This is a genomic window from Pseudonocardia sp. ICBG1293, from assembly GCF_020131355.1.
GTDB lineage: Bacteria > Actinomycetota > Actinomycetes > Mycobacteriales > Pseudonocardiaceae > Pseudonocardia.
The window spans coordinates 114,845-170,474 of the sequence record NZ_JAHLEL010000057.1 but is presented as its reverse complement, the minus strand read 5'-3'; the positions used below and the strand labels follow the sequence as shown (position 1 = coordinate 170,474).

The following is a 55,630-nucleotide window of genomic DNA, read 5'->3' as shown; positions in this document are numbered from 1 at the left end:
CCCGACCGGCGCAGGCGCGACGGTCACCGACGCGTCGGGTGTGACCCGTGCGACAGGGGTGTGCGGCGACCTCGTGAGACGGGCCGCTCTCGCGTGCCGCTGCATCACGAAGCCTTTACCGTCGAGCCCATGACGTCCGAGGCGCTGCCGATCCAGCGGCCGGTCGATCCCGCTTCCCCCGGCGCCTCCGACGCGCCGAGCGGCCCGTCGCCCCGTCACTCCAGGGTCGCCGTCGTCGGGGCGGGTTTCACCGGACTCGCCGTGGGCCTGGCCCTGCTGCGGCGGGGTGTGCACGACTTCGTCCTGCTGGAGCGGGCCGACGACGTCGGCGGGGTGTGGCGCGACAACACCTACCCCGGCGTCGGGGTCGACACGCCCTCGCCGCTCTACCAGCTGCGCGCCATGACCAACCCGGACTGGAGCGACCTCTACGCGCCCGGCCACGAGGTGCAGGACTACGCACGGCGGCTGGCCCGCTCGACCGGGCTGCTCGACCACGTCCGTTTCGACGCCGACGTGCTCTCCGCGCGCTGGGACCCCGTCGGCGCCCGCTGGCGGATCACGACGCCGTCCGGGGAGTTCACCGCGGACGTGCTGGTCAGCGCGGCCGGGCTGGTCGCCGACCCGAAGCTGCCCGACGTCGAGGGTCTCGCCGACTTCCCCGGGCCGGTGTTCCACTCCGCCCGCTGGGACCACGACGCACACCTCGCCGGTTCGCGCGTCGCGGTCGTCGGGACGGGGGCGACGGCGGTGCAGCTGGTGCCCGAGCTGCAGCCGCGCGTCGCCGAGCTGCACGTCCTGCAGCGCACCCCGGCCTGGATCCTGCCCAAGCCCGAGCGTCCGGTCGGCGAGCGCACCCGTCGTGCCCTGGCGGCGAACCCCCTGCTGTGCCGGATGCAGTTCGACGTCATCTACGTGGGTGCCGAGCTGCTCGCCGCCACCCGGCGCTCACGGCTGCTGCGCGAGGCGCTCACCCGCGTCGGCCGCAGGCACCTCGCGGCGCAGACCCCCGACCCGCGCCTGCGGGCCCGGCTGACCCCCGACTTCGACTACGCCTGCAAACGGCCGCTGGTCTCGAACGACTACCTGCCCGCGGTGAGCGCGCCGAACACGACGCTGCACACCGGCGGGCTCGCCCGGGTCGAGGGGCGGACCGTCGTCTCCGGCGACGGCAGCCGCGCGGAGGTCGACGCGATCGTGCTGACCACCGGGTTCGAGGTGGGGGCGACCGCACCGATCGCGCGCCGCATCCACGACGCGCACGGTCGCTCGCTGCACGACCACTGGGGCGCCTACCCGCGTGCCTACCTGGGAATGAGCTACCCCGGCTTCCCCAACCTGTTCCTCATGCAGGGCCCGAACGCCACCAGCGGGGCCAGCTCGACACTGCTGTTCTCCGAGGCGCAGGCGCGCTACGTCGCCGACGCCGTGTGCCGGATGGCGGCCGAGGGCATCCGCGCGCTCGACGTGAACCCCTCCGTCGAGGAGCGGTGGACCCGGCGGATCCGGCGCCGCTCGGCCCGCACCGTGTACGAGACCGGCGGCTGCGCGAGCTACTACCAGAACGACGAGGGCGTCAACGTCGTCATGTGGCCGGCGAACACCGCGGAGTACCAGCTGCGCACCCGGCGGTTCCGGCTGTCGCCGTTCGACGTCGAGCGGGGCCGGACCGGTGCCGGGCGCCCGCTGCATCCGTTGCGCCCGGTCCGGCTCGCCGCGACGGCCTAGCGGTCGGCGCCCCAGGCGTCGACCTCACCGATCAGGCGCTCCGTGGCCACGTCGTCGAGGAACGACGAGGTGAACGAGTTCGTGGCCAGCGTGCGGAGCTGCTCGTCGGTGAAGCCGAGTCCCTCGCGGACCGCGGCGTAGTTCGCGTCGGCGTACCCGCCGAAGTAGGCCGGGTCGTCGGAGTGCACCGACACGTTCAGCCCGGCCGCGAGCATCTCCGGCAGCGGGTGCAGCCCGATGCCGGGGACGCAGGCCAGCCGGACGTTGGACAGCGGGCAGACCGTCAGCGGGGTGCGCTCACGCACCAGGCGGGCGACCAGCGCGTCGTCCTCGATGGCGCGGATGCCGTGGTCGACCCGCAGCACCCCCAGCTCGTCGAGCGCCTCGGTGACGTAGCCGGCCGGCCCCTCCTCCCCGGCGTGCGCGACCGGCTTGAGCCCCAGCTCGCGGGCGCGGTCGAACACGGAGACGAACTTCGACGGCGGGTGCCCGACCTCGGCCGAGTCGAGCCCGACCCCGACGATCCGGTCCAGGTACGGCTCCGCCGCCCGCAGGGTCTGTTCGGCCTCGGCCGCCGACCGGTCGCGCAGGAAGCACAGGATCAGGCCCGCGGAGACCTCGCCCGCGTGGTGGTCGATCGCGTCGGTGAGGCCCCCGACGACGTCGCCGATCGGGACGCCGCGAGCGGTGTGCGCCTGCGGGTCGAAGAACATCTCGACGTGCCGGACGCCCTGCTCCGGGCAGGTCCGCAGGTACGCCGACGCGAGCTCGGCGAAGTCGTCGCGGGTCCGCAGGACGGCCATGTTGGCGTAGTAGACGTCGAGGAAGGACTGGAGGTCGGCGAAGTCGTAGGCGGCCCGCAGGTCCTCCACCGAGGCGTGCGGCAGCTCGACGTCGTGCCGGCGGGCCAGCTCGAACACGGTCTCGGGTTCGAGCGTGCCCTCGATGTGCAGGTGCAGCTCGGCCTTCGGCAGCGGCGGGGTCCCGGTGGTCGTCACCGGGACATCATCCCGCGCCGCTCCCGCGGTCGGTCAGGAGCTGGTGACCGTCGCCGTGGTGTGCGCGGAGTCCTGGTGGCTGCGCGAGCGGTCGCGGGCCGCGGCGGCGGCACGGGCGCGCTGCTGCGCGGTCCGCGTCGACCCGGCCGCCCAGTGCCGGCCGCAGTCGGTGGCCGCGGAGACCGCGCGGCCCGCTCCCGGGCGCGACGGCAGGTCGGGCAGCCGGACCGCGGTCCGTCCGGTCGCGCCGCCCAGCAGCTCCCCGGGTGAGGGCTGCGGAACGGAGCCGACCACGGTGGCCGGCGCGACGGGCGCCGTCACCGGAGCGGCCACCGGTGCGGGCGGCGTCCAGGTCGCGTCCGCGAGCAGCTCCACGCCGCGGCGGGCGGCACGGACCCCGGCCGAGACCGCACGCCGGCCCGCCATCGGGCGGCGCGGCTCGGCCTGCGGCTCGCTGACGACGACGCCGGCGTCGAGGTCGGCCAGGACGGCCTCGGCCGCCGCCGCGCCCCAGTACGCCCGGTCGTCGGCGCGGACGGCGACGACCCGCACCCCGCCGGCCAGCACGGTCGGGGCCAGCGCGGAGACGAAGGAGACCGCCCACTCGGTCGCGGGTCCGTCGGCCGGGGCGCAGGACCCGCCGAGGGCGACGATCCCGCCGGCGCGGCGGCGCAGCATGCCGGGGAGGGCGGCGTGGGTGAGGCGCATCGTCGCCGTCACGCCGAGACCGATCCGGGCCTGCTGCTCCTCGGGCGCGACCGAGGCGATGCCGGGTGCCTCGGACAACGCATCGTGGACCAGGACGTCCACGGCGGGCGCCTCGGGGCCGGTGAGGTAGGCCTCCAGGCGGAACAGGCCGTGCCGGGTACCGAGGTCGGCGACCAGGACGTCGGCCCGGACGCCGTACCGGACGGACAGCGCCCGGGCGGGATCGGCCACCCGGTCGGGGTCGCGGGTGACGAACAGGAGGTCGTGTCCGCGCGCGGCCAGTCGGTCGGCCAGTGCCGCGCCGAGACCCGAGCCGCCGCCGGTGATGAGAGCCATAGCCACACGATCAGGCTAGCGCTACCCGTTCGGCTTAGTACTCCAGCCGCAGTTTGTGATGTTGATGTGCGCTAAGCTTCGATCTTGTGCAGGTGGAGGAGGATCTCGAGGCGTGGGCCGGTGGCCTGGATGGGCTGTTCGGGCTGGTGGCGGGCCGGTTCTTCCGGACGGAACCGCGGCGTCGGGCGCGGGCGTATGTGCGGGGGTTGTTGGCGCCGTTGGCGGGGAAGAACGGGTGGACGCTGGCCGAGGTCGCCGGTGACACGACTCCGGATGGGATGCAGCGGCTGCTCAACTCCGCGACCTGGGATGTCGACGGTGTCCGTGATGACCTGCGGGATTACGTCGTCGAGCACCTCGGCGAGTCCGGTGGGGTGCTGATCGTCGATGAGACCGGGTTCCTGAAGAAGGGGACGAAGTCGGCGGGGGTGCAGCGCCAGTACTCGGGCACTGCCGGGCGGGTGGAGAACTGCCAGCTCGGAGTCTTCTGTGCCTATGCCACGAGCAAGGGCCGGACGTTGATCGACCGCGAGCTCTACCTGCCCAAGTCCTGGACCGGTGATCGGGAACGCTGCCGAGCCGCGGCGGTGCCTGAGGAGATCGAGTTCGCCACCAAGGCCACGCTGGCCAAGGAAATGCTCGGCCGTGCCCTCGATGCCGGGGTTCCCGCAGGATGGGTGACCGCGGACGAGGCATACGGGCAGGACTACAAGTTCCGCACCTGGTGCGAGCAGCGCCGGATCGGCTACGTCGTCGCGGTTCCGCGCAGCCAGTCCGTCCCGTTGTCCCTGGACGCCGACATCTGTCAGATCAGCGGCTCACGACGGGCCGACGACCTGGTCGCCCGCGCTCCCGGACGGGCGTGGAAGCGCCGCTCAGCCGGTCCGGGTGTGAAGGGAGAACGCTTCTACGACTGGGCCGTGGCCTCGCTGTATCCGCCCGAGAACGCCCCGGCCGGATGGGGCCGATGGCTACTGGTCCGACGTCAGATCCTCACCGACACACAGCTCTCCGCCGGCGAGGAGCCCGATCTGGCCTACTACCTGTGCGCCGGCCCGCCCGGCACCACCGACGACGACCTCATCCGCGTCGCCGGCACGCGGTGGGCGATCGAGGAGTGCTTCCAGACCGCGAAGAACGAGGTCGGGCTCGACCACTATCAAGTGCGGCGTTACGACGCCTGGTACCGCCACGTCACCCTGGCTATTCTCGCCCACGCCTACCTCTCGGTCACCGCGGCGATCGCCCCAAAAGACCTGATCACGGGCTCATCCCGCTCACCCTCGCCGAGATCCGACGTCTCCTGGCACCTCTGATCCACATTCCCACCCAGGCGCCGTGCTGGGCCTGGTCGACCTGGCGACGTCGCCACCAACACCGAGCCCGCGAAAGCCACTATCGACGACGAAGACAGCTCAGCTAACGAAGTGCGGCTGGAGTATTAGAGGTCGTTTCAGAACGACTTGTCGAGTTTCCATTGACCCCTCGACGACAGATCAAACGGCAGGTCAGATAGCCGCTTGTCGTCTACAACAGACACGTCGACCTCGTTCTGAAATGACCTCTTAGAGGTCGTTTCAGAAGTCGGCGTGTCGGTCCTGTGTGGATCGGCGCTGGTAGCTGATCATGTCCGGTCGTGGCGCGGCGATCTTGTGTCGAGCGATTGGTGAGCGACGAGCTGTGGGCGCTGGTGGAGCCGCTGCTGCCCAAGCCGCGCAAGCACAAGCGGGGACGGACAGGCCGTCCGCGGGTGCCGGATCGGGCCGCTCTGGCCGGGATCGTGTTCGTGCTCAAGACCGGGATCAGCTGGAACGCGCTGCCCGCCGAGCTCGGCTGTGGGTCCGGAGTGACCTGCTGGCGGCGGCTACGGCAGTGGCAGCAGGCCGGGGTCTGGGCCCAGCTGCACCGGGTGATGCTCGACCGCCTCGCCCAGCAGGGCCTGCTGGACTGGTCGCGGGCGGCGGTGGACAGCGTGAGCGTGCGGGCCAAGCGCCGCGGCGAGGCCACCGGGCCCTCGCCGACCGATCGCGGGAAGGCGGGCAGCAAGTACCACGTGCTCTGCGACCGAGGCGGGCTCCCGCTGCATGCGCTGGTCACCGGGGCGAACGCCCACGACAGTCGGATGCTCGCCCCGCTGCTGGACACCAACCCCGGCGTCCGCGAACGGGCGGGACAGCCGGGGCGTCCGCGACGTCGGCCGGACAAGGTGCACGCCGACAAGGGCTACGACTATCCCCGCTGCCGCCGCTACCTGAGTGGGCGTGGGATCGGGGTGCGGATCGCCCGGCGCGGGATCGAGGACTCCACCCGGCTCGGGCGGGTCCGCTGGGTCGTCGAGCGCACCATGTCCTGGCTGCTGGACTTCCGCCGCCTCGCGCTGCGCTACGACCGCGCCGAATCCACGATCACCGCGCTGTTATCGCTGGCCTGCGCCCTGATCTGCCACCGCCGCCTCACCAAGCCGAAGCCGAAGCCGAAGTGATGGTCGACCCAGCCCTCGCTGAGGCACTCGCCTACGAGGTCGGGGCCAGCGGCCGCCAGGCCAGCCACTCCAAGGCCCGGTCGGCCTCGTCAGGGTCGAAGCGGTGCGGGTCGAACGGCCCGCCCGCCCACTCCAGGCGCTCGGCGCGGTCGGGATGGTCAGGGTCGGCGAGCACGGCCTGGAAGTCCTCATACCCCCCGATCCCGCCGACGTCCTCGGGCGGGCACGCCCCCTGCCCGGCGACGCATCGCGGATAGCACACTCCCGGCTCGACGGCCGCGACCGCCTCGACGGTGATCTCGTGGGCCCAGTTGTCACCGAAGTCGTAGACGTAACCGAACCGGTCACCAGCCTTGACCAGCCGAAACAGCTTCTCTTTCGTCTCGTCGGCGACATCCTGTCCGGGCCAGTCCGGGTCTGGGATCCCGTAGCGGCGCCCGACGATCTCGAACTCGTGCAGATGAGAGTTCGTCCAGCCCATCACTGACTGCACCACCTCGTGTAACACCGCCAAGTCGACCTCGCCCGGCACCTGCACCCGACGCCGGACCGCCGGCACCACCTCGGTCAGGACGATCTCCAACTCGAAAATCTTCGTCTTCTCAGACACACGAGGCGCGACCATCAGCCGATGCTGCCAGCCCCGCCGTCACCGGCAGAACCGGGCCCACCACTTCTGAAACGACGTCTAAACGAGGGTTCGTAGGCTCGGGTCTGTGGCGTACGTGCGCACGGTGCGGACCGGGTCGGGAGCGACTGCGGTCCAGATCGTGCACGGCTCACGGGCTGGCTCCCGCGATATCGAGCACCTGGGCTCCGCCCACGACCCGGACGCGGTCGAAGCGCTCAAGGCTGCGGCCCGCCAGCGCCTGGCCGGTGGACAGGGCGAGCTGGAACTCGACCTGGGCGAGGCCGGTGCTGCTGTGGCGGCGGCGAGTGGATCGGGGCCGTTGCCGATCGCCTCCTCGCGGATGACTCCGCTGTGGGACGCGCTCAACGCGGCCTACGGCCAGCTCGGTTTTGACGTTGCGACCAGCGGCGATGAGGTGTTCTGTCACCTGGTGCTGGCGCGGATCATCGAGGCGACCAGCAAGCTCGACAGCCTGCGTGTCCTGGCCGAGGCGGGTGTCGAGACCGTCTCCTATGCCACGGTGAAACGCCGTTTGCAGCGCTATGCCGACGACAGCTGGCGGCGTGGGCTGGCCGCGGCCTGCGCCGCGCATGCGGCGCTGGGGCCGGCGTCGTTGGTGCTCTACGACGTCTCGACGCTTGAGGTTCCCCCGCTTTGCCGGAGTGTCTGAACACTGGTTCGATCTTGAGGGCCAGGAAGGAAGGCACTGGTGCCCGCACCGAAAAAGTACCCCGATGAGCTGCGCGAACGAGCGGTTCGGCTGTATCGGGAGTCCGACCCTCGCCCGACGTTCCGGGGGCTCGCCGAGCAGCTCGGGGTGCATCACGAGGCCCTGCGCAACTGGGTCCGTCAGGCCGAGGCAGACACCGGCGAGCGCCATGATCGGCCGTCGACCGACATGCTCGCCGAGAACCGCCGGCTCGCGCGGGAGAACGCTGAGCTGCGGCGGGTCAACGAGGTCCTGCGCGCGGCGAGCGCCTATTTCGCCAGCGAGATCGGCCCGACCCGGAGGAAATCATGAGCTTCGTCGATGCCCATGATTTCCCCGCCGGTCTCGTACTACGGGTCCTGAACATCGCGGCCTCGACCTACTACGACTGGCGCGCCCGCCGCGCGAACCCCTCTCAGCGGCAGCTCGACGACGCCGTCCTGCTTGAGCAGATCGTGAAGATCCGCTCGGTGAGCGAGTTCGCCACCACCTACGGATCCCCGCGGGTGTGGCTGGAGCTGCGCCGCCAGGGCGTGCACGTCGGGCGCAAGCGCGTCGCTCGGATCATGCGCGAGCACGGCCTTCAGGGCGCGCACCTGCGTCGCGGCTGGAAGGGCGGCTCGACCCGGCAGAATCCGGCCCACCGCCCGGCGCCGGACCTGCTCGAACGCGACTTCACCGCGACCGCGCCCAACCGGGTGTGGGTGGCGGACCTGACTCGCATCGTCACCGGTGAGGGCGTGTTGTGGCTGGCCTCGGTGCGGGACGCGTTCTCCAACCGGGTCGTCGGCTGGGCCACCGACCCGCGAGCCACGACGGTGCTGGTGCTGACCGCGCTCAACCACGCGCTGCGCTCCCGGAGCCTGCGTCCCGGTCAGTTGATCTTTCACAGCGACAAGGGGGCCCAATACACGGCACTGCGATTCACTCAGCGCCTGGTCGACGCGGGTGTCGCCCCGTCGACAGGGTCCACAGGGGACAGCTATGACAACGCCCTCGCCGAGAACCTGTGGTCCACGCTCAAGATCGAGCTGCTCTACTGGCCCGGGACGGGCTTCGCGACCCGCTGCGAGGCCGAGCATGCGCTGATCCGCTACCTCGACGGCTGGTACAACCCGCGCCGGATCCAGGCCCGCCTCGGAGGGCTCTCACCCGACGAGTACGAAGACGACTATCGTCGCGCCCAGCGCGACGCCGACAGGTAACCCGCACTCCGGCAAACCGGGGGAAGCTCAGGTCTTGCCTGAGTCATAGCCCCGGTCCAGGTGCAGGCACGGTCGCTCGGGCAGCGGCCCGATCATGTCGTAGATCCCGATCAGGGTCGGTTTCAGCAACGGCGAGTCGTGGTCATTGGCGCGGGCGCTGATCAGGTGCAGCGGGATCCCCGCACCGTCGCAGACCACGGAGCGTTTGGTGCCCTGTTTGCCCCGGTCGACCGGGTTACAGCCGGCGACCTCGCCACCGCAGGGAGCCTTGGTGATCGCTCCGTCGGCAGACAGATCGTCGAGGTCGAGACCGATCATCTAGTCATAGCCGGCCAGCGCGGCCCGAAGGACCTGCTCCCCGACGCCGGCGGCGGCCCACTGGGCGAGACGGCGGCGGATCGTGCGGTCCGAGCAGCCGGGGGTGGCAATGCGTTCGTAGCCGCTGCCGTGCACCAACGCCGCGAGCACGTGCTCGAACACCAGGCGGTCGGGGATACGGCGGCGGTGACATCCCCACGGATGGGCCGGGTCGAACTCCGGGCGCCGCTCTGCCTCGATCAGGGCAGCGAACTCGACCCAGAGGGGGTCGATCAGCGATTCTGGCAATAGAGGCACGGACCCTCCAGGCGACCATCAGGACATCAGCAATCCCATGATCACTTGCAGGTCCGTGTCTCTACCAACACCGACACACGGCCACCTCTACTGCCGGACGCTCTAAGAGGTCGTTTCAGAACGACTTGTCGAGTTTCCATTGACCCCTCGACGACAGATCAAACGGCAGGTCAGATAGCCGCTTGTCGTCTACAACAGACACGTCGACCTCGTTCTGAAATGACCTCTAAGAGGTCGCGCGGATTGGTCACAGCTTGGCCGCGGTCGAGTGTCTGGGGGCGAGGGCGGGTACGGGCCTGCCGATCATGAAGTTATCTACGCTTCGTGATCGTCTGGAGGCCGCGTGCCCACCCTGCCATCATGGCTGACCGAGCCGTTGTGGGACCAGTTCACCGCGCTGCTGCCTCATCGAGACGAGTTCGATCCCACCCATCCGCTGGGCTGCCATCGCCGCCGGATCGCGGATCGGATCGTGTTCGACAAGCTCCTGCAGGTACTGCGGTTCGGCTGCTCGTATGAGGGCATCGCTGACAGCACCTGCTCGGCGACCACCATCCGCGATCGTCGTGACGAGTGGATCAGGCTCGGGGTCTTCGCCCAGCTGCGTCGGATCGTCCTGGACGCCTACGACCGCATCGTCGGTCTGCTGCTGCACGACATCGCCGTCGATGGCGCCATCACCAAGGCCCCCGGCGGCGGCGAGGTCGCCGGTCCGTCGCCGGTGGACCGGCGCAAACAGGGTATGAAACGTTCGGTGCTCGTCGAGGGATACGGCATCCCGCTGGGCCGAGTCCTGGCCGGAGCCAACCGGCACGACTCCCCGCTACTGGGCCCCACCCTCGACCGCCTCGATGCTCTCGGCCCGCTGCCCGACGACATCACCGTGCACCTCGACGCCGGCTATGACTCCGGCAAGACCCGCGACACGCTGGCCGAACGAGGCCTGCACGGCGAGATCGCGCACAAGGGTGAGAAAGCGCCGATCCAGGCCACCCGCCGCTGGCACGTCGAGCGGACCAACGCTTGGCACAACAGCTTCAACCGGCTGCAGCGCTGCTACGAACGACGAGAAATCGTCGTCGACGCGTTCTTCGACCTCGCCGACACGATCGTCACACTCCGTAGCTTGATTCGGCAGGCCTGGACCACACACCGCTGGAACGCCCGACCTGCACGACGTCCATGATCACCAACCAATCCGCGCGACCTCTAAGCTGGACCAGGTCCGACGGACGGAGACACCGTGACCGCCGAGTTCAACATCCACGAGGCCAAGACCCACCTGTCCCGACTGCTGGAGCGCGTCGCCGCGGGCGAACACATCGTCATCTCCCGCGCCGGCACGCCCGTGGCGGACCTGGTGCCGCACCAGCGCCGGACCGTGCGCCTGGGCGGGCTCCGCGACGGCGTCCGCTACGACGACGCCGACTTCGAGGGCGTCGACCAGGACATCCAGGCCATGTTCTACGGCGACGATGCTGCTCCTCGATAGCCAGGCCCTGCTGTGGGTCCTCACCGACAGCGAACGGCTCGGCCCGAAGGCCCGCGAGATCGTCGGGACCGCGACCGCGGTCCACGTCTCGGCGGCATCGGTCTGGGAACTCACCGTCAAGGCCATGCTGGGAAAGCTCGACGTCCCGGCCGGGCTCCCGGAGCTGCTGGAGGAGCAGGGGCTGGTCGTCCTGGACGTGACGGCCACCCACGCCGAGGGCCTGCGTGCCTTCCCCGAGCTCGTCCGCCACGACCCGTTCGACCGGCTCATCATCGCCCAGGCGGACCAGGACGGCATGCAGCTGCTCACCGCGGACCGGGTACTGCTCGGGCTCGGACGGAGCTTCGTCGTCGACGCGACCCGCTGACCGGGAGGACCCGATGACCGCCCTGCGCGACCACGTGATCCCCCGCCCGGAGGGCGACCTGCACGTCCACCTCGCGGGCGACGCCGGCCCCCCGGTGCTGCTGCTGTCCGGCGCCGGCCTGGACAACGCGCTGCTCAGCTGGCGTCACCTGATCCCCGACCTCGCGCGCGACCACCGCGTCGTCGCCCCGGACTGGCCGAAGCAGGGCCGCAGCCGCCCGTGGCACGGCCGGGCGACCCACGACGTGCTGCTGCGCACGGTCGTCGACGTGCTGGACGACCTCGGCATCGAGCGGGCCGCCGTCGTCGGGCTCTCCCAGGGCGGCGCGCTCGCGCTGGCCACCGCGATCGAGCACCCCGACCGGGTGGACCGCGTCGTGGCGCTCGCCCCGGCCGGGACGCTCGACTTCCCGCCCGGGCTGCACCAGCTGCTGTGGCTGACCGCGCGGGTGCCGCTGCTGTCGCGGACCCTGCCGAACCTGGCCTTCCGCAGCCGGTCCGTGGTCACCGCGTTCACCCGCCGGGCCCTGTTCGGCGACGCCGACCGGGTCCCCGACCTGGACGACGTCGTCGACGCCGTCCTCGCCGAGGCCCGGTCGGGGAACGCGGGCAGCTCGGACTGGCAGAACGACTCGATCGGGTTCCGCCGGATGCGGGTCGACCTGCGGCCGCGCCTGCCCGACATCCGGTGCCCCACGCTGTTCCTGCAGGGCGACCGGGACGCCGGCGTGCCCGTCGCGACCACCCGCGCGGCCGCCGCGGCCGTGCCCGGCGCCCGCTTCGTACTGCTGCCCGGACGCGGCCGCTGGTCCGCCCGCGAGTCGCCGGACGAGGTGAACACGCTGGTCCGGGACTTCCTGGACGGCTAGCGCGCCGCGCGCTCCAGGCCGCGCATCTCGCGCAGCGCGTCGGCCAGCGTCCGCCCCTCCAGCGACGCCTGCACCGCCCGCTCCACGTCCGCGGTCAGCACGGCGAAGTACGCCGCGGCGTGCGGGGTGACCGGGCAGACGTGCTCGGTCTCCGGGCTGCACGCCCAGAGCGGCTTCTCCCCGACCGCACAGCGGTGGATCTCCGCCAGGGTGATCTCCCCGGCCGGACGGGCCAGCCGGGCACCACCGCTGCGCCCCCTCGTCGACTCGACCAGGCCCCCCGCCCCGAGCGGCACGAGCAGCTTGCGCACCAGGCTCGGGTTCGTCCCGAGGGTCTCGGCGAGCCGCCCCGAGCTGACGGTCGCCCCGTCGCCCTCCGCGGCCGCGGCCAGGTAGAGCATCGCCTGCAGGGCACGGGAGAACCGGATGTCCAGCACGACGTCACCTCCCCGGTCGGAGCGCCAGCGTACCCGCCCGGACGAAAAGGGGATGGTCACTGTTGCAGTGCGCGGCTCCATCTGTATCTTTGACCAGAACGATTCTACGCCTCCGCCCGGACCCGCCGACGTGCCTGGACGGCTCACCCCTCTGGAGTGCCTCGTGTCCACCCGTGCCGCACGGCTGCTCGGCCGTCCGTACTCGCTCGGCTCCGCCCAGCTGGCCAACCGCATCGTCATGGCCCCGATGACCCGGGCCTTCTCCCCCGGCGGCGTCCCCGGCGACGACGTCGCCGCCTACTACGCGCGGCGCGCCGCCGCCGGGACCGGGCTGATCATCACCGAGGGGACCTACGTCGACGACCCGTCCGCGGGCGACGTCGCGTCGGTCCCGCACTTCCACGGCGAGGCGTCGCTGGCCGGGTGGGCGAAGGTCGTCGAGTCGGTGCACGGGGCGGGCGGCCGGATCATGCCGCAGCTCTGGCACGTCGGCATCACCCGCGAGGCCGGGAAGCCGCCGTTCCCCGAGGCACCGTCGGTCGGCCCGTCGGGGATCGCGCTCGACGGCACCGAGGGCGCCGGGCAGGCGCTGGACCTCGCCGGGATCGACCGGATCGTCGGCGCGTTCGCCGAGGCGGCGGCCCAGGCCGAGCGGATCGGCTTCGACGGCGTCGAGCTGCACGGCGCGCACGGCTACCTGATCGACGAGTTCCTGTGGGAGCGCACCAACCGCCGCACCGACGGCTACGGCGGCGGCCGGACCGAGCGCGCCCGCTTCGCCGCCGAGATCGTCGCGGCGGTCCGCGAGCGCGTCGCGCCCGACTACCCGGTCGTGTTCCGCTTCTCCCAGTGCAAGGGCAGCCTCTACGACGCGCGTCTCGCCGCCACCCCCGACGAGCTGACCGAGGTGCTGACCCCGCTCGCCGACGCCGGGGTGACCGCGTTCCACGCGTCCGGGCGCCGTTACTGGGAGCCGGAGTTCCCCGACGCCGACGCCGAGCTCAACATCGCCGGGTGGGCCCGCAAGGTCACCGGGCTGCCGACGATCACCGTCGGCTCGATCGGCCTGGACCAGGTCTTCGACCCGGCGATGTTCGCCGGCGGCGACGCCCACGCCGACGTCAGCGGTGTCGAGAAGCTGCTCGACCGGCTGGAGGACGACGAGTTCGACCTCGTCGCCGTCGGCCGCGCGCTGCTCGCCGACCCCGAGTGGGGCCGTAAGGTCCTCGAGGGCCGCGAGTCCGACCTGGTGCCCTTCACCAAGGCGGCGCTGGGCACCCTGCACTGAGCGGGTCGCTCAGATCAGGTCCCAGGTCAGCGGGGTGCCGCGGGCCACGTCGCGGGTGAAGGTCCGGCCGAGCACGGTGCCGATCGTGTCGGTGTGCAGGCCACCGGCCGGCCGGATCGACCGCACGGTGTCCGCGGTGACCTCGTCACCGGCGGCGACGTCGGCGACCACCCACAACGACCGGCGCAGCGCGAGGGTGTCGCGCTCGGACTCGCGCGGGCCGAACCGGGCCGGGCCCATCGCCCGCCGGGCGACGTCGGTCTCGGTGACCAGCGACGCCAGCTCGGCCGGTTCGAGCGAGAAGTCGGAGTCGACGCCGCCGTCGGCGCGCTGCAGTGTCACGTGCTTCTCGATCGCGACCGCGCCGAGCGCGACCGCGGCGACCGGGACGCCGATGCCCGGGGTGTGGTCGGACAGCCCGATCGGCACGCCGAAGGCCTCGCGCAGCGCCGGGATCGTCTGCAGGTTCGCGTCGACCGGGTCCGCCGGGTACGACGCCGTGCAGGCCAGCAGCACGATCTGCGTGGCGCCGCCCTCGCGGGCTGCCGCGACGGCGGCGTCGATCTCGGCCAGCGTCGCCATCCCGGTGGAGATCACCATCGGCTTGCCGGTGGCGGCCATCGCCCGGATCAGCGGGAGGTCGACGAGCTCGGCCGAGGCCACCTTGTAGGCGGGCGCGTCCAGGGACTCCAGGAGCTCGATCGCGGTGGGGTCGAACGGCGAGGAGAACGGCACGAGGCCGTGCTCGCGGGCGCGGGCGAACAGCGGCTCGTGCCACTCCCACGGCGTGTGCGCCTGCTCGTAGAGCTGGTAGAGGTTCCGCCCGCCCCACAGCCCGTGGTCGTCGCGGATCCGGAAGGCGGGGCCGTCGGCGTCGATGGTGATCGTGTCGGCCCGGTAGGTCTGGAACTTCACCGCCTGCGCCCCGGTCCCGGCGATCGCGTCGACGATCTCCAGCGCCCGCTCCAGCGAGCCGTTGTGGTTGCCGGAGACCTCGGCGATGACGAACGGTCGCTCGCCGGGGCCCACGCGGTGGCCGCCGATCTCGATCGGGTCCGGGGTGCGCATGCGCGTCACCCTACGAGCGCCGCGCGAGCACCATCACCTCGGACACCGTGCCCTCGGAGTCCTGGCCGTAGAGCCCGGCGTCGGAGTCGACGAGCTCGTAGCGGTCGAACATCTCCAGGTAGCGGTGGCGCAGCATGGGCTCGCGCACGTTCGGCTTGCCGGTCGGGGAGTTGCGCAGCAGCAGCCAGCGGGCGCCCAGGTCGGTGACCAGGCCCGCGTAGTTCGCCACGACCTCGGGCTCCATCTCCTGGAAGGAGATGAAGTTGGCGAACAGGTCGACGGTCCCGGTGAGCCGGGGCAGCTGCCAGGAGCAGAGCACCGTCGCCGGCTGCTCCAGCTCGTCGATCACGATCTTCTCGCGCTCGCGGGTGGCGGCGTAGTCCAGGACCTTCTCCGGCCCGAGCGCCTCGCGCAGGTAGTGCGTGGCGACGGCGGCGACCGGCGGGATGTCGACGTCGATGTAGCGGAGCCCGGGGTTGCCCGCGAGCAGGATCTCCCCGAGCGTGCCGAACCCGCCGCCGATCTCCAGCACGGTCGAGACGTCGAGGTCCGGCACCGCGCGCTTGAGCATGACCAGCCCGCGCAGGTAGTTCAGCGACGACCGGCTGAACCGGCGGCCGTCGAACTCCAGCTGCTCGGCCGGGGCGCCCGCGGTCGACTCGCTGAACCCGGTGAGCGACGGCGACCGGTCCGCCGGCTCGAGCGCGGCGACCGTCGCGTGGTGGGCCCGGGCGACGGGCACCTGGTCGATCCGCTCGCGCAGCAGGGTCCCGGGGCCGCCCGCCATGCCGAAGGCCCGCGACAGGGCGGCCGCCGGACGCGACACCGGTGCGTACTGCGGGGCGTAGAAGTAGGTGGCCGAGGGGTGCCTGCGGAACTCGGCGAACCCGCGTTCCCGCAGGTCGGCGACCACCTTCTCCAGACCGGTCCGCCAGAAGTCGGTCGGCCGGTACAGCTCCGGCGCGCTGTCCAGGTCGGCCAGCATCAGCTCGAGCAGGGTCCTCGGGTCCATGTGACGAACGGTACGGATCATCACCTTCGACCCGATCGTGACCCACCGTCGCACGGCCCCGGTCGGCGGACCGATAGCCTCCGGGGTGCGGCTGTCGACGGCCGCGGGTCAGGGACGAGGGAGTGGACGTGGTCGCCGACACCGGCACCTGGGTGGTGGTCCCCGTGTACAACGAGGACACCGTCATCGCCGACGTCGTCGCGGAGATCCGCACGATCTTCCCGAACGTCGTGTGCGTCGACGACGGCAGCCGCGACTCCTCCGCCGAACGCATCGCCGGCACCGACGCGCACCTGGTGCGGCACCCGATCAACCTCGGGCAGGGTGCGTCGCTGCAGACCGGGATCGACTACGCCCTGCTCCGGGGCGCGGAGCGGATCGTCACCTTCGACGCCGACGGCCAGCACGACGTCGGCGACGCCGCACGGATGGCCGCGATCCTGCGCAGCGGCGAGGCCGACGTCGTCCTCGGGTCGCGTTTCCTGGAGTCGACCGAGCCGGTCCCGCCGCTGAAGCGGCTGGTGCTGCGCACCGTCGCGGCGCTGTCCCCGGCCAGCCGCAAGCTCAAGCTGACCGACGCCCACAACGGGCTGCGGGCCATGAACCGGGCGGTCGCGCAGGACCTGCGGATCACCATGAACGGGATGGCCCACGCGTCGGAGATCGTCGCGTCGCTGGCCCGGTCGTCGTGGCGGATCCGCGAGGTCCCGGTCACGATCCGCTACACCGAGTACTCACGATCCAAGGGTCAGTCGCTGTTCAACGGGGTGAACATCCTGTTCGACCTGTCGGTACGGCAGCGATGACCCAGGAGGCGAACACCGTGATCCTGCAGATCCTGCTCCTGGCCGCCGCGGTCGGCGCGCTCGTCTACTTCGTGCGCAGCGGCCAGAGCGTCGGCGTGCGGGCGAGCAAGCGGATCGCCTTCGGCGCGTTCATCGTGCTGAACGTCTACGCGGTCCTGCGCCCCGACGACCTGACCTACGTGGCCCGGGCGGTGGGGATCGGCCGTGGCACCGACCTGCTGGTCTACCTGCTCGTGGTCGCCTTCGTGTTCGGCATGCTGAACACCTACCTGCGGGACCGGGAGATCAGCCAGCACCTGACGAACCTGGCCCGGCAGATCGCCGTCCGGGACGCGGAGCTGTCCCGGCGGGAGAACGACCTGGAGCAGCGGCTGACCGCCCTGGAGGAGCGTGCGGCCGGGACCAACGGGCACCGGGCCGCCGTCACCGGGCCCGACGCCGACGAGCTCGGGACGGCCCGCACCACCGGGACCTGAGCCACGGTCGGCGCGGGTCACGATCCGATCGCGGACGGTGACACGACGACCGTGTGGCCCGACCCGCGGCGACACCCTCGTAGGCTGCGCCGGATGCGGCTGCCGATCGACGACGCGCGGAGCCGGGGATGACGTGGACCGGAGCCGTCCCCGTCGCCCTGGTGGCCGCCGCGTGGTGCGTGCTGCCCGGGGCACTCGTCGCCCGCGCCGCGGGACTGCGGGGAGCCGTCTGCTGGGGCGCCGCCCCCCTGGTGTCGGTCGCGCTGGTCGCGACCACCGCCGTCCTGGCCGGCCGGGCCGGGGTGGGGTGGGGACCGTGGCCGGTGCTCGGTGCCGGCGGCGCGCTCGCGCTGCTGTGCGCTGCGGTGACCACGGCCGTCCGGCGGGTGACCCGGCCCCGGGACCGGCCTGCCGGCGCCCCCGGCGACCGTCCGCGGGCCCTGCTGCGCGACGGGCCCGACGGACCGCTGGGCGGGGTCGCCCTGGCGATCGGGACCGCCGTCACCGTCGCGATCGGCTGGCTGACCGTGATGCTCGCGTTCGGGCCGGTCGACGCGATCTCACCGACCTACGACGCGATCTACCACTACAGCGCGGTCGCCCGGATCCTGCAGACCGGTGACGCGTCGTCGCTGACCCTGGGCGAGCTGAACAGCCCCGGGCGCCCGTCGGCCTACCCGGCGGCGTGGCACGACCTCGTCTCGCTCGTCGTGGCGAGCACCGGTGCGTCGATCCCGGCCGCGTCGAACCTCACCGCGTTCGCCGCGGCGGCCCTCGTGTGGCCGCTGTCGTGCACGGTGCTCGTGCGCCAGCTCGTCGGGCGCCGGGCCGGGGCCCTGCTGGTGACCCCGGTGCTCGCGACGGCGTTCACCGCGATGCCCTGGCTGCTGCTCAACTGGGGCGTCCTGTGGCCCAACCTGCTCGGGCTCGCGCTGGTGCCCGCCGGGCTGGCCGCCGTCGTCACGGGGCTCGGGCTGACCCGGGACGACGCCGTCGGGCGGGTCCGGGCGCTGCTGCTCGGCGCGACGAGCATCCCGGCACTGGCACTGGCACACCCCAACGCCGCGGTCAGCCTGCTCGTGCTCGGCCTGTCCCCGGTGGCCGTCGCGGCCGCCGCCGCCGCGGTCCGCCACGTCCGCGAGCGGCGGGTCGCCACCGCGGCCCTCGCCGCCGCGGGTGCGCTCGCGGCGGTCGCGGCCGTCGTCTGGCTGCTGGCCTGGTCGCCCTACCTCGACGGGGTGCGGACGTTCGACTGGCAGGCCTCCATGGGGGCGCGCGAGGCGCTGACCGGTGTGCTGTGGAACGGCATGAACAGGCGACCCGAGCTGGTCGTCGTGTCGGTGCTGGTCGTGATCGGCGCCGTGGCGGCGCTGCGGCGCGCCCGGACGGCGTGGCTGGTCCCGGCGCACCTGACCTCGGCGCTGCTCTACACCCTCGCCGTGGCCCGCGAGGGCGACCTCGTCACCGCGCTGACCGGGGCCTGGTACAACGACTCGCACCGGCTGGCCGCGATGGTCCCGGTCACCGGGGTGCCGCTGGCGGCGCTGGGCGTCCTCGGCACGGCCGGTCTGCTGGTCCGGGCCGCGACCGCGGTGCGGCGGGCGGAGACGACCCCGGAGCGACGACGGCTGCTGGCCGTCCCGGCCGTCGCCGTCCTCGCCGCCGCGCTGGTCCTGCTCACCGACGGTTTCCGGATCGGGGTGCACGCCGCCGTCGTCGCCGACGCCTACCGCTACGAGACCGGCCGGGTGCTGCAGCCCGGACAGCGCGAGTTCCTCGAGGCGGCGGGCCGGGTGATCGGGCCGGGCACGGTCGTCGCGGCGAACCCGTGGTCGGGCAACGGCCTGCTCTATCCGCTGACCGGGCGGCCGGTGCTGTTCCCGCACCTGTCCGGGACCTGGACGCCCGACCAGGAGCTGGTCCGGCTGCGGCTGCACGACGTCGCCCGCGACCCCGTCGTCTGCCCCGCGCTGCGGGCACCGGTGTCGGCTACGTCATCGACGGTCCGGTCACCTGGTGGCCGTGGGACCCGCGGGCCGACACCTACCCCGGACTGTCCGGGATCGACCGCGCGCCCGGGTTCGAGCCCGTCCTGTCCGGGGGCGGCAGCACCCTCTACCGGATCACCGCCTGCGGCGGTGTCCCCGCCCGCTCCACCGGCTGACCGGGCGCCGCGGATAGCGTGTGCCCCGCATCCGGGTGCACCCGCCGTCCGCCCCGGGGAGAGGCAGGTATGCGCGCGCTCGTCACCGGCGGAGCCGGCTTCATCGGTTCCACCCTGGTCGAGGCCCTGCTCGGCCGCGGCGACGAGGTGCTCGTCGTCGACGACCTGTCCGCGGGCACCCGGGACAACCTGGACCCCGGCGTCGCGCTCACCGAGCTCGACATCCGCGACGCCCCCGCCCTGACGGCGGCCGCGACGGCGTTCCGCCCGGACGCGGTGTTCCACCTGGCCGCCCAGATCGACGTCCGGCGCTCCATGGACGACCCGGTGCACGACGCCTCGGTCAACGTCCTCGGCACGCTGAGCGTGCTGCAGGCGGCGCGCGAGGCGGGTGCCGGCGCGGTCGTCGTGTGCTCCACCGGCGGCGCCATCTACGGCGACGGCGCCCCCCTCCCCACCACGGAGGCGGAACCCGCCGAGCCCGCGTCGCCGTACGGGATGAGCAAGCTGGCCGCCGAGCGCTACACCCGCTTCTTCGTCGGGGCGCACGGGCTGCCGGCGCTGGTGCTGCGGTTCGCGAACGTCTACGGCCCGCGCCAGCACCCGGCCGGCGGGGCGGGGGTCGTCTCGCTGTTCTGCGACCGCGCCCGTGCGGGGCTGCGGCCGACCGTGTTCGGGGACGGCGGACAGACCCGCGACTTCCTCTACGTCGGCGACGTCGCCCGCGCGGCGCTGGCCTCGGCGGACCGGCTCGCGGCCGGGGAGCTGGCCGGCGAGGTGTTCAACGTCGGCACCGGCACCGAGTCGACCGTGGTCGAGCTGGCCGCGACGATCGGCACGATCGCCGGGCTCGCGCCGGAGGCGTTCACGCCGGAGTTCCTGCCGGCCAGGGCCGGGGAGCTGCGACGCAGCTGCCTGGACCCGTCCCGCTGCATCGCCGCGCTCGGACTGCCGTCGCCGACCCCGCTGGCCGAGGGTCTCGCGCGCACCTGGGCCTGGCACACCGGGCGCTGACACACCGCGGGCCCGGCCCCCGTGCAGGGGATCCGGGCCCGGGCGGCGACGTCAGCTGTAGACGGCCAGGGTGAGCATCGCGATCCAGGCCAGCGCCAGGACCTGCAGCGCACGGGCGCCGAGGGCGATCTCCTCGGGCTCACCGCCGGTGCCCCGGTCGACGTCCACGGAGTAGCGCAGCACCGCGATCACGAACGGCACGATCGACAGCACCGACCACACCGAGTTGTGGTCCTCGCGGATCTCGAACGCCCACAGCCCGTACATGACGATCATGACGGTGGCCGAGAGCGACCAGATGTAGCGCAGGTAGGAGGCCGTGTAGTTCTCCAGGGACTTGCGGATCTTCGCCCCGGTGCGCTCGGCGAGGTTGATCTCGGCGTAGCGCTTGCCGGCCACCATGAACAGCGAGCCGAACCCGGTGACCAGCAGGAACCACTGCGACAGCGGGATACCGGTGGCGACACCACCCGCGATGGACCGCATCAGGAAGCCGGAGGCGACGATGCAGATGTCGAGCACCGGCTGGTGCTTGAGCCACAGGCAGTACGACAGCTGCACCGCCACGTACACGGCGAGCACGATGATGAGCTGCCAGGTCACCGCGAAGGACAGCGCGATCGACGCGGCGAACAGCACGCCCGCCGTGGCGAAGGCCAGCGGCACCGGGACGATGCCGGACGCGATGGGCCGGCGTCGCTTCGTCGGGTGGGCGCGGTCGGCCTCGACGTCGAGCGCGTCGTTGACCAGGTAGACACCGGACGCGGCCAGCGAGAACGCGACGAACGCGATCAGGCAGTCGACGAGGACCGGCACGTCGAAGAGCTGGCCGCTGACGAACGGCGCGGCGAACACCAGGACGTTCTTCACCCACTGGCGCGGGCGCATCGTCTTCAGCAGGCCGCGCGCGACCATCGCGGTGGTCCGCTCGGACGGGTCCATCGGCACGTGCGGTGCGTGCTCCGCGGCGACCGCGGCCGGGGCGGCGTCGGCCGCATGGCCCTCGGGGGCGCCGGCGTCGTCGGGAGCGTCCGGGACGACGGGGGTGTCCGGGTCCGCAGCCCGTGCGACCTGCTCCTTCTCGGAGTCGTCGCGGTCGACCTTCGTGGGGTCGGTGCTGGTCATGCGCTCACCCTCCGGTGGTGGGGTTGCGAGGGACGACGCGTCGCGCGGCACCGGCGACGGCCGCGCCGAGCACGGTCCCGGTGGCGACGTCGGTCGGGTAGTGCACGCCGAGGACGAGACGCGACAGCGCCATCAGGCCCACGACCGCCGCGGCCGCCGGGCGGGACCGCCCGCCCAGCAGGCCGCCGTAGAGCACGGCGGCGGCGGTGGTGGAGGTGGCGTGCGAGGACGGGAAGCTCAGCCGGCTCAGGGTGCCCACCAGCACCCGGACCGCGGGGTGGTCCGGGCGGCGGCGGCGGACGACGCGCTTGATCCCGATCGAGGCCCCGTGCGCGAACGCGACGGCCGCGGCGGAGCCGAGCCACTCACGACGGCGGGGGCGGTCCAGCGCGGCACCCGCGACGCCGATCGCCAGCCAGCCCGCGGCGTGCTCGCCGAACAGCGACATCCCGCGGGCGACCCGCACGGTGGCGTCGCATGCGAGAGCGCCCTGCACGGACGCCAGCACGGCGACCTCGCCGGTGGGCGGGACGTCGGCGGGCGGTTGCGGACCGGAACGGTCCAGGGTCTCTGCCGTGTCAGCCACGGGTGGGGGCCTCCTGGCGCGGGCGCTGGCACCCGGCTCGCGGGCGATGACAGCCGGTGATGGTACGCGCGGGCGGGGTCGTGGCCCGGGCCGGGGCGGCCGGTGGGACGGGGCGTGACCGCTCGTCGACGGGCAGGTGAACGGCGCCCGGTGCGCTCAGAACCAGCGCTCCAGGACCTCGGCGAGCCCGTCGTGGGTGTGCGGGGCGGTGACCTCGTCGGCCAGCCCGACCAGGTCCGGGTGGGCGTTGCCCATCGCGACGCCGAGCCCGGCCCAGCGCAGCATCTCCCGGTCGTTGGGCATGTCGCCGAACGCCACGGTGGACTCCGCGCCCACGCCGAGCCTGCGGGCGACCTCGGCCAGGCCGGTCGCCTTGGTGACCCCGGGCGCGGACGCCTCCAGCAGCCCCGACGAGTGCGAGAACGTCAGATCGGCCAGCCCGCCCGCCTTCGGGGCGAGGGCGTCCATCATCTGCTCGCTGGTCAGCTCCGGGGACCGGATCAGCACCTTGGTCGCCGGGCGGTCGAGCAGGTCCTCGCGGCTGGTGGTGCCGCCGTCGTGCTCTCCCCAGGCGTGCACGTAGCCGGGGTCGGTGAGGAACTCGTCGACCACGCCGCGCACGCCGTCGCCCCCCTCGGCGTTCCCGACGCGCTCGACACCGAACCCGCACCCGGGGAACAGCTCCGCGGCCAGGCCCGCCAGCTCGCGGATCGTGGCCGGCTCCAGGGTGTGGGCGTCGAGCACGACGTCGTCCACCGCGTCGTAGAGCACCGCGCCGTTCGCGCAGACGCACAGCCGCACGAGCCCCTCGGGCAGCCGCGCCAGCACCGGCGGGATCCAGCGCGGTGGACGACCGGTCACCAGCACGAAGCCGGCGCCGGCGGCGACCGCCCGCTCCAGGACGGCGACGGTGCGCGGCGTGATCGCACCGCCGTCGTCGAGCAGGGTGCCGTCGACATCGGTGGCGACGAGCCGGGGCGCGTTCTCGACGATCACACCCAGAGGGTACGGAACCCGTCGCGGACCGCCCCCCGACGACCGCGTGGCGGCTACCCTCGAACGGTGCGCGTTCTGGTGGTGGCGGCCCCGCTGTCGGGACATCTGGCACCGCTGTTGCCGCTCGCCCAGGCGCTCTGGGACTCCGGGCACGAGGTGCTGCTCGCCGGCGGCGGCGACGCGCACCCGCTCCCGGGGGCGGACCCGCTGCCGTTCATCGACGTCGCCCGCAGCCTGCGGGTGGGCAGGCTGGCCGCGCGCTCGCTCGTCGCGCACCCGGTGACCGCGCGGGCCGAGCTGGCCGGCCGCGGCGGGGAGGCCGGGGTGCGCTCGCTGTTCGGCCCGGTCAACGAGGAGCTCACCGACGCTCTGGTGACCGTCGCCGAGCAGTGGCGCCCCGATGTCGTGGTGTACGAGCCGCTGGCCGTGGCCGGGGCGCTCGCGGCCGCCCGGCACGACGTCCCCGCGGTCCTGCACGAGAACGGCCTGCTCGACGGGTTCGCGCTGGTCCGCACGCTGCTGGACGCCCGGCCGCTGCACCGCGCCCGGCTGCGGCACGGGCTGCGCGGGGTTCCGCCGCCCGCGATCGCGCTGACCATCGCACCGTCGAGCCTGGTCGGTGCCCGGGACGCGCTGGCCGTGCGGCCGGGCCGGTCCCGCGGCCCCGGCGGACCGGCGATGCCCGCGTGGCTGAGCGGCCCGTCGGTCCGCCCGCGGGTGCTGGTGCTGCGTGGCGGCGGGCCGGTGCGGGGCGACCTGCAGGCCTCCGCGGTCCGCGCGCTCCGCGGCCTGCGCGACGACGGACCGGACTGCGAGCTCTTGCTGGTCCGTCCTCCGGCACGGCTGCTGCGTCACGGTGGTCCCGGTGTGCGCACCGTCGGGCGGGTCCCGCTGGACGCGCTGCTGCCCGCCTGTGCGGCGGTGCTGCACGACGGCAGTGCCGCGCACGTGCTGGCCGCGCTCGCCGCGGGCGTCCCGCAGCTGGCGCTGCCGGGGCCGGGCGACCGCAGGCACAACGCCGAGCTGGTCGCCGCCCGGGGTGCCGGGCTCGGTGGGCCGTTCACCGCCGACGCGCTGCGCAGGCTGCTGCACGACGGCGAGCTCGCCGCCGCCGCCCGTGACGTCCGCACCGAGATCGCCGCGATGCCGCCGCCACAGGCCAGGGTCGAGGTACTGGCCGCCCTGGCCTGAGCCGTCCTAGAAGACGGCGACCGCGACGATCAGGCCGAGCGCGACGTGCGCGGCCGCGACCACCTTCGCCACCGCCCGCGGCTCCTCGGACTGGATGACCTCGCCGATGTCGATGCCGGTCACCCACTCCAGCAGCCGCACCGCGGCGACCTGGGCCACGATCCCGATCAGGCCGAAGACCAGCGACGACACCACACCCTGCAGCAGCGAGCCGTAGGAGCCGTAGATCGCGGTGACGATGATGAACGCCATCGACACCATGCCGGCCGAGGTGATGGTCACCGCGTTCGGCAGTCCGCCGCGGACCATCGCCGGGAGCTTGCCGGGCGTGGTGAGGTCGATGGCCCAGAAACCGACCAGCATGAGCAGGGTGCCGATCACGGCGTAGAGCAGGATCGCGCCGACACCGCGGCCGAGGAAGCCCCAGTACGTGGCGTCGAACGCCTGGGCGAGGATCACGGGAGGTACCTCCGGGGAGCGGGGGTGTGCAGGAACTGGTGCGGGAACGGGGGTCAGGACTCGGGGATGCGGTGCGGCACGAAGGCCGCACCGTCGTCGGTGATCAGGCCGGCGGTCTCGCGGATGCCGAGCCCGGCGGCGGTGTCACCGACCAGCCAGGCACCCAGGCAGGGACGGAACCCGTCGAACTCCGGCAGCGGGTCGAACATCTGGTAGACGAAGCCCTCGTCGCCGTAGACGCCGCCGGTCGCGGTCTCGTGGCCGGGGGCGACGATCGCGATGTTGGCGCCCTCGCGGCCCAGCAGGGGCTTGCGGACGTACTCGGTGAGGATGCCGGGGTCGCCGAGCGAGGCGGGCAGCAGGTTCGGGTGCCCGGGGTACATCTCCCACAGCACCGCGAGCAGCGCCTTGTTCGACAGCAGGGTCTTCCACAGCGGCTCGAGCCACAGCGTCTCGGGCAGGCTGCGGGTGACGTGCTTGCCGAACTCGTCGGACAGCATCCACTCCCACGGGTAGAGCTTGAACACCGTCGACATCGGAGCTTCCTCGAGGTCGACGAAGCGGTCCAGCGCGGAGTCCCAGCCGATGTCCTCGATGGACAGACCGACCGTGTCGAGACCCGCCTCGGCGGCGGTCTCCTGCAGGTAGCCGACGGTGATGTGGTCCTCGCCGGTGGACTCGGCGCCGGACCAGGTGACGTGCACCTCCGACGAGGGCAGCAGCCCCTTCAGCTCGCCCCAGCGCTCGACGAGCTTCTCGTGCAGGGAGTTCCACTGGTCGTCGCCGGGATGGACGTCCTGCAGCCAGTGCCACTGCAGGATCGAGGCCTCCAGCAGCGAGGTGGGGGTGTCGGCGTTGTACTCCAGCAGCTTGGCCGGGCCGGAGCCGTCGTAGCGCAGGTCGAAGCGGCCGTAGAGGTGCGGGTCGGAGCGGCGCCAGGACTGCGCGACCTGCTCGAAAGCCCACTCGGGCAGCGCGAAGTCCCGGAACCGCTCGGTGGTGACCACGTGGTCGACCGCCGACAGGCACATCGACTGGAGCACCTCGACGTCGGCCTCGAGGGAGAGGATCTCGTCAATCTCGAAGACGTAGTGCACCGACTCGTCCCAGTAGGGCCGTTCGTTGCCCGAGCCGTCCCGGCCGGGGGTGCCGAAGGCGAGGCCCTGCTCGGCCACGGTGCGCTGCCAGTCCGGGCGGGGGGTGCCGCGTTCGCGTCGCACGCCTCAGCTCCCACTGGACGAGCCGGAACCGCCCGAGGAGGACGACGACCCGCCGCCCACGCCGAGACCGCCCCGGGAGATCGTTCCGCTGCGGTTCGCCGAGCCGATCGTCGAACCGGTCGTGCCGCTGCGGACCGTGGTGCCGCTCGGCGGCGGGGACACGTTCCCCCCGGTCGCGACCTGACCGACGCCGCCGGTGCCGCCGTAGTTGTAGTGGTACTGACGGTCGCCGCCGCCCAGGAAGATCGGGACGAAGGCGAAGCCACCGCCCCCGCTGGCGACCTGGCCCTGGCTCTCGGGACCGCTGCAGTTGTCGTCCGGCACGACGACGCCCTGGTCGTCGACGCAGCGCGCCTCGACCGACTCGCTGCCGCCGCCGGACCCCGCGTACACGGCCGCGATCAGGGCGACGACGCCGACGGTCGCGCCGGCACCGATCAGCACCCGCTTCGTCGTCCGGGAGCGGGCCTCCTGGAGCCGCACCGCCTCCCGGTCCGCGCGGAGCTTCTGCTCGCGGGCCCGCTTCTCGGCGAGCGTGGGCTCGCGCGGCGCGGTGCTGCCGTCCTGCTGCCGGATCCGCCCGCGCGCCGCCCCGGCGGGCGGGTCGGCCCACGGCGCCGTCGCCGGCCCGTCGGTCCGCGGTGTCGGTGTCGTCGGCTCCGGTGCCGCTCCGTCCGGTGTCGCCCGCGGCGTACCGGCGGGCGGCGTGCTGTCGTCCGGGCCGCCGCCGGCGCGCGGTCCGTCGGTCATCACTGGTCCCCCATCGTCACTCCGGTCCCCCGGCGCACCGTACCGGGACCGGCCGACGACCACCGGCCGTTCGCGGATGACGATTCGGCAGCGTTTCGCCCGCGCCCCCGGACGAGTGGTAGCCGGGCCCCGGCGCACCGGGCGGACCTGCACGTTCACAGCAGCCGCCCGACCGACCGCCGCGCCGGGGCTCCGGCCGGATGAAGCCGGGCCGGCCCCGGCTGCATGATGGGGACGTCATGGACTCCCGCTCCCCCGCCGGCCCCGACCGGCCCGACGCGACCGGCCGCACCGCCGTCCACGGCGGGCACGGCACGACCTCGGTGCTGTCCCGCCCGTCGGCCGTGCCGGTGGCGCCGACCCGCAGGCGACGCCCGACGGGGGCCGCCGACGGGACGACCGACGGGCGCGGCGGACTGCGCGGAGCCCGCCGGGTCGGGATCGGGATCCTCGTCGGAGCCCTGCTCATGCTCACCGTCGCGTCGGTGGACTCGCTGCTGGGCGCCCAGGTGCCCGTCCTGGGGTCGTTCGCGTCCTCCGGGGCGCCGAGGGTGGAGGAGCCCCCACCGCTGCCCCCGCCCCCGGACACCCCGGGCACCTGCCTGATGTGGACCCGGTCCGACGCCACCGACACCGCCGCCGTCGACTGCGCGCGACCGCACCTGTTCGAGCAGGCGGGGCGGGTCGCCCTCACCGACCAGCAGGCGTTCCCGGCCGACGCGGCGTGGCAGAAGCTCGTCGCCGACCGCTGCACGCCGGTCGTCACCACGTACCTGGACGGCAAGTTCGACCCGGACGGCAGGTTCCGGGTGGGCGCGCTCAAGCCGTCCCAGCAGCGCTGGGACGGCGGGGACAAGGGCATGCGCTGCGGGTTGCAGATGGCCTCGCGCAGCGGGGAGATGTTCCCGATCACCGGCAAGGTCGCCGCGCAGGACCAGTCCGCGGTCCAGCCTGTGGGCACCTGCCTGGCGATCGACGGCCGGACCGTCGGCGACCCGACCGACTGCGCCGGACCGCACGCCGTCGAGGCCGTCGGACTCGTCGACCTGGGCACCGAGTTCCCGGAGGCCTGGCCGGCCGTCGAGGACCAGGACAAGTTCCTGCAGCCCGCCTGCACCGACGCCGCGAACACGTTCGCCGGCAACGACAGGGTGATCGGGGAGAAGGGCCTCACCGTGTACTGGGGCAACCTGTCCGAGGAGTCCTGGAAGGCCGGGAGCCGCAAGGTCAACTGCAACATCGGCACGCTGCTGCCGGACAACAGCGGCTTCGCCTCGATCACCGGCTCGGTGAAGGGGAACCTGGTCGTCTCCGGGCAGCCCGCCGCGCCCGCGCCGTCCGCGCCCGGTGCGCCCGCCGCTCCGGACGGTGCCCCGGCCGACGGTGCGACCACCCCGGCCCCCGGCTCGCAGGCCCCGGTCGAGCAGCCCGACGCCGAGCAGCCCGCCGCACCCGACAACGGGGCCGGGCAGCCCGACCTCGACATCCCACCCGGGCTGCCCGGGCTGTCGGGCAACTGACGTGCCGGTGGCGATGCCCGCCGACCGGTTCGACGAGCTGGTCGGCGAGGCGCTCGACCTGGTGCCGCCCGAGCTGGCCGCGGCGATGGACAACGTCGTGGTGCTGGTGGAGCACCGCCACCCCGACGAGCCGGACCTGCTCGGGCTCTACGAGGGCGTCGCGCTGACCGAGCGCACCGCCGACTACGCCGGCGAGCTCCCGGACCGGATCACCGTCTACCGCGACGCCGTCCTGGACTTCTGCGACGACGAGGAGCAGGTCGTCGACGAGGTCGCGATCACCGTCGTCCACGAGATCGCGCACCACTTCGGTATCGCCGAACAGACGCTGCACGAGCTCGGCTGGGGCTGAGCCGCCGGGGCCGTCACCCGGGGGGAGGCGCGCCGCCCGGGTCGCTACCGGTGGGTGGCGCGCCGCCCCCGGGCATCGCGTCCCACAGCTCGGGGACCCAGCCGTCGGTGTCGCGGCGCAGCACGACCCGGCCGGTGTTCGGGACCGGGCGCTCCCGGCCGTAGGTGACCTCGGCGTGGCCGGGGCCGGAGCCGTCGTGCCCGCCGAGCAGCGCCAGCGACAGGATCCGGATCGCCGCGCCGTGGCTCACGACGACGACCGCGCCGGACCCCACCCCGTCGGTGACCCGGGCCAGGTCGGGCAGCGCCCGGTCCCACACGTCGCGGGCGGACTCACCGCCGGGCATCGCGCGGTCGACGTCGCCGTCCCACCAGGACTCGAAGGCCTCGTCGAACACCTCGCGGGCGGCGTCGTCCTCGCGGCCCTCCAGGTCACCGACGAACACCTCGTGCAGCCCGTCGAGCAGCTCGACCTCGCGGCCCAGCGCGCGCCCGATCGGCGCCGCGGTCTCCCGGGCCCGGGTCGCGCGCGAGGCGTACAGCCCGCGGACCGGCCACCCGGCGAGCAGCCCGGCGACCTCCTCGGCCTGGGCGCGTCCCAGCTCGTCGAGCGAGGGGCCGGGCAGCGCGGTGTCGAGCCGGTGCCGCACGTTGGACGGGGTGCGGCCGTGCCGGACGAGCACCAGGCGCAGGGCACCGTCGTCCGGCGGGACCTGGGCGGTGCGGGTGCCGGTGCCGACGGCCGCGAAGGAGGCCGCACCGTCGTGCTCGTCGTCGGTCTGGTGGCTCACGTGTCGGCTCCCCGTCGGATCGCGGCGAGCCAGCGCTCGGACGCGGCGTAGTCGTCGGCGGTGGCGGCGCCCAGCGCGGCCACCGGGCTCCCCGCCCCGGCCGCCGGAACGGCCGGTGCGGGATCGGACCGCGGGAACGACCCCAGGTAGATCAGCCGGTCGCAGCGACGGTGCAGCGCGGCCAGGGCCTCCCCCATCGCCGGGTCGGCGACGTGTCCCGAACAGTCGAGGTGGAACCAGTACTCGGCATGCCGGTCCTTCACCGGGCGGGACTCGATCCGGGTGAGGTCGATCCCGCGCACGGTCAGCTCGGTGAGCAGGCCGAGCAGGGTGCCGGGACGGTTCGTCGTCGTCGCGGCGAGGGTGGTGCGGTCCCAGCCGGTCGGCGCCGGCGGCGGTCCGGGGCGGGTGAGCAGCACGAACCGGGTGACCGCGCCGGTGTTGTCGGCGATGTCGTCGGCCAGCACCTCCAGCCCGTGCCGCCCGGCCGCCAGCGGCGCGGCGACGGCGGCGTCGACCTCCCCGCGGGCCGCCTGGGCGGCGGCCTCGGCGGTGGAGGAGCTGATCCGGACCTCGGCACCGGGCAGGTGCTCGGCGAGCCAGCCGCGGGTCTGGGCGATGCCGTGGCCGTGGCTCGCCACCGACCCGATCGCGTCGCGGGTGGTGCCGGCCCGGCCCATCAGGCAGAACCGCACGGCGATCCGGGCCTCGCGGGCGATCACCAGCGGCGGGTCGGCGACGAGCCCGTCGAGCACCGGCGGGACGGCGCCCTCGACGGTGTTCTCGATCGGCACGCAGCCCGCGTCGACCGAGCCGTCGCGGATCGCGGCCAGCACCGCGGGCGCGCCCGGCAGCGGCACCAGCTCGGCACCGCGCGACTCGGGCAGGGTCAGCAGGGCCTGCTCGGTGAACGTGGCGTGCGGCCCCAGGAATCCGATCCGCATCCGATGCGTCCTGATCAGTCCAGCAACCCGAGCGCGACCAGGTCCGCGATCGGCACCGGGTCCGGGTCGACCCCGCAGCGCGGCAGCACGGTCCGGACCTGTTCGACGGCGGCCTCGGGCAGCTCGTCGAGCTCCCGGGCCAGCTTCTCGCCGCCGGTGCAGGTCAGGGCGTCCTCGGCCGGGTCGGACGAGGCGCTCACCCCGGTCATCCGCGCGACGGCGGCCATCAGGTTGAGCAGCCCGTGCCGCCCGCGCGGCTGCGACGCCGACGGGTCCTCCCGCACGATCCGGTCGATCCCCTGCGCGGAGATGCCGCCGGTGCCGCTCTCCAGCCCGGCCTGGAGGAACCGGTGGAGGTCGTCGATCTCGGGGACGTCGGAGGCGCGCGGACCGCCGAGTCGGATCTTGGGGGTGCAGCCGTGCTGGGCGACCTTGCGGACCGCGGCGAGCCAGGCGACGGTGCCGTCGGCGTCGCCCTCGACCGGGCGGCGCGGCTCGACGACCGGGGTCACCTCGTCCGGCACGAACTCCGAGACGCGCTCCAGCCAGATGCCGTCGACGTCCGGCGGGGCGACGCACTCGACGGTGCTCGGGGTGAGCAGGCTGGAGCGGGAGAACACGGTCGACAGCGCCTTGGGCACCGCTCCCAGCCCGGTGTCGACGACGAGGGCCAGGTCCGCGGGCCTGCTCGGTGCGGACCGGGCGAGCTCGGTCACCACGGCGGACAGCTGGGACGCGGGGCAGACCAGCCGTCCGACGAGGCCTCCGTAGTGGCCGTCGCGGGCGGCGAGGTAGCGCGACACGACGGCGTCGACGCCCGGTGCGACGGTCCTCGGCTGCAGCAGGCTGGTGTCGTCGACCAGCGCGGCGAGCAGCGGACGGATCGGCCACGGGTCGGCTGAGGAACCCGAGGGCACGGTCATCACGCCGACAGACGCTAACGGTCGGGTCACGGAGCCCCGCAGAGGGGGTTGTCCCCCCTGTGTCACGACGCACTGGACAGGGCACACTCCGTACTGATTGGGTAAGGGTTACCTAATCGGAGGTGAGAGTGGGAACGACCCGAGTGCGCCGCCCCCGACGCCCGCCGTCGCCGAGCGAGCCCGCAGCCTCGTCACCCGTGGTGGCCGCGCCGCGCTCGTCGGCACCGGCGAGCCGGAGCCGTGTGCGCCGCTGATGCACCACACTTGGCCGGACGGCACGACCGACCTGCTGCTGCCCGACGACCACGTGCTGCGCGAGCGCGCCCGGCTCACCCTCGGCGGACTGCCGGTGATGCTCGAGCTGACCGGCAGCACACCGGTACCGCTCGACGAGCCGGTCCGGGAGCTGCTGTGGCTGGTCGGGACCCTGCAGGAACCGGATCCGGCGACCGGCCGGGAACGGGCACTGCGGGTCGCCGAGAAGACCCCGCACCCCAACCTCCTCGACGCCGGCCGCGGCGCCACCCTGCTCCGGCTGCACCCGTCGTCGGCGGTCTACTCCGACGCCGAGGGGTGCGCACCGGTCTCGCCGACCGAGCTGGCGGCCGCCGAGCCCGACCCGTTCTGCCGGGTCGAGCAGGCCTGGCTGGAGCATCTCGACCAGGCGCACCCGGAGATGCTGTGCGCGCTGCGCCGCCACCTGCCCGACGGGCTCGGGTTCACCGGCGGCCGGGTCCGCCCGGTGGGTGTGGACCGCTTCGGGCTCCGCGTGCGGGTGCCCACCGCGACCGGTACCCAGGACGTGCGGCTGGCGTTCTCCTCGCCCGCCGACACCCCCGAGGCGCTGCAACGCCGGTTCGCCGAGCTGGTGGGCTGCCCGGCGGCCGGGGACCGCTGAGCCGCGCTCAGGGCCCGGCGGGGGCCAGGTGCTCGGACTGCACCTTGCGGGTCACCTTGCGCTCGGCGACGAACGACGCGACCGGGATGGTGCCCGCGGCCAGGATGACCACGGCGAACACCGGCTTCCAGCGGCAGCGCTCGGCCAGGATCAACGTGCACACGATGTAGATCATGTACAGGAAGCCGTGCACCATCCCGATCAGCGCGACCGGGCGCGGGTCGCCGAACAGGTACTTCGCCGGCATCGCGTAGAAGGTGAGCAGGAGCAGCCCGACACCGGTGACCCAGGCGGAGATGCGGTAGGCCTTCAGGGCGGTCGCGACGGTCACGGGGTGGACTCCTCCCGGTGCCGGGCCGCCAGGCGGGCCAGCTCCTCGTTGTAGGCCCGCAGCTGCGGGTCGGTGCTCCGGGGTGGGGCGGCGCCCGCCGGGCGGGACGTGAACGGCGACGGCCCCGCCGCGGGGGCCGGGGCGGCGGGCTCGGCGGCCGACGTCCCCCGCACCACGACGGGCTCGGCGGCCGGCGTCCCCGGCACGGCGACCGGAGCGACCGCCGGGGCCTCGACCGGTGCGGCGGCATCGGCCGGTGCGGTGCCGGCTCGCGCCGCACGGACGTCGGCCATCTCCATGCTCAGGAACCGCCACCACATGACGCCGAAGAAGACGGCGAACAGCGGCCACTGCAGGCCGTAGCCGACGTTGAGGGCCGAGCCCATCGCGGATCCCGCGCGTCCCCACTGCCAGACGGCCAGCCAGGTGCAGGTGACCATCGCGCCGAGGGTGAGGACGTGCCAGACCATCCACCTCGGGGACAGCAGCAGCCGCATCACGCCGACCAGGGTACGCACCCGGTCGTGGTCACGGCCGGGCCCCGACGAGCGCTCGCTCACGCCGGCCGGGACACCGCGGCGCGGACGGGCTCGTGATCGTCCCGCCACACTCCGCGCCGCCACTCCGCGCCGCCCACTCCGCGCCGCCCACTCCGCCCGCCCCGTGGCCGCATCCCGCCGCGTGGCTCGCATCCCCCGCGGCGCTCCGCGCCCGCGCGGTGATCCGTCGCCCGCGCGGTGATCCGCCGCCCGCGCGGTGATCCGTCGCCCGCACGCGTCCGGACGCGCGCGGGCAGCGGATCTGCGCGCGCCATGAGGATCACCGGCCGATGCACACACCGGGGCCCGCGGTCCGCCGCCCGTCACCCCCGCCGGGGCGGTCCTCCGTCACCGCCGCGGCGATCGCCCGCCCGGCGACCCCCCGCCCGGTGGTCCGCGGTCCACCCGGTGATCCCTCTCCCGCGCGGTGATCCGCTGTCCGCGCGCGTCCGGACGCGCGCGGACAGCGGATCAGCGCGCGCCATGCGGATCAGCGCGCGCCGTGCGGATCAGCGCGCGCCGTCTGGATCACCTGCCCGCGACCCTGCCTGCCGCACGGGACTCGGCCCGCGGAACCGTCCGGCACCCGGTGCGATGATCGGCCCATGACGAGCGGCCCGGCCCCGGTACGACCGCGCGGAACGCTGCGGGACTGGCTCGCCCCGGCGTCCCCGGACTTCCCGGGCGTCGCCACCGACCCCCGCGAGCGACGGCTGATCGGACTGGAGATCGCGGTCGTCCTGACCGTGACACTGGGCCTGTCCGCGCTGCGCAGCGCGCTCTCGCTGCTCGAGGCCCTGCTGAACCCCGCGCCGCTGGTCGACCAGCAGGTCACCCTGAACGCTCCGGCCTCCACCGACGCCTGGATCGACCTCGCGTTCCAGCTGGTGCGGGCGCTGCAGCTGGCCGGGTGGGGCGCGCTCGCCGCGTACCTGCTGCTGCGGGCGGGGGTGGCGCTGCGCCGGGTCGGGCTCGACGGCAGCCGTCCGTGGCGCGACGCGGCGCACTCGGCAGGTCTGGCCGCGCTGATCGGCGTTCCCGGCCTGGGGCTCTACCTGATCGGCCGCCTCGCGGGCATCACCCCGGACGTCGCCCCCAGCACGCTGACCGACCAGTGGTGGCGGATCCCGGTGCTGGTGCTGTCCGCGGCGGCGAACTCCTGGGCCGAGGAGGTCGTCATGATCGGCTATCTGCTCACCCGGCTCCGCCGGCTGGGGTGGTCGGAGAACCGGTCCGCGTTCGCCGCGGCCGTCCTGCGCGGCTGCTACCACCTCTACCAGGGGGTGGGTGCGTTCGTCGGGAACCTCGTGATGGGCCTGGTGTTCGCCCGGTACTGGCAGCGGACGAACCGGCTCTGGCCGCTCGTCGGAGCCCATCTGCTGATCGACGTCGTCGCGTTCGTCGGGTACGCCGTGCTCGGCCCGAGCCTGCCCTTCTGACCGGCGAAGCGGCCCTCACCAGGGCAAAGGTGACCCTGGCCAACTGAGACGGACACCAATTCTGGAGAAGTTCCAGAAAAGTCCGGTCGTCGCTAACCTGGTCGTCATGACCGACGAGTCCAAGTTCCACGCCCTGCTGCGCGACCAGGTCCGCAGCGAGTTCACCGCGAGCCAGCAGTACCTCGCGATCGCCGTCTGGCTCGACGACGCCGACCTCCCGCAGCTGGCCGCGCACTTCTACGCGCAGGCGCTCGAGGAGCGCAACCACGCGATGATGATGATCCAGTTCCAGATGGACAACGACCTCACCGCGACCATCCCGTCGGTCGGTGAGGTGCAGACCGCGTTCTCCTCCGTCGAGGAGCTCGTCCAGCTGGCACTGACCCAGGAGAAGCAGGTCACCGAGCAGATCACCACGCTGGCCCGCACCGCCCGCGACGAGGGCGACTACCTCGGCGAGCAGTTCCTGCAGTGGTTCCTCAAGGAGCAGGTCGAGGAGGTCGCCTCCATGACGACGCTGCTCACCATCGTCCGTCGCGCCGGGGACGACCTGTTCCACATCGAGGACTTCGTCGCCCGCGAGATGGTGCGCGGCGAGGCCGCCGACCCGGCCGCACCGCCCGTGGCCGGCGGCGCCCTCTGAGGAGTCCCTCGTCGGTCCGGCCGGGTCCCGGCGCCCCGTGGGGGTGCCGGGACCCTCGCCCGTCTAGCGCAGCGTGATCTGCTTGCCCGCGAGCACGTCGCGCGCCCGGTGCTCGGACTCGGTGAGCGGCGTGGCGGCCAGCCCGGCCACCGCCTCGTCGAGCCGCTTCGCGAACTCCGCGGCGGGGCCGGCCCACTCCGAGGAGTGCATCTCCCGGTCGACGTCCCAGACCGGCACGAGCAGCCCGTGCGCCCGGAACGACCCGGCGTAGCGGGAACCCTCGCCCAGCTCCAGCCCGCCCTCGCCGGACAGCCGCGCCAGCGCCGCCATCAGCGTCGTCTCGTCCTCGGTCCGCACCCAGCGCACGTGCGCCTTGGACCCGGTGTCGACCCAGTAGGCGCCGCGCACTCCGTCGGCGGTGACCGCCTCGGTCGGCATGATCACCGAGTTGGCGCGCTCCAGCATCGCCTGCGCCTCGGGGTCCGGGCTCTCCGACGGCAGCCACCAGGCGAAGTCGGCGTGCACCGTCGGCTCCAGCGGGGTGCCGGGCTCCAGCACGTCCTGCAGCCGCTCACCGGTGTGCCGCCCCGCCCCGACGACCGGCAGCGACGACCCCGGCGCGGCCGAGCGCGCCCAGGCGAGCGCACCGGCCAGGTCGGCCGACAGGTCACCGGAACGGGTCTGGACCTGCATGCCGAGCAGGACCTCGCCGTTGTCGCGCACGATCGCGGCGGACGCGCCCGGCAGCACCGAGGCCAGGGTCACCGGACCACCGGAGCGGACCGGGAGGGCCGCCGTCGCCGAGGGGAGGAACTCCCGCATGGCGACCAGGTCGGGCTCCGCCGCGAGACCCTCGAACGGCCGGATGACGATCACGTCGTCGCCGGCGCCGTGGCAGGCCTTGTACCGCTTGCCGGAGCCGCAGGGACACGGCCGGCGCGGGTTGTCCCCCGCCTCGGCGGTGCTGGCACGGTTGCGCGTCTTCTTACCCATCGCCGGGCAAGGTAGCGGGTCGTGCATGCCTTCGATCCGGCCGACCCCGGTTTTCTCGCCGACCCCTACCCCGCCTACGCGGCCCTGCGCGCCGCCGGGCCGGTCCACGACCACCCCGGTCTGGGCGTCCCGGTCGCGGTGACGCACGCGGCCTGCTCGGCCGTGCTGCGCGACCGCGGGCTGGGACGGATCTGGTCCGACGCCGAGCCCGCGGCCGAGCTGGCCGCGTTCAACCTGCTGCACCGCAACTCGCTGCTGGAACGCGAGGGCGAGCCGCACACCCGGCTACGACGCCTGGTGGCCTCGGCGTTCGGCCGCGGGCACACCGAGCGGCTGGCCCCGCTGGTGCGGGCGCGGGCCGGGGCGCTGGTCGACGGGCTGGTGGACCGCATCCGGGACGGCGCCCCGGCCGACCTCGTGGAGCTGGTCGCCGCGCCGCTGCCGGTGGCCGTGATCGCCGACCTGCTCGGCGTGCCGGAGGACCGCCGGGCGCCGCTGCGGGAGTGGTCGGACGCGATCGTCCGGATGTACGAGCCCGACCCCGGCGACGAGGGGCGACGCGCGGCCGAGCAGGCGTCGGCCGACTTCACGGCGCTGCTGCGGGTGCTGGTCGACGAGCGCCGGTCCGGCCGCGGCGTCCCGGCGACCGGTGGACCCGGGCCGGACCTGATCACCGACCTGCTCGCCGTCCGGGACGCCGGCTCGTCGTCGGTCCGGCTCGACGAGGACGAGCTGGTCGGCACCGCGGTGCTGCTCCTGATGGCCGGGCACGAGGCGACGGTGAACGTCGTCGGGAACGGGGTGCACGCCCTGCTGCGGCACCCGGACCAGTGGCGACGGCTGCTCGACGACCCCGAGCTGGTCGGAACGGCCGTCGAGGAGCTGATCCGCTTCGACGCGCCGCTGCAGCTGTTCGAACGGACCGCCGTCGTCGACACCACGGTGGCGGGTCACCCGGTTCCCGCGGGCAGCCGGATCGCGACGCTGCTCGGCGCGGCCGGCCGCGACCCGGCCGTCTTCGGTGCGGACGCCGACCACCTCGACATCGGCCGCTCCCCCAACCCCCACCTGGGCTTCGGCGCCGGCGTGCACTACTGCCTGGGCGCCCCGCTGGCCCGGCTGGAGATCGCCGAGGTGCTGCGCGCGCTGCGCGAACGCCTGCCCGACGCCGCCCTCGACGGCGAGCCGGTCCGGCGCCCGCGGTTCGTCATGCGCGGCTGGTCGGAGCTCCGGCTGACCGCAGCCGTCTCCCGGTGAACCCGGATGCCGCAACGATTCGAGAGCCGAACGGCCTATTCCCGGGAGCCATCAGCGAATTGTCGATGACGCCACGCAAGAGCGCGCGGGAAAGGAGCGGAACCGGCGTCGACGAGCATCGGCCGGCATGGTGGAATCGGCGGTGATGGAATCGTAGTCGGAACTGCTCGACACCGTTCTCGGCGTGCCGGGGACGGGCTACGCCTGTGTCGCCGATCCCGCCACCGGCGAGCTGGTCGCGGACGCGGGCGGACGCGTCGTCCCCGGCCTCGCCGCGGTGCTCGGATGGGGCGCCGCCCAGGTCGTGCCCGGCGGGCCGGGGCCGGTGTTCGAGGACGCGGTGATCACCACCCGGGAGGGCCACCACCTGCTGCGGGCACTGCCCCGCGACGGTGCGGCTCCCCTGCTCGCCTACGCCCACCTCGACCGGTCCGGCAGCCCGGTCGCGCTGGCCCGGCGGGCGCTGCGACCGGCCGGAACCCCTACACAGCGGACTGTTTCCCAGGTCAGGACCCCGGACACGATCCGGCCGGTGGAGCAGGACCGTCCGGTCGCACCCGTCCGACTGACGGACGCCGGCCCGGCACCGATCGCGGTGCCGCGACCGTCACCGGTACCCGAGGCCGAGCGCACCCCGCCCCCGGCCGTCCCGCTGCCGCGGCGGGCACCCGGACCCGCCGGGACGGCACAGCCACCGGGGCCCCCGGCCGAGCCGGACCGTGACGCCGAGCACGCCCGGGCCGTCCCCGGGGGCGGCCGGTGGGCGGACGACCTGGGCACCATGGCCCGGATCCTGGCCGCGCTGCGCCGTTCGGGGACCTCGTCGGCACTGGGGAGTTGACGCTCCGGAATTGCGCGTTATCGTTGTCCGCCCCGGCGCCGGAACGAACTGAGATCATTTCTCGCAGAATGCGGAACGTGGTCGCGGCGCGGGCTCCCCGACATCGTCGCGGTGGTTGCCGCGCGGAAGGCTCCTGAGATGAACAACATCGATCGTTCCCTGGACATGGCCGCCAACATCAAGGGCGCGTTCGCGGTCGCGATCGTCGACTTCGACAGCGGGATGACCCTGGGCTCGCGCGGGGGCAGCCCCGAGTTCGACCTCGACGTCGCGGCGCCCGGCAACTCCGACGTCGTCCGGACCAAGCTCGAGGTCATGCAGAAGCTGGGACTGCGCGAGACCATCGAGGACATCCTGATCACCCTGGACACCCAGTACCACCTGATCCGGATCATCCGCGGCACCGACGAGCAGCTGTTCTTCTACCTCGTGCTGAACCGCGCCCAGGCCAACCTCGCGATGGCCCGCCGCGACCTGCGCGTCATCGAGCAGCAGTTCGCGATGACCTCCCCGCAGGCGGGTGCACCGCAGCAGGGCCAGGCCTTCTTCCCCGCCCAGCAGCGCTGACGCCCGCGGGACCCCCCACGACGATGGGACGTCACCGGCACGCCGTCGCCGTGCGCACCGACGGGCTCGCCGCGGTGCTGGGCCCGCTGTTCTTCGACCCGCGGATCCGCTCGGCCGCCCTGCTCGACGTGGACAGCGGGATGGTCCTCGACGTCTGTGGGCCCGACACCGCGGTCGGGCGGACGGCCCGGGGGGTCCCCGCCGCCCACGACCACCGCGACGAGGTCCGCGGCGCGGCGCACGCCGAGCTCGTCCGGATCGCGCTGGCCCTCGCCCCGAACGCGGGCGGGCGGGTCGGCATCGTCCTGGAGGCCGGCCCGGACCGCCACGTACTGCGCACCGTCGCCGACCCGCACGGCGGGAGGCTCGCCCTCTCGGTGGTGGTGCGCGGCCCCGACCGGGCGGTCCGGCGGGTCCGCAAGCTGCTGCAGGACGTCTCCGACGCCGCGCTGACCGCAGGACCGTCGACGGCGGTCCGCCCCGGCTCGACGGGCTGGGCCACCCCACCGCCCGATCCCGGTCCCACGTCCGCGCCACCCGGTGCGCCCGCACCCGGTGTCCCCGCACCCGGTGTCCCCGCACCCACGACGGCGCGCGCACCGTGGGGGTCGGGTGGCCACGGCGAGGTCCCGGAGCCCGGGGCCCGGCCGACCGCACATCCCGCCCGGGCCGTGCCGAGGGCACCGGGCGGACCGTCTCCCGTCGCCGCGGGAGTGTCCCCACCGGTGCCCCACCGGGACGCCTCCCGGACCCCGGGTGCGCCCGGCGTCAGTCCGCCGGGTTCCCCGCCGTGGCCGGGGCCGGTACTGCCGTCGGCGCTGCCTGCGGGGCCGACGGCACCACCGGGACCGCCCGCCCCGCGTCCGCCGCTGTCGTCGACACCAGCAGCTGCCGGGGACCCTGCGCCCGCTCGGTCAGCAGAGCGGTGAGCAGGCGCACGACCCGGATCGTGCGCCACGCCGTCACAGCGGCGAGCACGTCGGCCCAGGCGTGCAGGACGACCCCGTCGGCCAGCGCCTGTGTGCCGGTGCGGAACCGCCAGACCAGGACGACCGCGCCCAGCACCACGCACGCCGCCCACAGCACCCACCAGACCAGCAGCTCCCGCGACGGCGACGGCCTGCGGTCCGGTGGCAGTTCGAGCGCGGCGTGCTCGGTCTCCGCCAGCAGCGAGCCGGGCGCGACGAGGTTCCAGCCGGGCACCACCCAGCCCGCGACGACCCATCGACGGCTCCGCCAGGGGCGGTTCCCCGCGCGGTCCGCGGCCGCCCGGTAGGTCCACAGGCTCCACGAGACCGTCAGCACCCCGGCCGCGATCGTCGCGACCACCGAGGACCAGCCGCCGAACCACACCAGCGCGTCGGAGACACCGACGGCCGCCGGGGACAGCGCGTCGGACCGGCTGAACAACAGCAGCACGTACCGCCACACCTCGGCGACGGCGGCGACCCCGGACACGACGACGACCACCCACAGCACGGGCACGAGCTGGGCGGCGAGCGCGCGGGCCCGGTCGACCGGGCGCAGCGGGCCCGCACCGGGGACGGGCGCGATCCGCCACGGCCCGACCGGGAGGCCCCAGCGCGGGACGGAGCGGTAGCGCGGCGGCCCGGCGTAGCGGCGGCGCCGGGTGGCGGGCTCGGGAGCGGGTCCGCCGGGCGTCGTCGCCACCCAGTCCAGAGCGGCCAGGTAGCGGCCGCACCACGGGCAGAACGCACCCCCACCGGGGGGCGCCGTCCGGCCACAGCGCGGGCAGGGCGGGCCCGGCCGCCCGGGAGCCGGCGCGGACACGGGTCAGGCGATCCGGGGGGCGCTGCCGTCGTCGGTCACGACCGTGCGGCCCTGGGCGGCCCAGTCCTGCATGCCACCCTCGACGTTCACCGCCGGGTAGCCCTGCTGGGCCAGGTAGGCGACGACCCGGGCCGACCGGCCGCCGGACCGGCAGACGACGTAGAGCGGATCCTCGGTGGGGACCTCGCCCATCCGGCCCGCCAGCTCCGACATCGGCAGGTGGCGGGCGTGCGGGGCGTGACCGGCCGTCCACTCGTCGAGCTCGCGGACGTCGAGCATCGGGGCGTCGGCGGGAAGGTCGGACACGCTCACGGCGGGAACCGGGTCGGACATGGCGCCATCCTGCCACGCCACCCCGTCAGCCCGCCGTGAGCGGCGGGCGTCAGCGACCGTCGTCGCGGTAGAGCGACCCGTGCGGGATGGTCACCTCGTTCGGGTCCAGTGGCGGCGCGACGGCCCGGTACCCGCCGGTGGCCCGTGCGGGCCGGTACCCGCCGGTGCCCTGCGGGGCCGGGCGGTGGCCCGTCCCGAACCGGTCCGGACGCCCGTCGGCGCCGACGGCGGGCTGGGTGCCGGTCAGCCCGGTGTTCCCGAACAGCTCGCCGGCCTGGCGGCTGGTCTGCGGGCGCTGCTGCCCCGGGGTCGGCCGGGGCGCCGGGCGCGGCTGCGGTCGGTGCCGCCCGGAGCCCTCGGCTTCGCGACGGGGGGTCCCGATGAGGTCCTCGGCCGGAACCGCGGTCGGCCTCGGGGCCTGCTTCGGTGCCGTGGTCGCACGCACCGCACCGGCGCCGGTGAGCGAGCGGACCTCCATCTCGGCGTAGCGGGCGGCGTTGAACCGCTCGCGGCCGCCGAGGAAGGTGCCGATGATGCCCAGCGCGAACGACACCGGGATCGAGACGAGGCCGGGGTTGGACAGCGGGAAGAACGCGAAGTCCGCGCCCGGCACCATCGAGGTCGGGGACCCGGACACCGCCGGGGAGACCACGATGAGGCCCACGCAGACCAGCACGCCGCCGTAGATGCTGCACAGCGCGCCGGTCGTGTTGAACCGCTTCCAGAACAGCGAGAACAGGATCGTCGGCAGGTTCGCCGACGCGGCGACGGCGAACGCCAGCGCCACCAGGAAGGCCACGTTCTGGCCGTTGGCGACGATCCCGCCACCGATCGCGACCAGGCCGATGACCAGCGCCGTCGTGCGGGCGACACGCACCTCGGAGTCCGGGGAGGCGTTGCCGCGGCGGAGCACGTTCGCGTACACGTCGTGGGCGAACGAGGCGGACGCGGTGATCGTCAGGCCCGCGACGACCGCCAGGATCGTCGCGAACGCCACCGCCGAGATCAGGCCGAGCATGATCTCGCCGCCGAGCGCGTAGGCCAGCAGCGGCGCGGCGTCGTTCTGGTTCGCGCGGGTGATCGTCCCCGGCGGCAGCAGCGCCGTCGCACCGTAGCCGAGCACCAGCGTGAACAGGTAGAAGATGCCGATCAGCCAGATCGCCCAGACCACCGAGCGCCGGGCCTCCTTGGCGGAGGGCACCGTGTAGAAGCGCATCAGGATGTGCGGCAGACCTGCCGTGCCGAGCACCAGGGCCAGCCCCAGCGAGATGAAGTCGATCTTGTTCGTGTACTGGAGCCCCGGGTTGAGGATGGCCTCGCCGCGCTCGGAGTTCTCGGTGGCCTGCTGCAGCACCGCGGACAGGTTGAAGCCGTAGCGGCCGAGCACCCAGGTGGTCAGCACGGCGGCACCGGTGAGCAACAGGCCGGCCTTGATGATCTGCACCCAGGTGGTGCCCTTCATGCCGCCGAACAGCACGTAGACGACCATCAGGCCGCCGACGACGACGATCACGAGCGCCTGCGACAGCGTGTCGGTCTTGGGGATCTGCAGCAGCAGCGAGATCAGTCCGCCGGCACCGGCCATCTGCGCGATCAGGTAGAACAGCGAGACGACCAGCGTCGAGGTCGCGGCGGCCGCACGGACCGGGCGCTGGCGCATCCGGAACGCCAGGACGTCGCCCATCGTGAACCGGCCGGTGTTGCGCAGCAGCTCGGCGACCAGCAGCAGCGCCATCAGCCAGCCGACGAGGAAGCCGATGGAGTAGAGGAAGCCGTCGTAGCCGTAGAGCGCGATGGCACCCGCGATGCCGAGGAACGAGGCCGCAGACAGGAAGTCACCGGCGATCGCGGTGCCGTTCTGCGGACCGGTGAACGCGTGCCCACCGGTGTAGTAGTCGGCACGGGTGGCGTTGGTACGGCTGACCCGCAGCACGATCATCAGGGTCACGATCACGAACAGCAGGAAGAACCCGAGGTTCGCGGTCACCGAGCCGACCGACTCGGCCTGGGCCAGGACTGACGTGGTCATGCGCGCACCTCCGCCTGCTCGACCCGGGCGCGCAGCTCGGCGGTCGGGCCGTCGATCTCCCGCTCGGCGAACCGGACGTACAGGGTCGTGATCAGGAAGGTGGAGACGAACTGGCCGAGACCCACGAGGAGCCCGACAGTGATCGTCCCGACGACCCGGATGGACATGAACTCGGGGGCGTAGCTGGCGAGACCGACGTACGCGAGGTACCAGGCGAGGAAGATCGCGGTCATCGGGAACACGTAGCGCCGGAGACGGCTGCGGTACGCCCGGAACTCGGGACTCGCCTGGACCTGCTGGTAGATCGTGCCGGCCGAGCGCTCTGCGGGGCTGCTCATGGCGCCGGTTCCTTTCGGGTCGTGCTGCGGGGAGCCGGGCCGCGTCGTGGCCGGGGGACCGCGGCGCGCCCCCGGGGGACACACTTCACCCGGGACAACGACGGAGTATCGCACCGGGGAACGTCGTTGCGTGCCGTTACCGGCAAAGACCCCCGGTCCGGACGAATCGGCCCGGCTGAACGGTGACACTGTGTAGACTCGTTCGGGGGAAAACGGTCAGGCCCTGTCGTCCAATCGGTCCCGCATCAGACCCAGCCGTTCGGGTGCGTGCAGGCGCAGGAGCACCTGACCGGCGTCGGCGGGGCGGCGCGCCCGGGTGAACCAGGAGACCAGCGCCATGGTGGCGAACGCCAGCGGCACGCTGACGATCGCGGGCCGGTAGAGCAGCACCCCGACCCAGCCCGCCGCGGAGCCGAGCCCGGAGACGTCGACACCGGCCAGGGCGGCGACCACCGCACCGGCCGACACCACGCCGCCGACGACGACCCCGGCGATCGCCCCGACGTCGGTCAGCCCGCGCCACCAGATCCCCAGCACGAGCAGCGGGCAGAACGTGGACGCGGCCACGGCGAAGACCAGGGCGACTGCCTCGGCGAAGTTCAGCCCGGACGGGACCAGCGCGACGACCGTCGGTGGCACCCCGGCCAGCACCGTCGCCAGCCCGAAGCGCCGGGTCATCCGGCCCTGGCGGGGCAGCACGTCGGTGGAGACGACGCTGGCCAGGCTCACCAGCAGGCCCGACGCCGTCGACAGGAACGCCGCCCACGCGCCCGCGGCGACGAGACCGCCCACCAGGGCACCGAGCAGCCCACTGCCCAGGATCGCGGTCGGGAGCAGCAGCACCGCGGCGTCGGTGCGGCCGGTGACCAGCAGCTGGGGGGTGTAGACCCGGGACAGCACGCCGAGCAGGGTCACCAGGACGTAGAAGCCGCCCAGCATCGCCAGGACGAGCACGGCGCTGCGGCGGGCCGCCCGGCCGTCGGAGTTGGTGTAGAAGCGGCCGAGGACGTGCGGCAGGCCCATCGTCCCGAGGAACGTCGCGAGGATCAGCGAGTAGGTCGCCAGCAGCTGGTGGTCCTCGGTCCCGGTGAACGGGCGCAGCCAGCTCTCGTCGTCGGTGGGGGCACCGCGGGTGACCGGCACCGGGTCGCCCGCGGCGAACCGCAGCTCGGTCCCGGCGGTGACCTCGTGGGTGGACCCGGCGACCCAGCGCAGCGGGCCGTCGACGACCTGCCCGTCGACGGTGCCGCGGGCCACGACGTCCACGGCCAGCCGTGCCTCCAGCGTCACCGGCGTGGCCACCGAGACCGTCGTCGGCTCGCGGAACTCCGGGGGCTCGTCGCGGGCGAAGGTGTGACCGTCGCCCAGCCAGACGGCCAGCCCGATCACCGCCGGGACGGCGAGCGCGGTGAGCTTGAACCAGTACTGGAACGCCTGGACGAACGTCACCGACCGCATCCCGCCGAGCGCGACGGTGGCGACCACGATGACTCCGGCCGCGCCGGAGCCGACCCAGTCGGGCAGGCCGGTGACGATGCCGACGGTGAGCCCGGCCCCCTGCAGCTGCGGGAGCAGGTAGAGCCAGCAGATCCCGATGACGACGGCCGCGCACACCCTGCGCAGCATCGGTGAGGCGAGCCGGGCGTCGGCGAAGTCGGGAACGGTGTAGGCGCCCGACCGGCGCAGTGGCGCGGCGACGAACAGCAGGAGGAACAGGTAGCCGGCGGTGTAGCCGACGGCGTACCAGAGCGCGTCGACCCCCTGGACCAGGATCAGGCCTGCGATGCCGAGGAACGACGCCGCCGACAGGTACTCCCCGGAGATGGCGCCGGCGTTGAGCCGCGAGGGCACCGACCGGGACGCGACGAGGAAGTCCGAGGTCAGCCGGGTCCGGTGGGCGACCGAGCCGATCACCGCGGATGCGACCGCCACCAGGACGATCGCGACCAGCGACAGGATCGCGGTCAGGCTCATCGATCGGCCACGTCGTCGGCGAAGTCCTGCTCGGCCGCCTCCGCGGAGCTCACGTACCACCAGCCCAGGCCCAGCAGGAACGGGTAGACCAGCACGCCGAGCAGCAGCCAGGGCAGCCGGATGCCGAGCACCTCGACCTGCCCGATCACCGGGACCGCGATGAACAGCGCGGGCAGCACACCCAGCCCGATGAGCGCGACGACGCTGACCCGCAGTGCGAGCAGCAGCTGGGTGCGGACCAGGGAGTTGCGCAGCAGGGTGCCGACGGCGCCGGGGTCCTGCACGTCGGACAGCCCGCGCGAGGACTGGGCGGTCGAGCGGCGCTCGGAGAGCACGACCCGGACCCGGCCGGCGCCGGGACCCTCGCCGTCGGCGTCGGCGTCGTCCTCGGGGGCGGGCGGGTCGGTCGGCTCCGCGGAGAACGGGCGGGGCCGGGCGCCGGTGTAGGGCGCCGCCGCGGCGGGGCTGAACGGCTCGGGTTCGGGCTCGGCCGACGGCTCGGGGGCCGGGGCGACGTCGACGTCGGGGGCACGCCAGATGACCTCGGTGCGCTCGAGGGGACCGCCGCGCAGCTCGTCGAGCTCCTCGTCGAGCTCGTCCTCGTCGGGGAGGTCGTCGTCCTCGTCGTCGACGCGGGCCTCGGGGTCCGCGGCAGGGAACGGCACCGGTGCGACGGCGGGGCCGCGCCGTCCCGCCGCCGACCAGCGGGTGGGGACGGGCCGGGTCTCGGGGGACTCGCCGGGACGCCGCCGGTCGACCGGTGCGACGTCGGTCCCGGTGGCGTCCCCGGTCCGGTCGTCGGTCCCGGTCCGGGCGAGCAGCCCTCCGGGGCCGTCGGCGCCGCGGGGGGCCGGCGCGTCCGCACCGCGGGCCGTGCCGGTACCGGCGTCGTCGGTGGTGGCCGTACCGGTCGCCTCGGCGGCACCGGTCGTGTCGGGCGTCCCCGCCAGCAGCGCGCTGCGGTCGGGGGACCAGCTGTTCGACCACGACGTCGCACCCGGGACCCGCTGCGGCAGCCCGGATCCGCCGCTGGTCGGGGGCCACTGCTTACCGCTGTCGACGACGCCCGGGGCCGGGGTCGCGGCGGCGGGCGGCCAGCCGACGCCGGGACGCAGGCCCTCCGGGGCGTAGGGGTCGGGCAGGAGGTCCGAGCGCGGCCGGGTCGGGCGGGCGCGGGCCGGGTGGACCGGCCGGACGTGGGCGTCGCGGGCGTCGGGATCGCGGTCCGCGGGCGCGGCGGAGCCGGCCGGGCCACCGGGGTCCGCGCGCGGAGCGGCCCCGGGCGGCACGGCGGCGGGCGGAGCCGGGTCGGCGGGCGGAGCCGGGTCGGCGGGCGGGACGGTCGTGTGCGGGGCGGAGCCCCCCGACGTCGTGGTGTCCGGGTCGGCCGGGGCGGGCGCGGTGCCGGCGGCCGTGGTCGCGACGCCGCGGGCCGCCGCACCGCGGGGCGGGTCGGCGTGGCCGGGGTCCGGCGCCGCGGTGTCGTCCCCGTCCGCCGGGGGGCGGGTACCGGCCGGGTCGACGCGGGCGTGCCGGCCGGTCGCACCGGCCCGGTCCGCGACGCGACGCGCGATCTCGGCCTGCAGCCAGCCGGCGCCGTCGTCACCGGCGGGCTCCTCGGCCGCACGACGGGACCGGCGGGCAGCGCGCCCCGCGGCCGGGGTGGCCTCCGCCGGGTCACCGGGTGCCGGGTGACCGGGTGCCGGGTGACCGGGTGCCGGACCGCCGGTGCGACCGTTCGCCTCCGGCACCGGACCGTCGCCGCGCCGGGTGGCGGACGTCGACCCGGCGGCCGGAGCCGGGGACGACCCGGGCCCGGGACGGGGCGTGGCTCCGTCACCCGCGGACCCGGCCCGTCCGGCGGTCGCGGGCGCCCCGGACGGACGGTGCCCGCCGTCCTCGGTACCGGGCCGCCCGGGCGCCTCGGAGCCGGGCCCGGCGGACGGTGGCACCGAGCGGTCCGACGGGTGTGCGCCGGGAGCGGGCCGGGCGGTCTGCCACGCCCCGGGACCGGGCCCACCGGAGGACGGCCCACCGGAGGGCGGCCGGGCCCCCGGGTGCCCTCCGCGGCGGGGCCCGCCCGGCCCGGGCACCGGACCGTGCGGCTGCGCGGCGGACGGGCCCACGGGCGTCCCACCGCCGGGCGCGCCGCCACCGGCAGGCCGCGGGTGCGGACCGGACGCGAACGAGCCGCGCGGCTGGGCCGGGATCGCGTTCCCGGCCGGGTCCGGGGCGAGGGCCACCCGGCGGTCGCGGTGCTCCGACGCCGGGTTCCAGGCGTCGAGACCCGCCACGGCACCGTCGGGGTACGGGCGTGACCGCGCCGGGTCCGGACGGACCTCGGACGCGGCCGGACCCGGTTCCGCGCGCGCGCCGTCGTCCGTCGGCCCGGCCTCGCCGGGGCGCTCGGACCCGTCGGGGTCGTCCGCGGCCCGGTCGGACTGCGGACGCACCGGCGGCGGAACGCCACCGGTGGACCTGCTCACCTCTGGCTCCACGCCTGCTTGGTCGCGCGGACGAGACGGTCCTTCAGTTCACGGGTGTGCCGGCGGCTGACCGGGAGCTCCGCGGTCTCCGGGCCGGAGCCGATCCGCACCACGTACCCGGACCCGGCCAGCCGCAGCTCGGTGACCAGCGGCAACGCGACGAGGAACGAGCGGTGGATCCGGACGAAGCCGGCGTCGCGCCAGCGGTCCTCGAGCACCGACAGCGGGATCCGTACGAGGTGGCTGCCCTCGGTGGTGTGCAGGCGGGCGTAGTCACCCTGGGCCTCGACGTAGCGCACGGCCGACCGCGGCACCAGCTTGGTGGTGCCGGCGAGCTCGACCGGGATCACCTCGTCGTCGCCGCCGCTCTCCTCGCGGACGGTCTCCACCGGGCCACTGCGCCGGGTGGACAGGATGCGGTCCAGCGCCGCGGAGAGACGCTCGGTGCGCAGCGGCTTGAGCAGGTAGTCGATGGCACCGACGTCGTAGGCGTCGACGGCACGGTCGTCGTGCGCGGTGACGAAGACGATCGCGGGCTGCACGGCCATGTTCTTGAGGACCCGGGCCAGCTCCAGGCCGTCGAGGCCGGGCATCCGGATGTCCAGGAACACGGCGTCGATGTCGGTCTGCTCGGCGACGTCGGCGCCACCACCCGCACCGGGCGCGGCGGCCGCGGCCGCACCGGCCCGGCGGCCGTTCAGGATGCGCAGGGCCTCGGTGGACTCACCGGCCTTCAGGACGGTCGCGACCCGCGGGTCCTCGTCCAGCAGGAACGCCATCTCCTCGAGCGCGGGCTGCTCGTCGTCCACCGCGAGCACGACGAGTCCGCGAGTGGTGTCGTTGCTGTCCACGATCTCCTCATCCTGCTTCCGGGCCTGCGCCGGGAAGCCCATCCGCTCGATGATCGCCCGGCGCCGGGACCATGGTGACGTGCCGACGCGCGGGATGCCAGGGCACGAACCGGATCGGTGACCGTCCGGACACGGGGTGCAGCTCTGCCGTGGTACGCACGGTCACCGGTCTCACAGCCCGTAACGGGCCCACGCAGCCCGTGTCTCGAGGCCGGAGAGCAGCTCGTGCCCGGCCGCCGCGAGGCCACCCGGGAGTCCTGCCCGGGCGGCGGACCCGCCCGCTCCGAGACGGGCGAGCAGCGGCCTGCGTTGTTCCACCGGGCGCTGCTCGGCGTCCGGGAAGCGCTCGGTCAGGACCTCGTGGGCACTGCCGATGCCGTCGACCAGGCCCAGCGCACGGGCCTGCTCACCCAGCCACACCTCGCCGTCGAACAGCTCGGTGTCGGTCGCGAGCCGGTCACCGCGCCGCGTGCGCACCCAGTCGGTGAACCGCTCGTGCAGCTGCTCCTGCAGGCCGGTGAGCCAGGCCACGTCCTCGGACCGCTCGGGCAGGAACGGGTCCAGCCGCGACTTCGAGCCGCCCGCCGTGTGCAGCCGCCGGGAGACACCCCACCGCTCGATCAGGCCGTCGAGCCCGAACCCGGCGCTGATCACGCCGATCGAGCCGACGATCGAGGTGGAGCAGGCGTAGATCTCGTCGGCGGCGCAGGCCAGCCAGTAGCCGCCGGAGGCGGCCACGTCCTCGCAGAACGCGAGCACCGGGACGTCCTTCTCCGCCGCCAGCGCGCGGATGCGGTCCCCGATCAGCTGGGACTGGGTCGGTGAACCACCCGGGGAGTTGATCACCAGTGCGACGGCGGCGAGCCGCTCGGGCGCGAAGGCACGCTCCAACACCTTCTCCGTCGACGAGATGCTCAGCACCTGGCGGGGCACCGGCGCGGCGTATGCACTGATGACGCCCTGCAGCCGGACGACCGACACCACCGCAGGACCGACCGAGTCACCCAGTCTGCCAGGCAGACGCGAGGTCACGGCCGCGGGAATACGCAGGACGTCCATGCCGCCCCACCGTACGCGCGAGCACAGGGTGACGGGGCGTGACCGGATCGGCACAGCTTGCTGTCGGCCAGGTCACCCGTACGGCCCAACAGGCCGCCGGAGGGTCCCACCGGAGCCCGCCGGATCAGGCCCGGATACCCGCCCGGAACTTCGGCACCCGCAGAGTGATCTTCATCCCGGCGCCGATGTTGGTGTCCACGACGAGCCCGAAGTTGTCGCCGAAGGCGGAGCGCATGCGGTCGTCGACGTTGCCCAGGCCGACGTGTGCGCCGGACAGGTGCGCGTCGTCGAGGTCCTCGTTGAGCCGGGCCGGGTCCATGCCGACGCCGTCGTCCTCGACGACGATCACGCACTCCGAGCCCGCGTTCTCGGCGCGGATGGTGACGGTGCCGCCGTTGGGCTTGCCGGACAGGCCGTGCCGGACCGCGTTCTCCACCAGGGGCTGCAGCGCGAGGAAGGGCAGCACGACGTTCTGCACCTCCTGGTCGATCTGCAGCTTGATGTTGAGCCGGTTACCGAAGCGGGCCTTCTCCAGCCGGACGTAGCGCTCGATGTTGTTGAGCTCGTCGAGCAGCGTCGTGTACTCGCCCGCGGAGCGGAAAGAGTAGCGGGTGAAGTCGGCGAACTCGATCAGCAGCTCGCGGGCCCGGGCCGGGTCGGTCCGGATGAACGAGGCGATCGTGGTCAGTGCGTTGTAGACGAAGTGCGGCGAGATCTGGGCGCGCAGGGCGCGGACCTCGGCCCGGTTGAGCCGGGCGCGGGAGTCGTCGAGCTCGGCGAGCTCCAGCTGGCTGGAGACGTAGCGCGCGACCTCACCGGTGGCCCGCAGGACCGGCGGGCCGGCCGTCGACGGGGTGAGCGCGGCGAGCGTGCCGATGATGTTCCCGTCGCTCTCCAGCGGGACGACGACGATCCCGCGCACCTCGCAGCCGGGCTGGTTGCACTTGATGGAGGTGTGGCTCATCAGCTCCATCCGGCCGGTCCGGACCACCGTGTCGGCGAGCGTCTGCACGTCCTGCTGGTGCTGGTCGGCGGTGCCGTCCCAGCCCAGGACGGTGCCCCGGGAGTCGGTCATCGCCATCGCCGTGGTCTCCAGCAGCTGACGCAGGTACGGCAGCGCCTGCGACGCCGACCGCGACGACAGTCCCTCGCGCAGCACCGGTGCGGCCAGCGCGACCGTGTGCAGCGCGGAGAAGGTGGCCTTGGCCAGCGGCGAGACCATCGTGTTGCGCCGGTTGCGCTGCCACAGGAAGAAGAACACCGCGACCACGCCGACGACGCCCACCACCACGAGCAGCAGCGCCATGGAGGGGGTGAGCGTGGTGGATCCGTCCACGACTGCGAGCACCCCCGTTCCCGCGCCCGCCACTAGCGCACCAACCGGGACAGGCGGCGGTCGGCGAGCGGTTTCCCCCCGGTCTGGCAGGTCGGACAGTACTGGAACGATCTCTCCGCGAACGACACCTCGCGCACGGTGTCGCCGCAGACCGGGCACGGCAGGCCGGTACGGGCGTGCACCCGCAGCCCGGACCGCTTCTCCCCCTTGAGCTCAGCGGCCCCCTGCCCCACCGAGCGCGCCACCGCCTCGCTCAGCACCGTGTGCAGCGACGCGAACAGGGCGTCCCGCGCCTCGGGCCCCAGCCGTGCCGCGGTGGCGTACGGCGACAGCTTCGCGGTGTGCAGGATCTCGTCGGAGTAGGCGTTGCCGATCCCGGTGAGCGTGGACTGGTCGGCGAGCAGTGTCTTGAGCCGGCGGGTGTCGCCGTCGAGCAGCTCGTCGAGCCCGGCACGGGACAGCTCCAGCGCGTCCGGGCCGAGCTTCGCGATGCCCGGTACCTGCGTCGGGTCGGCGACGAGGTACACCGCGAGCCGCTTCTGGGTGCCCTGCTCGGTGAGGTCGAACCCCGGCCCGCCGACCTGGTCGAGGTGCACCCTCAGCTGCAGCGGGCCCCGCCCCGGCCGGGGCGGGGTCACACCCGCGGTCGTGTGCCAGCGCAGCCAGCCGGCCCGCGACAGGTGCGTGACCAGGTGCAGCGGACCGGCGTCGGGGCGGTCCTCGAAGTCGACCGACAGGAACTTGCCGAACCGTGACGCCCCGGTCACCACCCGCCCCACTAGTGCCGACACCGGCGGTTCGAAGGTCTTCAGGGCGCTCATGGAGGCCAGGTCCACCCGGGCCACCGGGCGGTACACCGCGTGCTCACGCAGGTGGTGGGCCAGCGCCTCCACCTCGGGCAGTTCGGGCACCCCGACTCCTAGTTGATCGGCTGCAGCGGGCTGTCCGCGTGGCCGGGCGTCGAACGGTTCTTCAGGCTGCGCACGACCACCTTCGTCTCCTCCCGCGCGGTCGCGAGCCCGCGCACCATGCCCGTCCACTTCTCCGGGGGCAGGTCGTACCCGCCCTGGGTCTTCGCGGTGATCGTGAAGGGCCTGCGCAGGAGCCAGCGGAACGGGAAGAAGCCCAGGCCGACGATGACGACGAGCCAGTAGAACCAGGGGAAGACCACTCCGTCGGGTACCCAGACGATGAGGACCAGCCAGAAGAACACCAGCGTGCTGAGCACGAGCACGACCGCGCCGTTGCCCGCGTCGACGTCGTGCTCGAACTCGTCGCCGACCGCCGGCGTGGTCCACTCGATCCGCCGGCTCACCTGCCACTCGCGGTAGTCCGCCGCGATGACCGTCTTCGTCGTCAACGTGTCCGCTCCCCTGCCCCGGTACCGCCCCGATGTTCCCACAGGGACCCGACAGAACCGAGCATCCGCGGGCCCCCGCCCCGGTGCATCACCGCCCGATCTCCGAGCCCACCCGACTCGCACGACCGGACCGTTCGCACGAAAGGTTCCTACGAACGGCCCGTTCGTGCGAACCCGGGCGGGTGCCGGGCGGGTGCCGGGACGGCGGTGTGGAGCCCGGGACGTCGGGCGGGCGTCCGGGGTCAGCAGGCGGGCTCGGCGGGTTCCCGTTCGGGCGCGCCGGGGGCCAGCAGCTCCGAGCGGGTCAGCACCACCGGGTCCGGCCCGTCGTTGCGCAGCTCGTGGGGCCTGCCGTCCTCCAGGAAGAAGGCCTCCCCCGGCCCGAAGGGGCGGGGTTCGCAGGAGTCGGCGCGCTGCACGGTCACCGTCCCGGACCGCACGACGGAGATCACCGTGCCGGGGTGGCTCACCCAGCCGCTCGCCTGGCCCGGCGCCAGCACCTCGGTGCGCACGAGCAGCTCGGCGGGGCCGGGCGTGGAGATGTCGACCGGTCGGTCGAGGCGGCCCCGGGCGTCGGAACCCGCCTGGGTGACCGGTACGTCGGGGACCCCGGGGAGCGCGGACCCCGTGGTCGGCGCGGGGGCGGCGGACGCCGACGGAGCGGCTTCGCCATCGTGCCCGAGCTGGCCCGGCTGGGCGCAGCCCGCGAGCAGGGCGGCGGTCGCGACCAGCAGGGCCGGTCCGAGATGGTGACGGGCGAGCGGCACGGGCGGTGTCCCTCCGGGCGCGATGCGTGATCGCACCGCACGCTAGTGGCCGATCACCACGCGAGCGGCAGCCGGGTCGTCCCGTTGATGAAGTTCGAGGTCAGGCGTCGGACCTCGCCGTCGAGGCGGGCCGGGGGCAGGCGCAGGAACGCGGTGAGGAAGGACCGCATCTGCATCCGGGCGAAGTGCGCGCCCAGGCACAGGTGCGGCCCCTGCCCGAACGCCAGGTGCTCGTTCGGGGTGCGGGTGATGTCGAAGGTGTCCGGATCGGGGAAGCGGCGCGGGTCGCGGTGTGCGGAGCAGTGGTAGACGACGACTTTGTCCCCCGCCGCGATCTCCGCCCCGTTCAGCACGTGGTCGCGGGTGGCGGTCCGGCGGAACGTGAGCACCGGCGGGTGCCAGCGCAGGATCTCCTCGATCGCGGACGGCAGCAGCTCCGGTGCGGCGCGCAGGCCGGCGTAGGCGCCGGGGTGCCCGACGAGCGCGAGCACCCCGCCCGGCAGCGCGCTGCGCACCGTGTCGTTGCCCGCGATGACCAGCAGGAAGAAGAACATGTGCAGCTCGGGCCCGGTGAGGGCGCGCCCGTCGACCTCGGCGTGCACGAGCGCGGTCATGACGTCGTCGCCGGGCTCGGCGCGCTTGCGCTCGGCGAGGGCGTCGGCGTAGCCGAACATGTCGGCCAGTGCGGCCGGCGAGCGCGGGTTCACCGGCGGACCGCTGCCCGCGTCGTCGTCGGCGTGGTCGGGGTCCTGGTAGCCGATCACCCGGTTCGTCCAGCGCAGCAGCATCGGGCGGTCCTCGACCGGCACGCCGAGCAGGTCGGACAGGTTCTGCAGCGGGAACTCGTCGGTGACCCGGCCGACGAGTTCGCAGCCGCCGTCGTCGCGGACGGCGTCGAGGAGCGCGTCGGCCCGGCGCTGCACCGCGGCGGCGAAGCCCTCCAGCCTGCGACGGGTGAACGCCCCGGTCACCAGGGTGCGCAGCCGTACCTGCTCGGGCGGGTCCATGTTGAGCACCGTCCGGCGCAGGAACGGCAGGTCGGCCGGGTCCGGGTCGCGGATCTGCGTCGCCCCGAGCGACGACGAGTAGTCGACCGGGTGGCGCAGGACGTGCCGCACGTCGTCGTAGCGGGTGACGGCCCAGAACCCGGGTCCGGCCGGCCAGGGGCCCACGGCGTGCTCGTCCTGCCAGGAGACGGGCGCGGTGTCGCGCAGCAGCCGCAGCGCCTCGTGCGGCACCCCGCGGGCGAACACGCGCGGGTCGAACACGTCGGTGTCCACCCCGTCGGGTGCGCTCATCGGTTCGCCACCTCGATCAGCGTGTCCGCGTGACAGGGCACGTCCTCGGCGCACCAGCAGCACAGGTCCCTGCCCGCGAGCTCGGTCCGGGCCCGTTCGACCAGGTCGGGGCGCTCCTCGAGCAGCCAGCGGCGGTGCGCGGCGATGGCCTGCTCGCGACCCGTCTCGCGCACGTCGAAGGGGTTGCCCCACGGCCCGGGCCGGGTCACGACGACAGCACCGTCGGGTTTGCGCCATCCCTTCGTGCGACGCAGCCGGATCCGCTGTGGAGTGCTCACGACCCGCACCGTAATCGGGTGGCGCAGGTCACGGCCATTCACTTTGCATTGCGCAACGCATCGGAGCATGCTTGCGCGAGTCAACTAGTTGCGTGATACATGCACCACCGAGAGGGGGTCCGCGATGGGCGCTGCACCGGCCGCCACCGCCGAGCCCGCCGACGCCGACCTGGAGCTCGCCGACTCGATCGTCCGCGAGCTGTTCCTGCTGGTCCGCCAGGTGAAGCGGTCCGGCGAACGACACCGGCCCGAGATGATCGTCGACATGGCCGCCTACCACGTGCTGGCCCATCTCCACTTCGGCGGCCCGCAACGGGCCGGCGAGGTCGCCGCCACCTTCCACTCCGATCCGTCCACGATCAGCAGGCAGGTGTCCGCCCTGGTCAAGGCGGGTCTGATCGAGCGGCGCGCCGACCCCGGCGACGGGCGCGCCTCCCTCCTCGCCGCGACGGACGAGGGTGTCCGCGTGATCGAGACCGAGCGACGTCGTCGCGCCCACGTCATCGCCAGCGTGCTGGCCACGTGGAGCCCCACCGACCGCCAGGCCCTCACCGGCCTGCTCGGCCGCTTCCTCGACGACTACCAGACCTTCGAAGCACAGGAGTCCTGAGAATGTCCACCGCTGCCGCCAGTGCGCAGCGCCCCACCGCCACCTCCGGCGACGGCGAACTGACGCACCGGCAGATCCTGACCGTCCTGGGTGGACTGATGCTGGGCATGTTCCTGGCCGCCCTGGACCAGACGGTCGTCTCGACCGCGATCCGCACCATCGCCGACGACCTGTCGGGCCTCAACCTGCAGGCGTGGGCGACGACGGCCTTCCTCATCACCAGCACCATCACCACCCCGCTCTACGGCAAGCTCTCCGACATCTTCGGCCGCAAGCCGCTGTTCATGACCGCGATCTCGATCTTCCTGATCGGGTCGGTGGCCTGCACCCTGGCCTGGTCGATGTACTCGCT

The 55,630-nt window shown here is 73.9% G+C and carries 56 protein-coding genes and 4 pseudogenes (1 of these 60 only partly in view); 27 read left to right on the top strand and 33 right to left on the bottom strand.

The genetic code is table 11. The features are described from left to right. Nucleotides 1-129: 129 nt before the first annotated feature. Nucleotides 130-1,728, top strand: coding sequence for an NAD(P)/FAD-dependent oxidoreductase (locus KPF47_RS33690; RefSeq protein ID WP_224387605.1), 1,599 nt, complete (start codon nucleotides 130-132; stop codon nucleotides 1,726-1,728). On the opposite strand, the gene KPF47_RS33685 is transcribed toward KPF47_RS33690, so the two are convergent. Both KPF47_RS33685 and KPF47_RS33680 read right to left on the bottom strand, forming a co-directional pair. Then, on the bottom strand, nucleotides 1,725-2,726 hold the full coding sequence (locus KPF47_RS33685; RefSeq protein WP_224387604.1) for an adenosine deaminase: 1,002 nt from the start codon (nucleotides 2,724-2,726) through the stop codon (nucleotides 1,725-1,727). The genes KPF47_RS33690 and KPF47_RS33685 overlap by 4 nt on opposite strands. 33 nt (nucleotides 2,727-2,759) lie before the next feature. Then, nucleotides 2,760-3,770 (bottom strand): SDR family NAD(P)-dependent oxidoreductase, encoded by a 1,011-nt coding sequence (locus KPF47_RS33680; RefSeq protein ID WP_224387603.1) that lies wholly within the window; start codon nucleotides 3,768-3,770, stop codon nucleotides 2,760-2,762. Between the two features lie 92 nt (nucleotides 3,771-3,862). On the opposite strand from KPF47_RS33680, the gene KPF47_RS33675 reads away from it, so the two are divergent. Both KPF47_RS33675 and KPF47_RS33670 read left to right on the top strand, forming a co-directional pair. Next, entirely contained in the window at nucleotides 3,863-5,086 is a 1,224-nt protein-coding gene (locus KPF47_RS33675; RefSeq protein ID WP_374108783.1) for an IS701 family transposase, read from the top strand. 320 nt (nucleotides 5,087-5,406) lie between these two features. Beyond that, entirely contained in the window at nucleotides 5,407-6,252 is an 846-nt protein-coding gene (locus KPF47_RS33670) for an IS5 family transposase (protein ID WP_224386382.1), read from the top strand. Nucleotides 6,253-6,283: 31 nt separating this feature from the next. Here KPF47_RS33670 and KPF47_RS33665 read toward each other — a convergent pair whose 3' ends face one another. Next, the gene (locus tag KPF47_RS33665; protein WP_224386178.1) at nucleotides 6,284-6,877 is read right to left on the bottom strand and encodes a plasmid pRiA4b ORF-3 family protein; all 594 of its coding nucleotides are present in this window, start codon (nucleotides 6,875-6,877) and stop codon (nucleotides 6,284-6,286) included. 109 nt (nucleotides 6,878-6,986) lie between these two features. Here KPF47_RS33665 and KPF47_RS33660 point away from each other — a divergent pair. From KPF47_RS33660 to KPF47_RS33650, 3 genes and pseudogenes are all read left to right on the top strand, one after another. Next, a pseudogene (locus KPF47_RS33660) lies at nucleotides 6,987-7,523 on the top strand (IS1634 family transposase); the annotation flags it as partial. Nucleotides 7,524-7,592: 69 nt separating this feature from the next. Beyond that, complete coding sequence (locus KPF47_RS33655) at nucleotides 7,593-7,904, top strand: transposase (RefSeq protein ID WP_224388530.1); 312 nt, start codon at nucleotides 7,593-7,595, stop codon at nucleotides 7,902-7,904. Next, complete coding sequence (locus KPF47_RS33650) at nucleotides 7,901-8,797, top strand: IS3 family transposase (RefSeq protein WP_224388541.1); 897 nt, start codon at nucleotides 7,901-7,903, stop codon at nucleotides 8,795-8,797. Before KPF47_RS33655 ends, KPF47_RS33650 begins: the two co-directional genes overlap by 4 nt. A 30-nt stretch (nucleotides 8,798-8,827) precedes the next feature. Here KPF47_RS33650 and KPF47_RS33645 read toward each other — a convergent pair. Beyond that, nucleotides 8,828-9,412 (bottom strand): annotated as a pseudogene (locus KPF47_RS33645) (IS5/IS1182 family transposase); the annotation flags it as partial. A 343-nt stretch (nucleotides 9,413-9,755) separates the two neighbouring features. Here KPF47_RS33645 and KPF47_RS33640 point away from each other — a divergent pair. From KPF47_RS33640 to KPF47_RS33625, 4 genes are read left to right on the top strand one after another with little or no spacing between them, the layout of a single operon-like run. Next, nucleotides 9,756-10,598, top strand: coding sequence for an IS5 family transposase (locus KPF47_RS33640; protein WP_224386276.1), 843 nt, complete (start codon nucleotides 9,756-9,758; stop codon nucleotides 10,596-10,598). A 57-nt stretch (nucleotides 10,599-10,655) separates the two neighbouring features. Beyond that, nucleotides 10,656-10,904, top strand: coding sequence for a type II toxin-antitoxin system Phd/YefM family antitoxin (locus KPF47_RS33635; protein ID WP_224392761.1), 249 nt, complete (start codon nucleotides 10,656-10,658; stop codon nucleotides 10,902-10,904). Then, a complete protein-coding gene (locus KPF47_RS33630) occupies nucleotides 10,888-11,271 on the top strand; it encodes a type II toxin-antitoxin system VapC family toxin (protein ID WP_224392760.1) in 384 nt (127 codons plus the stop codon). The genes KPF47_RS33635 and KPF47_RS33630 overlap by 17 nt, the downstream gene beginning before the upstream one ends. Before the next feature lie 13 nt (nucleotides 11,272-11,284). Next, complete coding sequence (locus tag KPF47_RS33625; RefSeq protein ID WP_224392759.1) at nucleotides 11,285-12,139, top strand: alpha/beta fold hydrolase; 855 nt, start codon at nucleotides 11,285-11,287, stop codon at nucleotides 12,137-12,139. Here the strand turns inward: KPF47_RS33625 and KPF47_RS33620 are convergent. After that, the gene (locus KPF47_RS33620) at nucleotides 12,136-12,576 is read right to left on the bottom strand and encodes an Rrf2 family transcriptional regulator (RefSeq protein WP_224392758.1); all 441 of its coding nucleotides are present in this window, start codon (nucleotides 12,574-12,576) and stop codon (nucleotides 12,136-12,138) included. The genes KPF47_RS33625 and KPF47_RS33620 overlap by 4 nt on opposite strands. Nucleotides 12,577-12,739: 163 nt before the next feature. On the opposite strand from KPF47_RS33620, the gene KPF47_RS33615 reads away from it, so the two are divergent. Beyond that, nucleotides 12,740-13,864 (top strand): NADH:flavin oxidoreductase, encoded by a 1,125-nt coding sequence (locus tag KPF47_RS33615; protein ID WP_224392757.1) that lies wholly within the window; start codon nucleotides 12,740-12,742, stop codon nucleotides 13,862-13,864. A gap of 9 nt (nucleotides 13,865-13,873) precedes the next feature. Here KPF47_RS33615 and pseI read toward each other — a convergent pair whose 3' ends face one another. Further along, entirely contained in the window at nucleotides 13,874-14,932 is a 1,059-nt protein-coding gene (pseI, locus tag KPF47_RS33610; RefSeq protein ID WP_224392756.1) for a pseudaminic acid synthase, read from the bottom strand. A 10-nt stretch (nucleotides 14,933-14,942) separates the two neighbouring features. Beyond that, nucleotides 14,943-15,944, bottom strand: coding sequence for a putative sugar O-methyltransferase (locus KPF47_RS33605; RefSeq protein WP_224392755.1), 1,002 nt, complete (start codon nucleotides 15,942-15,944; stop codon nucleotides 14,943-14,945). Between the two features lie 128 nt (nucleotides 15,945-16,072). On the opposite strand from KPF47_RS33605, the gene KPF47_RS33600 reads away from it, so the two are divergent. The 5 genes and pseudogenes from KPF47_RS33600 (at nucleotide 16,073) to KPF47_RS33585 (ending at nucleotide 20,404) form a co-directional block, all read left to right on the top strand. Next, the gene (locus KPF47_RS33600; protein WP_224392754.1) at nucleotides 16,073-16,750 is read left to right on the top strand and encodes a glycosyltransferase family 2 protein; all 678 of its coding nucleotides are present in this window, start codon (nucleotides 16,073-16,075) and stop codon (nucleotides 16,748-16,750) included. After that, a complete protein-coding gene (locus KPF47_RS33595; protein WP_224392753.1) occupies nucleotides 16,747-17,226 on the top strand; it encodes a DUF2304 domain-containing protein in 480 nt (159 codons plus the stop codon). The genes KPF47_RS33600 and KPF47_RS33595 overlap by 4 nt, the downstream gene beginning before the upstream one ends. 128 nt (nucleotides 17,227-17,354) lie before the next feature. Beyond that, nucleotides 17,355-19,190: pseudogene (locus KPF47_RS33590) on the top strand (DUF6541 family protein); the annotation flags it as partial. Further along, complete coding sequence (locus KPF47_RS41180) at nucleotides 19,124-19,390, top strand: DUF6541 family protein (RefSeq protein ID WP_374108939.1); 267 nt, start codon at nucleotides 19,124-19,126, stop codon at nucleotides 19,388-19,390. The pseudogene KPF47_RS33590 and the gene KPF47_RS41180, both read left to right, overlap by 67 nt. A gap of 69 nt (nucleotides 19,391-19,459) precedes the next feature. Beyond that, the gene (locus KPF47_RS33585) at nucleotides 19,460-20,404 is read left to right on the top strand and encodes an NAD-dependent epimerase/dehydratase family protein (protein WP_374108935.1); all 945 of its coding nucleotides are present in this window, start codon (nucleotides 19,460-19,462) and stop codon (nucleotides 20,402-20,404) included. A 51-nt stretch (nucleotides 20,405-20,455) separates the two neighbouring features. Here KPF47_RS33585 and KPF47_RS33580 read toward each other — a convergent pair whose 3' ends face one another. From KPF47_RS33580 to KPF47_RS33570, 3 genes are all read right to left on the bottom strand, one after another. Further along, on the bottom strand, nucleotides 20,456-21,529 hold the full coding sequence (locus tag KPF47_RS33580; protein WP_224392751.1) for a decaprenyl-phosphate phosphoribosyltransferase: 1,074 nt from the start codon (nucleotides 21,527-21,529) through the stop codon (nucleotides 20,456-20,458). 4 nt (nucleotides 21,530-21,533) lie between these two features. Beyond that, nucleotides 21,534-22,115 (bottom strand): phosphatase PAP2 family protein, encoded by a 582-nt coding sequence (locus tag KPF47_RS33575; protein WP_224392750.1) that lies wholly within the window; start codon nucleotides 22,113-22,115, stop codon nucleotides 21,534-21,536. A 156-nt stretch (nucleotides 22,116-22,271) separates the two neighbouring features. Continuing rightward, nucleotides 22,272-23,111 (bottom strand): HAD family hydrolase, encoded by an 840-nt coding sequence (locus KPF47_RS33570; RefSeq protein WP_224392749.1) that lies wholly within the window; start codon nucleotides 23,109-23,111, stop codon nucleotides 22,272-22,274. A 66-nt stretch (nucleotides 23,112-23,177) separates the two neighbouring features. On the opposite strand from KPF47_RS33570, the gene KPF47_RS33565 reads away from it, so the two are divergent. Continuing rightward, nucleotides 23,178-24,302: a nucleotide disphospho-sugar-binding domain-containing protein gene (locus KPF47_RS33565; protein WP_224392748.1), complete on the top strand. Its 1,125-nt coding sequence runs from the start codon at nucleotides 23,178-23,180 to the stop codon at nucleotides 24,300-24,302. Between the two features lie 6 nt (nucleotides 24,303-24,308). On the opposite strand, the gene KPF47_RS33560 is transcribed toward KPF47_RS33565, so the two are convergent. Genes KPF47_RS33560 through KPF47_RS33550 form a run of 3 tightly spaced genes read right to left on the bottom strand, consistent with a single transcriptional unit; the run spans nucleotide 24,309 to nucleotide 26,731 of the window. Next, on the bottom strand, nucleotides 24,309-24,761 hold the full coding sequence (locus tag KPF47_RS33560; RefSeq protein ID WP_224392747.1) for a DUF350 domain-containing protein: 453 nt from the start codon (nucleotides 24,759-24,761) through the stop codon (nucleotides 24,309-24,311). Between the two features lie 53 nt (nucleotides 24,762-24,814). After that, nucleotides 24,815-25,981: a glutathionylspermidine synthase family protein gene (locus tag KPF47_RS33555; protein WP_224392746.1), complete on the bottom strand. Its 1,167-nt coding sequence runs from the start codon at nucleotides 25,979-25,981 to the stop codon at nucleotides 24,815-24,817. Nucleotides 25,982-25,984: 3 nt separating this feature from the next. Beyond that, nucleotides 25,985-26,731 carry a hypothetical protein gene (locus KPF47_RS33550; protein WP_224392745.1) on the bottom strand — a complete coding sequence of 249 codons (747 nt, stop codon included), beginning with the start codon at nucleotides 26,729-26,731 and terminating at the stop codon, nucleotides 25,985-25,987. A gap of 239 nt (nucleotides 26,732-26,970) precedes the next feature. On the opposite strand from KPF47_RS33550, the gene KPF47_RS33545 reads away from it, so the two are divergent. Together KPF47_RS33545 and KPF47_RS33540 are read left to right on the top strand one after the other, a co-directional pair. Then, nucleotides 26,971-28,251: a septum formation family protein gene (locus tag KPF47_RS33545; protein WP_224392744.1), complete on the top strand. Its 1,281-nt coding sequence runs from the start codon at nucleotides 26,971-26,973 to the stop codon at nucleotides 28,249-28,251. 1 nt (nucleotide 28,252) lies between these two features. After that, nucleotides 28,253-28,603, top strand: a complete 351-nt coding sequence (locus KPF47_RS33540) for a metallopeptidase family protein (RefSeq protein WP_224392743.1) — start codon at nucleotides 28,253-28,255, stop codon at nucleotides 28,601-28,603. A gap of 13 nt (nucleotides 28,604-28,616) precedes the next feature. Here the strand turns inward: KPF47_RS33540 and KPF47_RS33535 are convergent, their stop codons facing one another. The 3 genes from KPF47_RS33535 to KPF47_RS33525 are packed head-to-tail and all read right to left on the bottom strand — an operon-like array spanning nucleotide 28,617 to nucleotide 31,260. Next, a complete protein-coding gene (locus KPF47_RS33535) occupies nucleotides 28,617-29,393 on the bottom strand; it encodes a histidine phosphatase family protein (protein ID WP_224392742.1) in 777 nt (258 codons plus the stop codon). Further along, nucleotides 29,390-30,337 (bottom strand): prephenate dehydratase, encoded by a 948-nt coding sequence (gene pheA / locus KPF47_RS33530; protein ID WP_224392741.1) that lies wholly within the window; start codon nucleotides 30,335-30,337, stop codon nucleotides 29,390-29,392. The genes KPF47_RS33535 and pheA overlap by 4 nt, the downstream gene beginning before the upstream one ends. A gap of 14 nt (nucleotides 30,338-30,351) precedes the next feature. Then, on the bottom strand, nucleotides 30,352-31,260 hold the full coding sequence (locus KPF47_RS33525; RefSeq protein ID WP_224392740.1) for a hypothetical protein: 909 nt from the start codon (nucleotides 31,258-31,260) through the stop codon (nucleotides 30,352-30,354). A 253-nt stretch (nucleotides 31,261-31,513) separates the two neighbouring features. On the opposite strand from KPF47_RS33525, the gene KPF47_RS33520 reads away from it, so the two are divergent. After that, on the top strand, nucleotides 31,514-32,158 hold the full coding sequence (locus tag KPF47_RS33520) for a DUF2470 domain-containing protein (RefSeq protein ID WP_224392739.1): 645 nt from the start codon (nucleotides 31,514-31,516) through the stop codon (nucleotides 32,156-32,158). A gap of 7 nt (nucleotides 32,159-32,165) precedes the next feature. Here the strand turns inward: KPF47_RS33520 and KPF47_RS33515 are convergent, their stop codons facing one another. Both KPF47_RS33515 and KPF47_RS33510 read right to left on the bottom strand, forming a co-directional pair. Beyond that, on the bottom strand, nucleotides 32,166-32,489 hold the full coding sequence (locus tag KPF47_RS33515; RefSeq protein ID WP_224392738.1) for a DUF3817 domain-containing protein: 324 nt from the start codon (nucleotides 32,487-32,489) through the stop codon (nucleotides 32,166-32,168). Further along, nucleotides 32,486-33,049 (bottom strand): hypothetical protein, encoded by a 564-nt coding sequence (locus KPF47_RS33510; protein ID WP_224392737.1) that lies wholly within the window; start codon nucleotides 33,047-33,049, stop codon nucleotides 32,486-32,488. The genes KPF47_RS33515 and KPF47_RS33510 overlap by 4 nt, the downstream gene beginning before the upstream one ends. Before the next feature lie 584 nt (nucleotides 33,050-33,633). On the opposite strand from KPF47_RS33510, the gene KPF47_RS33505 reads away from it, so the two are divergent. Beyond that, a complete protein-coding gene (locus KPF47_RS33505; protein ID WP_224392736.1) occupies nucleotides 33,634-34,467 on the top strand; it encodes a CPBP family intramembrane glutamic endopeptidase in 834 nt (277 codons plus the stop codon). A 106-nt stretch (nucleotides 34,468-34,573) separates the two neighbouring features. Beyond that, complete coding sequence (locus KPF47_RS33500; protein ID WP_224392735.1) at nucleotides 34,574-35,110, top strand: ferritin; 537 nt, start codon at nucleotides 34,574-34,576, stop codon at nucleotides 35,108-35,110. 63 nt (nucleotides 35,111-35,173) lie between these two features. Here the strand turns inward: KPF47_RS33500 and KPF47_RS33495 are convergent, their stop codons facing one another. Continuing rightward, nucleotides 35,174-36,103, bottom strand: coding sequence for a DUF5926 family protein (locus tag KPF47_RS33495; protein ID WP_224392734.1), 930 nt, complete (start codon nucleotides 36,101-36,103; stop codon nucleotides 35,174-35,176). A 21-nt stretch (nucleotides 36,104-36,124) separates the two neighbouring features. Between KPF47_RS33495 and KPF47_RS33490 the strand changes: the two genes are divergently transcribed. The 3 genes from KPF47_RS33490 (at nucleotide 36,125) to KPF47_RS33480 (ending at nucleotide 38,768) form a co-directional block, all read left to right on the top strand. Continuing rightward, nucleotides 36,125-37,360: a cytochrome P450 gene (locus KPF47_RS33490; RefSeq protein ID WP_224392733.1), complete on the top strand. Its 1,236-nt coding sequence runs from the start codon at nucleotides 36,125-36,127 to the stop codon at nucleotides 37,358-37,360. Nucleotides 37,361-37,544: 184 nt separating this feature from the next. Further along, entirely contained in the window at nucleotides 37,545-38,201 is a 657-nt protein-coding gene (locus KPF47_RS33485; protein WP_224392732.1) for a hypothetical protein, read from the top strand. Between the two features lie 138 nt (nucleotides 38,202-38,339). Beyond that, a complete protein-coding gene (locus KPF47_RS33480) occupies nucleotides 38,340-38,768 on the top strand; it encodes a hypothetical protein (protein WP_224392731.1) in 429 nt (142 codons plus the stop codon). Between the two features lie 768 nt (nucleotides 38,769-39,536). Here KPF47_RS33480 and KPF47_RS40620 read toward each other — a convergent pair. The 14 genes and pseudogenes from KPF47_RS40620 to KPF47_RS33410 form a co-directional block, all read right to left on the bottom strand. Next, a complete protein-coding gene (locus KPF47_RS40620; protein WP_224392730.1) occupies nucleotides 39,537-40,559 on the bottom strand; it encodes a DUF4328 domain-containing protein in 1,023 nt (340 codons plus the stop codon). A 3-nt stretch (nucleotides 40,560-40,562) separates the two neighbouring features. Further along, entirely contained in the window at nucleotides 40,563-40,892 is a 330-nt protein-coding gene (locus KPF47_RS33470) for a rhodanese-like domain-containing protein (RefSeq protein ID WP_224392729.1), read from the bottom strand. Nucleotides 40,893-41,325: 433 nt separating this feature from the next. Further along, nucleotides 41,326-42,921, bottom strand: a pseudogene (locus KPF47_RS33465) (cation acetate symporter); the annotation flags it as partial. Beyond that, nucleotides 42,918-43,259 (bottom strand): DUF485 domain-containing protein, encoded by a 342-nt coding sequence (locus tag KPF47_RS33460; RefSeq protein WP_062399142.1) that lies wholly within the window; start codon nucleotides 43,257-43,259, stop codon nucleotides 42,918-42,920. The gene KPF47_RS33460 and the pseudogene KPF47_RS33465, both read right to left, overlap by 4 nt. Nucleotides 43,260-43,475: 216 nt before the next feature. Further along, complete coding sequence (locus KPF47_RS33455; RefSeq protein WP_224392728.1) at nucleotides 43,476-45,233, bottom strand: cation acetate symporter; 1,758 nt, start codon at nucleotides 45,231-45,233, stop codon at nucleotides 43,476-43,478. Further along, nucleotides 45,230-47,719, bottom strand: coding sequence for a hypothetical protein (locus tag KPF47_RS33450; RefSeq protein ID WP_224392727.1), 2,490 nt, complete (start codon nucleotides 47,717-47,719; stop codon nucleotides 45,230-45,232). The genes KPF47_RS33455 and KPF47_RS33450 overlap by 4 nt, the downstream gene beginning before the upstream one ends. Beyond that, a complete protein-coding gene (locus KPF47_RS33445; protein ID WP_374108938.1) occupies nucleotides 47,716-48,570 on the bottom strand; it encodes a LytR/AlgR family response regulator transcription factor in 855 nt (284 codons plus the stop codon). Before KPF47_RS33445 ends, KPF47_RS33450 begins: the two co-directional genes overlap by 4 nt. A 171-nt stretch (nucleotides 48,571-48,741) precedes the next feature. After that, a complete protein-coding gene (locus KPF47_RS33440) occupies nucleotides 48,742-49,620 on the bottom strand; it encodes a S49 family peptidase (protein WP_374108937.1) in 879 nt (292 codons plus the stop codon). A gap of 133 nt (nucleotides 49,621-49,753) precedes the next feature. After that, nucleotides 49,754-50,977, bottom strand: a complete 1,224-nt coding sequence (locus tag KPF47_RS33435) for a sensor histidine kinase (protein WP_224392724.1) — start codon at nucleotides 50,975-50,977, stop codon at nucleotides 49,754-49,756. A gap of 20 nt (nucleotides 50,978-50,997) precedes the next feature. After that, nucleotides 50,998-51,876: a DNA-formamidopyrimidine glycosylase family protein gene (locus KPF47_RS33430; protein WP_224392723.1), complete on the bottom strand. Its 879-nt coding sequence runs from the start codon at nucleotides 51,874-51,876 to the stop codon at nucleotides 50,998-51,000. 8 nt (nucleotides 51,877-51,884) lie between these two features. Then, a complete protein-coding gene (locus KPF47_RS33425; RefSeq protein WP_224392722.1) occupies nucleotides 51,885-52,325 on the bottom strand; it encodes a hypothetical protein in 441 nt (146 codons plus the stop codon). A 242-nt stretch (nucleotides 52,326-52,567) separates the two neighbouring features. Then, nucleotides 52,568-53,092 carry a cupin domain-containing protein gene (locus tag KPF47_RS40615; protein ID WP_224392721.1) on the bottom strand — a complete coding sequence of 175 codons (525 nt, stop codon included), beginning with the start codon at nucleotides 53,090-53,092 and terminating at the stop codon, nucleotides 52,568-52,570. 53 nt (nucleotides 53,093-53,145) lie between these two features. Beyond that, on the bottom strand, nucleotides 53,146-54,390 hold the full coding sequence (locus tag KPF47_RS33415; protein WP_224392720.1) for a cytochrome P450: 1,245 nt from the start codon (nucleotides 54,388-54,390) through the stop codon (nucleotides 53,146-53,148). Further along, nucleotides 54,387-54,668, bottom strand: coding sequence for a DUF4326 domain-containing protein (locus KPF47_RS33410; RefSeq protein ID WP_224392719.1), 282 nt, complete (start codon nucleotides 54,666-54,668; stop codon nucleotides 54,387-54,389). Before KPF47_RS33410 ends, KPF47_RS33415 begins: the two co-directional genes overlap by 4 nt. 124 nt (nucleotides 54,669-54,792) lie before the next feature. Between KPF47_RS33410 and KPF47_RS33405 the strand changes: the two genes are divergently transcribed. Then, nucleotides 54,793-55,278, top strand: a complete 486-nt coding sequence (locus KPF47_RS33405) for a MarR family winged helix-turn-helix transcriptional regulator (RefSeq protein ID WP_224392718.1) — start codon at nucleotides 54,793-54,795, stop codon at nucleotides 55,276-55,278. 2 nt (nucleotides 55,279-55,280) lie between these two features. Beyond that, a protein-coding gene (locus KPF47_RS33400; protein WP_224392717.1) for an MFS transporter crosses the window boundary here: on the top strand, nucleotides 55,281-55,630 show its start. 2,467 nt of this gene lie beyond the right edge of the window; only the first 350 of its 2,817 coding nucleotides appear in the window; the start codon lies at nucleotides 55,281-55,283; its stop codon lies beyond the right edge, outside the window.

Bases quoted from the DNA above. Each gene is read 5' to 3' on its own strand.
- KPF47_RS33690 (WP_224387605.1), top strand. From the start codon at position 130: ATGACGTCCGAGGCGCTGCCGATCCAGCGGCCGGTCGATCCCGCTTCC.
- KPF47_RS33680 (WP_224387603.1), bottom strand. From the start codon at position 3,770: ATGGCTCTCATCACCGGCGGCGGCTCGGGTCTCGGCGCGGCACTGGCC.
- KPF47_RS33665 (WP_224386178.1), bottom strand. From the start codon at position 6,877: ATGGTCGCGCCTCGTGTGTCTGAGAAGACGAAGATTTTCGAGTTGGAG.
- KPF47_RS33650 (WP_224388541.1), top strand. From the start codon at position 7,901: ATGAGCTTCGTCGATGCCCATGATTTCCCCGCCGGTCTCGTACTACGG.
- KPF47_RS33630 (WP_224392760.1), top strand. From the start codon at position 10,888: ATGCTGCTCCTCGATAGCCAGGCCCTGCTGTGGGTCCTCACCGACAGC.
- KPF47_RS33625 (WP_224392759.1), top strand. From the start codon at position 11,285: ATGACCGCCCTGCGCGACCACGTGATCCCCCGCCCGGAGGGCGACCTG.
- pseI (WP_224392756.1), bottom strand. From the start codon at position 14,932: ATGCGCACCCCGGACCCGATCGAGATCGGCGGCCACCGCGTGGGCCCC.
- KPF47_RS33605 (WP_224392755.1), bottom strand. From the start codon at position 15,944: ATGGACCCGAGGACCCTGCTCGAGCTGATGCTGGCCGACCTGGACAGC.
- KPF47_RS33595 (WP_224392753.1), top strand. From the start codon at position 16,747: ATGACCCAGGAGGCGAACACCGTGATCCTGCAGATCCTGCTCCTGGCC.
- KPF47_RS33585 (WP_374108935.1), top strand. From the start codon at position 19,460: ATGCGCGCGCTCGTCACCGGCGGAGCCGGCTTCATCGGTTCCACCCTG.
- KPF47_RS33580 (WP_224392751.1), bottom strand. From the start codon at position 21,529: ATGACCAGCACCGACCCCACGAAGGTCGACCGCGACGACTCCGAGAAG.
- KPF47_RS33550 (WP_224392745.1), bottom strand. From the start codon at position 26,731: ATGACCGACGGACCGCGCGCCGGCGGCGGCCCGGACGACAGCACGCCG.
- KPF47_RS33545 (WP_224392744.1), top strand. From the start codon at position 26,971: ATGGACTCCCGCTCCCCCGCCGGCCCCGACCGGCCCGACGCGACCGGC.
- pheA (WP_224392741.1), bottom strand. From the start codon at position 30,337: ATGCGGATCGGATTCCTGGGGCCGCACGCCACGTTCACCGAGCAGGCC.
- KPF47_RS33525 (WP_224392740.1), bottom strand. From the start codon at position 31,260: ATGACCGTGCCCTCGGGTTCCTCAGCCGACCCGTGGCCGATCCGTCCG.
- KPF47_RS33520 (WP_224392739.1), top strand. From the start codon at position 31,514: ATGCACCACACTTGGCCGGACGGCACGACCGACCTGCTGCTGCCCGAC.
- KPF47_RS33505 (WP_224392736.1), top strand. From the start codon at position 33,634: ATGACGAGCGGCCCGGCCCCGGTACGACCGCGCGGAACGCTGCGGGAC.
- KPF47_RS33500 (WP_224392735.1), top strand. From the start codon at position 34,574: ATGACCGACGAGTCCAAGTTCCACGCCCTGCTGCGCGACCAGGTCCGC.
- KPF47_RS33495 (WP_224392734.1), bottom strand. From the start codon at position 36,103: ATGGGTAAGAAGACGCGCAACCGTGCCAGCACCGCCGAGGCGGGGGAC.
- KPF47_RS33480 (WP_224392731.1), top strand. From the start codon at position 38,340: ATGAACAACATCGATCGTTCCCTGGACATGGCCGCCAACATCAAGGGC.
- KPF47_RS33470 (WP_224392729.1), bottom strand. From the start codon at position 40,892: ATGTCCGACCCGGTTCCCGCCGTGAGCGTGTCCGACCTTCCCGCCGAC.
- KPF47_RS33460 (WP_062399142.1), bottom strand. From the start codon at position 43,259: ATGAGCAGCCCCGCAGAGCGCTCGGCCGGCACGATCTACCAGCAGGTC.
- KPF47_RS33455 (WP_224392728.1), bottom strand. From the start codon at position 45,233: ATGAGCCTGACCGCGATCCTGTCGCTGGTCGCGATCGTCCTGGTGGCG.
- KPF47_RS33415 (WP_224392720.1), bottom strand. From the start codon at position 54,390: ATGAGCGCACCCGACGGGGTGGACACCGACGTGTTCGACCCGCGCGTG.
- KPF47_RS33405 (WP_224392718.1), top strand. From the start codon at position 54,793: ATGGGCGCTGCACCGGCCGCCACCGCCGAGCCCGCCGACGCCGACCTG.